Genomic DNA, 57061 nt, shown 5'->3' on the forward strand with positions numbered 1-57061 from the left:
GGTGGGGGCCCGCGGCACACCTCCCGATGGTTGGGGGAGCGGTCAGCTGACCGGCGTCGCCGCCTTCACGAAGTCGTTCGTGTAGGTCTTGGTCAGGTCGATCGTCTTGCCCTTCACCTTCGGGTTGAACTCGCTCAGCACCGCGAGGCAGGTGGGCGGGCCGTCGGCCGGCATGATGCCGGTCGGGTTGAAGATGCCCCGTTCGCTGTCGAGCGCCTTGATGTAGGCAGGCTTGCCGACACCCTTGTAGTAGGCGGCCGGCATCACGTCGGCGATCTGGGCGCCGGTGTGGCCCTGGATCCACGTGAGCGTCGAGACGTAGGCGTTGACCAGCTTCTGGACGGTGTCCTTGTGGCTGTTCACCCAGTCGACCGGCATGTAGAGCGAGGTCGCGGGGTAGGTGCCACCGAGCGCTGCCTTGGAGCCCTCGGCCGTGCGCATGTCGAGCAGGATGAACGCGGTGCCGTCGGACAGCGCCTGCGAGACGGTGGGCTCGGTGGTCATGCCGCAGTCGATCGCCTTCTGCTTCATGGCGGCGATGAACGTCTGTCCGGCGCCCACGCCGCGGCGGGTCTCCTGGGTCGGGCTGACACCACTCTTGGTGCTGAGGTACTGGGTGAGGAAGTCGGTCGAGGACCCGGTGTCGGTGATGCCCAGCTGGCGGCCCTTGAAGTCGGCCGGGCTGTTGACCTTGCCCTTGAGGTCACTGCGGCACAGCTCGACCTCGCCGGGGATCTGGAGCATCGAGACGACGGCCTCGGAGTACTTGCCCTGGGCCTGGAGCGCGATGTTGTGGTCGTAGAAGCCACCGACGCCCTGGACCTGGCCGGCGAGCATGTTCTGCGTCGCGTCGCCGCCCGCGGGCTCGTCGACGAGGTTCACGTTGACGCCGGCCTTGTCGTAGTAGCCCAGCTGCTTGGCCAGCATGAACGGCAGGTAGATCTGCTTGCTCATGCCTCCGACCATGATGGTGACCTGGGGTGAGTTGGCCGCGGGGGCGCTGGACGACGACGAGCCGCCGCCGGCGRCCGCGCCGGAGGATCCCGAGGCGTTGCTGGCACAGGCGGCCACGCTGGTCGCTGCGAGCAGCGCGACGCCTGCGGCGCCGAAACGCTTGGTGTTCATGAACTCTCCTTTGAGTGCTGCGAATGGTGTGCTCGAGGTGCTGCTGGGTATGCCGCGCGGACGCGGCGGACTCTCACTGGACTGCCGCACCTCCGTGGGTCTGGGGAGGGCGCCAACGGAGCAGGCGGCGTTCGAGCAGGCTGATCAGGCCTTCGGCGGTGAGCGCGATGACGGCGACGAGCACCATGCCGGCGAGGACACCGTTCATGTCGAAGTTGTTCTGCGAGGAGCGGATCAGCAGGCCCAGCCCCTCGTTGGCGCCGAGGATCTCGCCGACCAGCGCACCGATGAGGGCGAAGCCGAAGCTGATGTGCAGGCTCGCGAGGATCCAGGTGAACGCCGACGGCAGCACGACGTCGCGGGTCACCTGCCAGCGCGAAGCGCCCAGCAGGCGGGCGTTGGCGATGAGGTTGCGGTCAACCTCGCGCGATCCCTGGTAGGCGTTGAAGAAGACGCCGAAGAACACCAGGACCACGGCGAGGATCACCTTCGACTGGATGCCGAACCCGAAGGCCACCGTGAAGATGGAGCCGAGGATGATGCGCGGGATCGAGTTGGCTGCCTTGAGGAACGGGCCGAAGATCTCGGACAGCACGGCGACGCGACCCAGGGCGATCCCGCAGACGACGCCGAGCACCGAGCCGATCACGAAGCCCATCACGGCCTCTTCGAGCGTGATGAGGATCTGCCGGCCGAGTGAGCCCTGGCTCGTCCCGACGGTGAACCAGTCGACCAGCGTCTGCCACACGCCCTTGGGCTCGCCCCAGAAGAACGGGTCGACGACCTTCGTGTGCACGCACAGCTGCCAGACGACGAGGGCCACCACGACGATGCCCGTTCGCACTCCAGCGAGGACAACGCGTCGATGCGTGCCCCGCGGCGCGCGCGGACGCGAAGGGGCGACCTCGGGGGCGACCTCGGCCGACCAGGCATGCGTCGCCATCGCGTCCATGGCCCCGTCAGTGGGGGCCTGGTGGCTGGAGGAGGTGTCGATCATGAAGCCACCGCCGACCGGGTGGTGCGGTCGTAGGCCTCGGCGACCTCGGCCCGCAGGGCCTCCCAGATCTGCTCGTACAGCTCGATGAACCGGGGGTCGAAGCGGATCTCCTGCACCACGCGGGGGCGGGGCAGGTCGATCTCGAACTCGGCCTTCACCGTGCCCGGACCTGCGGTGAGGACGACGACCTTGTCGGCGAGGGCGATGGCCTCCTCGAGGTCGTGGGTCACGAACACCACGGCCGGCTTGGTCTGGTCCCACAGGTGCAGCAGCTCGGTCGACATGATCGCCCGGGTCTGGACGTCGAGGGCGCTGAACGGCTCGTCCATCAGGAGGATCCGCGGCTCGTTGATGAGCGTCTGGGCGAGGGCGACGCGCTTGCGCATGCCGCCGGAGAGCTGGTGGGGGAAGCGGTCCTCGAACCCGGCCAGCCCCACGCGCCGCAGCCAGTCGCGGGCCAGGCGCGTCGCCTCGCCTCGGTCACTGCCCCGGTAGATCGGACCGGCAGCGACGTTGTCGAGCACCGAGCGCCACGGGAACACCGCGTCCTGCTGGAAGACGAACCCGGTGCCGGTCTCGATGCCCTTGACCTCCTCGCCGTGGACGAAGGCCTCGCCCCGCGAGGGGCGCTCCAGGCCGGAGACGAGGGTGAGGGTGGTGGACTTGCCGCAGCCGGTGGGACCGACGACCGCGCAGAACTGGCCCTCCTCCACGGTCAGCGACAGGTCCTTGAGGGCCGTGTAGGTGCCGCCGTCCGCTGTCGCGAACTTCTTGGTGACGTTACGCAGTTCGATGGCCGCCATTGGCCGAACCTCTTTCCTCGACGATGAGTTGCGTCACCGTAGGAGTGGGTCACTGGAGCGCGGAACCCTTGTGTGCGTTGCCCCCGTATGCCGCGTTAGCCGTGGTTTTGTGCGTTCTGCTCAGTCATGCTGGGGACGGCGCCGACCGGCGCCGTCGGTGGGCAGCCCACCCAGGACGAGGAGACGTATGCCGCGAATGGGCCGCACCCTGGCCTCCCGGATCCTCTTCGCCGTCCTCGGGATCATCGCCGTGACGATGGCCCTCGGACTCGCCCTGTTCACGCGGGTCACCAGCCGCGCCACCGACCAACAGGCGATCGAGCAGACCCGCAGCATCGCCGTCTCGCTGGGGCACGTGCCGCAGGTGGCCGCCTCGGTCGAGGCCGGCGACCCCGACCAGGTGCTGCGTCGGCTCGCCGACGCGGTGCGCCGCGACTCCGGCGCGTCGTACGTCGTGATCATCGGACGTGACGGGACGAGGTACTCCCACCCCAACCCGAGCCTGATCGGCCAGAAGATCGAGGAGCCGGTGGTCGCCCTCGACGGCCGGGTGCACACCGGGGTCGACCAGGGCAGCCTGGGACGCTCCGCCAACACGCGCGCTCCCATCTTCGGGGCCGACGGCGTGCCGGTGGGCGAGGTCTCGGTCGGCCTGCTCGAGTCGGAGGTGGGCATCCGGTTCACGCACGAGATGGCCGACGTCCTGCTCTACACCGCCGCCGCGCTGGGTCTCGGAGTGGCGGCCTCCCTGCTGCTCGCCCGCGGCATCAAGCGGGTGACCTTCGGGCTCGAACCGGCCGAGATCGTCGCCCTGGTCCAGGAGCGCGAGGCGATGCTGCACGGCATCCGCGAAGGTGTGCTGGGCATCGACCCGTCAGGGCGGATCAACGTCCTCAACGACGAGGCGAGGCGACTGCTCGCGATCCCTGGCGCGGTGCTGGGGGAGCGGGTCGTCGACGTCCTGCCCGACAACCGGCTGCGGAGGGTGGTCACCGGCGACGTCGCCGGCCAGGACCTCGTCGCCGTCACCGATGAGCACCTTCTCGTCCTCAACCGGATGCCGGTCGTCGTGGGTGAGCGCCAGGCCGGGTGGGTGGTGACGATCCGGGACCGCACCGAGCTGGAGGCGCTCCTGAGACAGCTCGACTCCGTCGAGGGCCTCACCACGGCGCTGCGCGCACAGGAGCACGAGTTCTCCAACCGCCTGCACGTCCTGTCCGTGCTGCTCGAGCTCGGGGAGGTCGAGGAGGCGACGCGCTACAGCCGGCACCTCCAGGCCGACACCGCCCTGGTCGGCGAGGAGGTCCGGTCGCGGATCGGGTCGCCGGTGGTCACCGCCCTGCTGCTGGCCAAGACCACGGTGGCCGCGGAGCGCGACGTCGCGGTGCGGCTCGACCCGGGCAGCCGCCTGGCCATGCCGGTCGCCGACGAGGTCCCCATCGTGACGGTGCTGGGCAACCTCATCGACAACGCGGTCGATGCCGTCGCCGACGACCCCCGGACGGTGGGGGGCCACCCGCGCGGGGTGGTCACGGTGTCGCTCGGCTGCGAGGACGGGGTGATCCGGATGTCGGTCAGCGACACCGGACCCGGCATCCCCGTGGACCGGCTCGACGACGTCTTCGTCGACGGGTTCTCCACCAAGGAACCGCGGCGCGGGATGCGGCGCGGGGTGGGCCTGGCGCTGGTGCACCGACTGGTCACCCGCGACGGGGGGACCATCACGGCCTCCAGCCCCGACGGTGCCAGGTTCGACGTGACGCTGCCGATGCGGCGCAAGGAGGTGGTCGAGTGATCCGTGTCCTCGTCGTCGACGACGACTACCACGTGGCCCAGGCCCATGCCCTCAGCGTTGCCCGCCTCGACGGGTTCACCGTCGTCGGCGAGGCGCACACCGGCTCGGAGGCCGCCGACCTCGTGGCGTCCGAGGCGCCCGACCTGATCCTGCTCGACATGTACCTGCCCGACTTCAGCGGGCTCGAGCTCGTACGCCGCCTGGCCGCGTCGGGGGGACGGGTGCCCGACTTCCTCCTGGTGACGGCGGCCCGCGACATCGACTCCGTGCGCGCCGCGATGCAGCTCGGGGCGTTCTACTACCTCGTCAAGCCGTTCACCTTCGTCGCCCTGCGCGAGCAGCTGGAGGCCTACCGCACGTGGACCGAGAGAATGGGCCGCGAGGGTGAGGCCGACCAGCAGGTCGTCGACAACCTCTTCAGCCTGAGGGGAACCCCGCCCCGACGGGCTGTCGTGGGTCGGGCCCTCCAACCCACGATGGCCCGGGTCCTGGAGATCGTCACGACCGCGAAGGAGCCCATCGGCGCGTCCGATGTGGCCGAGATCCTCGGGGCCAGCAGGCCGACCGCGCAGCGGTACCTCGCGTCGCTGGTGAGCAAGCAGCTGCTCGACCTCGATCTCAGCTACGGCAGCACCGGCCGGCCGGAGCACCGCTACGTGCCCAGGCGCCGCTGAGCGCCGGGCCACGGTGAGGGCGGCCTCGGGCTGCTGCAAGCCTCAGCCTCGCGGAGAAGCATCAGACGGCGGTGGCCTCAGACCGCGGTGAACCGTACGTCCCAKGGTCGCACGTCGACGGTCAGCACCCCGCTGGTCACTGAGGCGTCGTCCTCGCGCGCGAGACGGAGGATCTCGTCGGCCGCCCCGGGCGGGACGCGCACGACCGCCATCCCCTCACCCTGGGCGGCGTCGACGGGACCGGCCGCGACCAGCCAGCCTCGCTCCTGAAGTCGCTGCAGGAACGCGACGTGTTCGGAGAAGCCCGGGTGGGCGAAGATCGAGGTGCCCTCGGGAAGGTTGGAGCCGGGTCGGTGGTGCAGCGCGAACCATTCACCGGCGGCCTCCGACTCCACGGCGGACTCCGGTTCCGCACCCCGCGACTCGACCCGCTGCGCGAGGTGGGCGAGCACCAGCGGCCAGCCGCGGTCGTACTCAGCCCTCGCGGCCTCGGGCTCGGTCAGCCGCTCCCAACCGGTGTGGGTCAGCGTCAGCAGCGTGCCGTCGCCGTCGGGTTCGAACTCCACCGCGACCTCGGTGGCCCGCTCCGGGCCGTGCCCGGGGCGCCACGTCATGGCGAACCCGTTCGGCCGGTCCCAGCGCAGCACCGTGCCCCAGACCGCCTTCTCGACGCCATGGCGTTCGACGACGACGCCGTCCTCGAACGCCACGCTCGCCTGCGCGCCGAAGACGCTGTGCGTACCGAGTGGCCACCACGCCCCGAGGTGGGCGGTGAACAGCTCGAACGCCGTGTCGACGTCGCACCGCACGCGGACCTCGCGGCGCAGCGGGGCGATGTGGCGGGACGTGCTCTCGCCAGTCTCGGCAGGTTGAGTGGTCATGACGGACGTCCTTCCGGCTGGTGCTGCTCGACGCGGTGTTCATCGACATACCTGGCGAACGAGGTGAGCGCGGTGTCCCAGGTCGTGACCAGCCACTGCTGGAGGTCGACGAGCCCGTCGGGCGCGAGGGCGTAGAGGTTCCGGGTGCCCCGGCTCTCGTGGTCCACCAGGCCGGCGCCCTCGAGCACCTTGAGGTGCTTGCTCACCGCCGGCCGCCCGATCGGCATGGCAGCGGCGATCTCGCCGACCGAGCGCGGCCGCTCGGCGAGGAGCTCGAGGATCTGGCGCCGACTGGGGTCGCCGAGAGCGTCGAGGGCGAGGGCTGATTGGTTACTCATGGGCAACGGTTACTCTAGAGCGACCAATAAGAAATGTCCATAGACTGACCCCATGTCCACGGCTACAGATTCTGCGACCCACCCGCTCGTCGACAAGCACGCCGAGGTGATCGCGCAGGCGACCCAGGCGCTCACCGACCGCTCCTACTTCAGCCGGTTCCCGGAGTCGCCGTCCCCGCGCGTCTACGGCGAGGGGTCCGCCGAAGCCGGCCAGGCGGCATACGAGGCCTTGCGGGACAACGCGTTCGGTGGCCTCGGTGACGTGCGCACCGATGGTGACTGGGTCGGCGAGGAGGTCTCGCCCTACGGCCCCGCGCTCGGCATCACCTATCCCCACCTCGACGTCGACGCGGCCTTCGCGGCGGCGGCCGACGCAACCCCGGCCTGGCGTGACACCGGTGCCCGCACCCGAGCGGCGGTCTGCGTCGAGATCGTCGAGCAGATCAACGCGCGCTCGTTCGAGATCGCCCACTCGGTGATGCACACGACCGGCCAGCCGTTCGTCATGGCCTTCCAGGCCGCTGGACCCCACGCCCAGGACCGCGCGCTGGAGTCGATCGTCGCCGGCCTCGTCGAGCAGGAGCGGGTGCCCGCGTCCGTCGTCTGGGAGAAGCCCGGTCGCGACAAGGAGGGCAACCCCGCCCCGCTGCGGATGCAGAAGGACTACCGCGTCGTGCCGCGCGGCGTCGCCCTCGTCATCGGCTGCAACACCTTCCCGACGTGGAACGGCTACCCGGGACTGTTCGCCTCCCTGGTCACCGGCAACCCCGTCATCGTGAAGCCTCACCCGCGGGCCGTGCTCCCCCTCGCCATCTCTGTCGCGGTATGCCGTGAGGTGCTGTCCGCGGCCGGGTTCGGTCCCGACCTGGTCCAGCTCGCGCCCGAGGCCGAGGGTGAGGGCCTGGCCAAGGTGCTCGCCGAGCGCGGCGAGGTCCGGATCATCGACTACACCGGGGGCCCTGGCTTCGGCGGCTGGCTCGAGGAGAACGGCGCCGGACGTGGCCAGCTCGTCTACACCGAGAAGGCCGGCGTCAACACGATCGTCGTCGACTCGACCGACAACCTGCGCGGCGTGCTCGGCAACCTGGCTTTCTCGCTGACGCTCTACTCCGGGCAGATGTGCACGACCCCGCAGAACATCTACGTCCCGCGCGACGGCATCGCCACCGACGAGGGCCACGTCTCCTTCGAGGACTTCGGCGCCAAGCTGGCCGCGGCAGTGGGCAAGCTGACAGGGGACGACGCCCGGGCCGTCGAGCTGCTGGGCGCGACCGTCAACGACGGGGTCCGCGCCAACGCCGCCGGGCTCGCCGCGCTCGCCGAGGAGGCGGGTGGCACGGTCGTGCTGGACTCGCGCGAGGTCAGCCACCCGGCATACCCGGACGCGGTGGTCCGCGCACCGGGCCTGGTGAGCATGGACGCGAGCCGCGAGGACGTCTACACCCAGGAGTGCTTCGGGCCGGTGACGTTCCTCATCGCGACGTCCGGGACCGACCAGTCGCTGGCGCAGTTCCGCGACACGGTGCGTGAGCACGGGGCGATGACGGCGGCGGTCTACTCCTCGTCGGAGGACGTCCTCGACGCCGCGCGCGACGCCGCGGCGGACGCGGGAGTCGCGTTGTCGGAGAACCTGACCGGCCCGGTGTTCGTCAACCAGACCGCGGCGTTCAGCGACTTCCACGGCACCGGCGCCAACCCCGCGGCCAACGCGGCCTACGTCGACGCCGCGTTCGTGGCCAACCGGTTCCGGGTCGTCACCTCCCGCCGCCACGTCTAGCTCGCCAAACCCCGCGCATCTGGCACGATCGGGTCCATGAACTTCGTCATCAAGGTCGCGGTCAACGCGGTGGCACTGTGGGTGGCCGCCTGGCTCGTGTCGGGCATCAGCTTCGGGGAGGGCAAGTTCGGCTCGAAGTTCGCGACGATCCTCCTTGTCGCACTGGTCTTCGGTCTGGTGAACGCCGTCGTCAAGCCGATCGCCAAGGTGCTCAGCTTCCCGTTCATCATCCTGACGCTGGGGCTGTTCACCTTCATCGTGAACGCCTTCATGCTCCAGCTGACCGAGTGGATCGCCGACCCGCTGGGCCTCAGCTTCACGATCGACCACTTCTTCTGGGACGCGGTCCTCGGCGCCATCATCATCACGATCGTGTCGATGGTCCTCGGCTGGGTCATCCCGGACGGCGACGACGACTGACCCACGCGGCATACCCCGCCGTGGCGCCCGCTTAGAGTGAGGGCATGAGCGACAGCGACGTCCGCCTGCGCGCGGCCCTCGACCAGGTGCCCGCCTACGTCCCCGGCAAGCCCGCAGCCGCGCCCGCGGGCGTCACGGCATACAAGATCTCGTCCAACGAGAACCCGTATCCGCCGCTGCCGTCGGTCCTCGAGGTGGTGCGCGAGGCCGCCGGCGCGATCAACCGCTACCCCGACATGGCCGTCACCGAGCTCACCCAGGCGCTCGCCGACACCCTCGGGGTGCCCGCCGAACACATCGCCACCGGCACGGGTTCGGTCGGCGTCCTCGGCCAGGTCATCGCCGCCACCTGCGACCCCGGCGACGAGGTCGTCTACGCGTGGCGGTCGTTCGAGGCCTACCCCATCGTCACCGCGCTCGCCGGCGCACAGTCGGTGCAGGTGGGTCTCGACGACCATGCCCGCCACCGGCTCGACGCCATGCACGCCGCGATCACCGACCGCACGAAGGTCGTCATCGTCTGCACCCCCAACAACCCGACCGGCCCGATGGTGACCCACGCCGAGCTGGAGCGGTTCCTCGACGCCGTCCCGAGCCGCGTCCTGGTCGTCATCGACGAGGCCTACGTCGAGTTCGTCACCGACGAGGAGGCGCCGCGCAGCCTCGAGCTCTACCGCGACCGCCCCAACGTCATGGTGCTGCGCACCTTCTCCAAGGCCTACGGCCTGGCCGGCCTGCGCATCGGGTATGCCGTGGCGCACCCCCCGGTCGCGGCTGCCCTCCGCAAGACCGCGACGCCCTTCGGCGTGAACTCGATCGCGCAGGCCGCGGCGGTGGCCTCGCTCAAGGCTTTCGACGAGCTGAAGGAGCGCGTGGACTCCCTTGTCGCAGAACGCACCCGGGTGGTCGAGATGCTGCGCGGCCAGGGCTGGTTCATCCCCGAGACCCAGGCCAACTTCGTGTGGTTCGGACTGGGGGACCGGTCCGGCGACTTCGCGGCCGCCGCCCAGGCGGCGGGCCTCACCTTGCGCCAGTACGGCACGGATGGGGTACGCGCGACCATCGGCGAGACCGAGGCCAACGACGTGCTGATCCGGGTGGCGGGGGAGTTCCTCGCGGAGCGCCCCATCGACCCCTCCTGACCCAGGCCAGCGGGGAGGTCCCGGCCGCCGCTGCGCCCGTCGTTCCACGGTGCTGGATGTCATGGGTGCCTGTCGTCTCTTTAGGGGAGGTGCGTCGGCCGGAGGCCGGAGGAGAGTCGGCAGCATGCACTCCCGGGAGGCCCTGCCATGACCGATCTGACTGACGTCCGCCCCACCATCCCCGAGTTCTCGGGCCTCCAGCTGGCGCCGGGTGACGACGGGTACGAGCACGCGCGGCGGGTGTTCAACGGCATGATCGACCGCACGCCCGCGCTGATCGCGACCTGCCGAACGGCGGCGGATGTCGCTGCTGCGATCGCCTACGCCCGGACGTCTGGCCTGCCGATCTCCGTCTACGGAGGCGGCCACTCCGTCAACGGCTCGGCGGTGGTCGACGGCGGACTGTGCGTCGACCTGCGCGGACTGCGCGACATCGTGGTCGACCCCGAGACGGCGACTGCTCAGGTGGGTGGCGGATGCACGTGGGGCGAGCTCGACGCGGCCACCCAGGAGCACGGTCTGGCGGTGACCGGCGGGCGCGTCTCCACGACGGGCGTCGGCGGTCTCGCGCTCGGCAGCGGGAGTGGCTGGGTGGAGCGCAGGCTGGGGTTCACCTGCGACAACCTCATCGAGGCGCAGGTGGTGACGGCGGACAGCCGGATCGTGACGGCCTCGGAGACCGAGAACCCCGACCTGTTCTGGGCCCTGCGCGGTGGCGGCGGCAACTTCGGCGTCGTCACCCGTTTCACCCTGCGACTGCACGCGATCGGACCGATGGTCTTCGGCGGCATGCTCATGTATCCGCCGCCGATGGGAGCCGCCGTCCTGCGCAACTTCCGGGACTTCTTCGTCGACGCGCCCGACGAGGTGGGTGGCGGCGTGGCCTTCATCACCGCCCCGCCGATCGAGATGGTGCCGGAGCCGGCCCGCGGCAAGCCGGCCGTGGGCGTGATCGTGGCCTACACCGGCCCGATCGAGGAGGCCGAGGCGGCGTTGGCCCCGCTGTTGGGCTTCGGGCCGCCGGTCTTCGCCCATGTCGGGCCGATGCCCTACGTGGCCCTTCAGCGGCTGCTCGACGACGCCAACCCGCACGGCCTGCAGAACTACTGGACGGCCGACTTCCTCGAGGAGCTGCCGGACGAGGCGGTCGAGACCCTCGCCGCCCTGGCGTCGTCGCCCGTGTCGCCGGTGAGCCAGGTCATCGTCGTGCCCGGTGGGGGTGCCGTCGCGCGCGTGCCCGAGGAGGCCACCGCCTTCGGGGAGCGGCAGGCGCCGTTCAACATCCACTACCTGTCGCTCTGGCCCGACCCGGCAGACACGGACGCGAACATCGCCCACACGCGGACCCTCGCGGCCGCGATGAAGCCGTGGACGTCGGGACGGGTCTACCTCAACTTCATCGGGGACGAGGGCCAGGAGCGGGTGGACAGCGCCTTCGGCGAAACCAAGCTCGCGCGGCTGCGCGGGATCAAGGCAGTCTGGGACCCGGAGAACGTGTTCCGGCACAACCAGAACATCGCGCCTGCCGGCTGAGGTCGTCGAACGCGACCGGCGGCGCCCCTGTCCCGGGTCATCGGGGCGGGCGCGGCCATAGGCTGGGGCCATGGTCGACACCTGGCTCCCGCCCTATCTCGCCCGCCCGGACCGTTACGGCCCGATGCCCTACCGCAAGGTGGGTCAGAGCGGACTGCGGCTCCCGGCGGTCAGCCTCGGCCTGTGGCACAACTTCGGGGACGACAAGCCGTTCGACGTGCAGCGAGCGATCCTTCGCCGGGCCTTCGACATCGGCATCACCCACTTCGACCTCGCCAACAACTACGGCCCGCCCTACGGCGCGGCTGAGGCCAACTTCGGCAGGCACTTCGCCGCCGACTTCAAGCCCTACCGTGACGAGCTGGTCATCAGCTCCAAGGCCGGCTACGACATGTGGCCCGGCCCCTACGGCATCGGCGGCTCCCGCAAGTACCTCCTCGCGAGCCTGGACCAGAGCCTGACCCGGATGGGCCTGGACTACGTCGACATCTTCTACAGCCACTGCCCCGACGAGGACACCCCGCTCGAGGAGACCATGGGGGCCCTCGCCACCGCGGTCCAGCAGGGCAAGGCGTTGTATGCCGGTATCTCCAGCTACTCGCCCGAGCGCACCGAGCGTGCGGCCGAGGTGCTCGAGCAGCTGGGCGTCCCGCTGCTCATCCACCAGCCGTCGTACTCGATGGTGAACCGCTGGATCGAGGGCGGTCTGCTCGACACCCTGGGTGAGCGGGGCATCGGCTGCATCGCGTTCAGCCCCCTGGCCCAGGGGATGCTGACGAACAAGTACCTCGGCGGCATCCCCGAGGGCTCGCGCGCCAGCCAGGGCAAGTCGCTGTCGCCCGACCTGCTCACCGACGAGTCGCTGGCCCACATCCGCAAGCTCGACGACCTCGCCACCGAGCGTGGCCAGTCCCTCGCCCAGCTGGCGCTGGCGTGGGCCCTGCGCGACGAGCGGGTGACCTCGGTCCTGATCGGGGCGTCGTCCGTCGGCCAGCTCGAGGACTCCGCGGCCGCGGTGAGCAACCTGCGGTTCAGCGACGCCGAGCTCGAGGAGATCGACCGCGACGCCGTCGACGCCGGGATCGACCTCTGGCGCTCCCAGTCCCGCCTCACCTGACCAGCAAGCGAAGCAACGAGCGGCATCGAGCGAAGCAACGAGGGAAGCAAAGAGGGAAGCAGCGAGCTGAACTGGGCCCCGCGGCATACAAAGGTGCAGGTGGTGAGCACGGAGGAGTCCGGATTCTGAGATTTCCCGGTGCTGCGGATATCTTGGGCCTCAGCAAGGCCCCTGTGAGCGCTGCCACAAGCGCGCCCCACACCAGCCGCCACACGAGGGCGGAGACCCCGCCCGGGTGAAGAAGGAGTTCCAGTGAGCGACAACGCAGTCGCCGGCGCCACGAGCGCCGAGCATGAGGACGAGGTGCTCGCCGAGCTGACCGCCCCGGTCCCGGAGGTCGGTGACGGCGGACCCGAGATGATCCAGCTGCTCACCCCCGAGGGCCAGCGCGTCGAGAACACCGAGTACGACGAGTACGTCAAGGACCTCACCGACGAGGACCTGCGCGGCTTCTACCGCGACCTCGTCCTCATCCGCCGCGTCGACGCCGAGGCCACCGCGCTCCAGCGCCAGGGCGAGCTCGGCATCTGGGCCAGCCTGCTCGGCCAGGAGGCGGCCCAGGTCGGCTCCGGTCGCGCGATGCGCCCGCAGGACTACGCCTTCCCGACCTACCGCGAGCACGGGGTCGCCTGGTGCCGCGGCGTCAACCCGCTCAACCTGCTCGGCCTGTTCCGTGGCGTCAACCACGGCGGCTGGGACCCGAACGAGAAGAACTTCCACCTCTACACGATCGTCATCGGCGCCCAGACGCTGCACGCGACCGGCTATGCCATGGGCATCCAGCGCGACGGTGACGTCGGCACCGGCGACGACGAGCGCGACGCCGCCGTGATCGCCTACTTCGGCGACGGCGCCACCGCCCAGGGCGACGTCAACGAGTCGTTCGTCTACGCCGCGGTCAACAACGCCCCGGTCGTGTTCTTCTGCCAGAACAACCAGTGGGCCATCTCCGAGCCCAACGAGCGCCAGACCCGCATCCCGCTCTACCAGCGTGCGCGTGGCTTCGGCTTCCCCGGCGTGCGGGTCGACGGCAACGACGTGCTGGCCGTCTATGCCGTGACGCAGCAGGCGCTCAACGCGGCCCGCTCCGGCAACGGCCCCACGTTCATCGAGGCGTACACCTACCGCATGGGCGCGCACACCACCTCCGACGACCCGACCAAGTACCGCGTCTCCGCCGAGGTCGAGGTGTGGAAGCACCGCGACCCCATCGAGCGGCTGAAGTCCTACCTCGTGCACACGCAGAAGGCCGACCAGGCGTTCTTCGACGCGCTCGAGGTCGAGGCCGACGAGCTGGCCGTCGCCGTCCGCGAGGGCTGCCTGTCCATGCCCGACCCGACGCCCGACTCGATGTTCGACCACATCTACGTCGAGGAGCACCCGGTGGTCGAGGCCGAGCGCAAGGAGTTCGCCGCCTACCACGCCGGCTTCGAGGGTGAGGGGAGCCACTGATGGGCAGCATGACGATTGCCAAGGGCATCAACAACGGCCTGCGCGCCGCCATGGAGCGCGACCCCAAGGTCGTCCTCATGGGTGAGGACATCGGCAAGCTCGGTGGCGTCTTCCGCGTCACCGACGGCCTCCAGAAGGACTTCGGCGAGGACCGCGTCATCGACACCCCCCTCGCGGAGGCCGGCATCGTCGGCACCGCGATCGGTATGGCGCTGCGCGGCTACCGTCCCGTCGTCGAGATCCAGTTCGACGGGTTCATCTACCCGGCGTTCGACCACATCGTCAGCCAGGTCGCCAAGATGCGGGCCCGCTCGCTCGGCAAGATCAAGCTGCCGATGGTCATCCGGATCCCCGTCGGCGGTGGCATCGGCGCGGTCGAGCACCACTCCGAGTCCAACGAGGCCTACTTCGCGCACACCGCGGGCCTCAAGGTCGTCTGCTGCTCCAACGCCGAGGACGCCTATTGGATGATCCAGCAGGCCATCGAGTCCGACGACCCGGTGCTCTTCTACGAACCCAAGCGCCGCTACTGGGACAAGGGCGAGGTCGACGAGTCCGCCGCCCCCCGCGACCTGCTCAAGGCACAGGTATGCCGCGAGGGCACCGACGCGACGCTCGTCGCCTACGGCCCCATGGTCAAGACCTGCCTCCAGGCGGCCGAGGCCGCCGCCGCCGAGGGCAAGAACCTCGAGGTCATCGACCTGCGGACGCTCAGCCCGCTCGACCTCGACACCGTCGCCGCGTCCGTCGAGAAGACCGGCCGGACCATCGTCGTCCACGAGGCATCGACGTTCCTCGGCATGGGTGCGGAGATCGCCGCGGCGCTGCAGCAGCGCTGCTTCTACCACCTCGAGGCTCCCGTGCTCCGGGTCGGCGGCTACAACCTGCCCTACCCGCCGAGCAAGCTCGAGGAGGAGTTCCTCCCCGACCTCGACCGGGTGCTCGACGCCGTCGACCGCTCACTGGCCTTCTGAGAGAGGCGCGAAAACGCATGGCAGTCAAAGAGTTCAAGCTTCCAGACCCCGGTGAGGGCCTGACCGAGGCCGAGATCGTCACCTGGAACGTCAAGGTCGGCGACACGGTCAAGGTCAACGACATCATCGTCGAGATCGAGACCGCCAAGTCGCTCGTCGAGCTGCCGGTGCCGTTCGCCGGCACCGTCACCGCGCTGCACGTCTCCGAAGGCGACACGGTCGAGGTCGGCACGCCGATCATCTCCGTCGACACTGCCGGTGGACCGGTACAGGGCGCCGCTCCTGTCCAGGACGCGCCCGCGGTCGGGGCCGTCGAGCCCGGCATCGAGGGCTCGCCTGCTCCCAAGATGGCAGCGGCGGCTGCGGCAGCAGCTTCGGACGACGAGGAGATCGAGGAGGGCAAGATCGGCGGCACCACGTCAACCGGTCGCACCGCCGTCCTCGTCGGCTACGGCGTCAAGCAGACCGAGGCCAAGCGTCGTCCCCGCAAGGGCGCCGAGGCCTCGGTGGCCCCCGCCGTGCAGGCCAAGACGAGCCCGGCCGAGGCGCCCGTCGCGACCCTGCCGGCCGCACCCGCACCCGCACCCGTTGCTCGGGAGGGTGGCGCACGGGCGCTCGCCAAGCCGCCGGTCCGCAAGTACGCCAAGGACCTCGGCATCGACCTCGCCACGGTTACGGGTAGCGGTGAGGGCGGCATCATCAGTCGCGCCGACATCGACGCCCACGCGGCCCAGCCGGCCACGGCGTCACCGGCGGCTGCCGAGGCTGCCAGCCAGGCGGCATACGTGGCTCCGGTCTTCACCCGCGGCGGGGAGCGCGAGACGCGCATCCCGATCAAGGGTGTCCGCAAGATGACCGCGCAGGCCATGGTCGGCAGCGCGTTCACTGCGCCGCACGTGACCGAGTGGGTGACCATCGACGCCACGGCCACCATGGAGCTCGTCGACCGGCTGAAGAAGGACCGCGAGTTCAAGGACGTCAAGGTCACGCCGTTGCTGGTGCTGGCCAAGGCGATGACCGTCGCGATCCGTCGCCACCCGGAGATCAACGCGACGTGGGACGAGGCCGCCCAGGAGATCGTGGTCAAGAACTACGTCAACCTCGGCATCGCCGCTGCCACCCCGCGGGGCCTGATGGTCCCGAACATCAAGGACGCCGACCAGATGTCGATGCGCCAGCTGGCCGAAGCCATCGGCGCGCTGACGGCGACGGCGCGTGAGGGCCGCACCCAGCCCGCCGAGATGTCCGGTGGCACCATCACGATCACCAACGTCGGCGTCTTCGGCGTCGACACCGGCACCCCGATCATCAACCCGGGCGAGTCGGCCATCATGGCCTTCGGTGCGATCCGTCGCCAGCCGTGGGTCGTCACAGCCGCGGACGGAACCGAGACGATCGAGCCGCGCTGGGTCACCCAGCTGGCCCTGTCGTTCGACCACCGCCTCGTGGACGGCGAGCTCGGCAGCAAGTTCATCGCCGACGTCGGCGCCATCCTCGCCGACCCGGCCCGCGGCCTCGTCTGGGGCTGAGTCCGACCTTTTGCGCACGCTATGCATTGCCCCACCCCCTGTGGGGCAATGCACAGCGTCGTCACCTGACGATGCCAGGGGGCCGCGGCAGGGGCCTCCTACTCGTCCCCGCGCAGGGTGAAGGACCGCAGCCGGTCACCGGTGAACCACAGCGACGCGGCACTCACGAGGGCCGCCGCGACCACGGCGTAGCCGACACCGATGCCCGGGGCCGGCACCTGAGAGCTGATCTCGGTCGCGACCTCACGGCCCCAGGCGCCGATGGCCACCCACCGGATGCCGTCGAGGACGTTGCCGAGCACCCCCTCCCAGAGGAGGGCGAACAGCAACCCGATCACCACCGCGTGCCTGGTGAAGGCCGCGAGCCCGAGGAAGAGCGCGGTGTATGCCGTGCCGGCCACCGCGCCGCCGACTCCCCAGGCCATCGCCTGGCGGGGGTCCGACGCGTCCAGGACCAGTCCCGCGGCCAGGAGCGGGAGGGCGCCGAGCACCATCGTGGCCGCCCAGGCGACGACGTACTTGCTGGCGGCGATGACGTGTCGGCTCACCGGTTTGGAGAGCAGGTACACGATCGACCCGTCGTCGACCTCAGGACCGAGGACCGCGGTCGCCGCGAGCAGGGCGACGAGGGGCAGAGCGAGGGTGAAGCCGAGGTTGGCCACGGCCTCGTAGCCGACCGCGTCGTCGGTCAGGGCCTGGACCACGACCGCCAGCACCAGGAGCACCGCGGGGATCAGCACCAGGACGACGCCGCGCCTGCGCCCGAGCAGGGCCTGGGCCGAAAGCCTGACGATGGTGGGATTCATCGGTCAGCCACCCACCAGGTAGGCGAAGACGCTCTCGAGCGACTCGTCGGTCGGGGTGAGCTCGAGGATCCGGATCGCGTGCCGCCTGGCCACCTGGGGTAGCCGGACCGTGAACGCGCCGAAGTCGGACACCGAGACGTCGACACCGCCGGCCCTTCGCAGCGAGACGGCCACCACCGAGGGCTCCGCGATCAGCGCGCCGGCGAGACCCCGGTCGTCGTCACTGACGACGACGTACTGCACCGGTCGGTCGGTCATCAGGCGCCGGATCTGCCCGAAGTCTCCCGAGGCCGCATGCCGGCCGGAGACCACGACCTCGATCTGCCTGGCCACCTGCTCGACCTCCTCGAGGATGTGGGAGCTGAAGAGCACGGTGCGCCCCTCGGCGCCCATCCGGCGCAGCAGGCTCATGAGGTGCAGTCGCTGGCGGGGGTCGACGCCGTTGAACGGTTCGTCGAGCAGGAGCACCGCCGGGTCGTGGACCAGCGCGGACGCGAGTTTCACGCGTTGGCGCATGCCCTTGGAGTAGGTCCCGATCCGGCGGCCGGCCGGTTCGGTCATCTCGACGACCTCGAGCGCGCGCTCGGCCGCGGCGCCGGCGTCGGCGAGCCCGTGCAGCTCGGCGTTGGCCAGGACGAACTGGCGACCCGTGAGGTATCCGAAGCTGAGCTCCCGCTCGGGCACCAGGCCGATCGTGCGGTAGGCGTTTGTGTGGCGCCAGATCGGGTCGTCATCGAGCGTGACGGTGCCCGCCGACGGGGCGAGGAATCCCGACATGAGCGCGATGAGGGTGGTCTTGCCGGCGCCGTTGGGCCCCAGGAGGCCGGTCACGCCGGGTCGGACGGTCATCGAGATGCCGTTGACGGCGACCACGTTGCCGTACCAGCGCGATGCATGGTCGATGGTGATGACGCTCATGCCGTGGCCACCCGTCGGTAGCGCCAGACCAGGCCGCCGAGACACCCTGCGGAGAGGGCGACGAACACGGCCACGTAGGCGAGCTGCATCGGGGTGCCGGTCGGTGGGGTGAGGGCCTCGTTGTCGGTCCAGACGGACATCAGTCCGCGGTAGAGCGAGTAGGGCGAGAAGAGCCCGGCGACCTCTCCCACGCGCGGCTGGCCCTCCTCGTGCGAGATCCCCTGGATCGCGGACACGATGCCGTTGCCGATGAGGAGCAGCGCGATGGTGGCGACGACGGCAAACCCACGCCGGGTCGACCAGGACGCGATGAGTCCGGCCAGGCCGGTGAGGGACAGGGCGAGCAGCAGGGCGAGGCCGACGGCGACGGCGGCATCCCCGGTCTGTTCGGTGACGTCCAGCTCGCCCAGCAGCGCCACGGCATACAGCAGCAGGATCGGGAGCAGCAGGAACACCAGGGTTGCTCCGAGCAGCGACGCCCAGCGGGCGATGGCATAGGTGCTCGACGGCAGGGGTCGCGCGAGGTACAGCGAGATGGTGCCGTGGCGCAGGTCCCGTGAGAAGAGCACCGGCGCCTGCGACGCGACGAAGATCCCGAGCAGCACCTGGGTGGTGGAGGCGTACTGGGCGTAGCCGATCGGGAGCTCGTCCAGCCCGACGAACACCATCACCCCGCCGACGATGACAGCCGGCAGCAGGTTGAGAGCGAGGAGGATGAACGGCAGCACCTTGGACTTCCCGGACCGGCCGAGTCCGAAGGCGTTCCGGAAGCCGGTGATGACCAGTGCCCGAGCGATGGCCACGGCTCCCAGCCGCACGCCCACATAGGGGCGGTAGCCGAGGTCGTGGATGACGCTGCCACCCTCGGGGGTCGCCGAAGAAGGATCAGTCATCAGCGCCCTGCCCTTGAACAGCGCCATGCTCTTGAACGAACACGTCCTCGATGCGGCGGTGGTCGACCTGCAGCCGGACCAGGCCCAGCCCCAGGTCGCTCGCGGTGTCGCGGATCAGGTCGTGCACGTCGTGCTGCCCGGCGGCGGCGTCCACGGTCAGGAGGGCGCCGCGCGGGACCGTGGTGACCCCGGCCCGGCCGAGGGCTTCTGCCATGCGGACCTGTGCGTCGTCGCCGAGCACCTCGACGAGCAGGACGCCCGTGGCGTCGAGGAACTCGTCGGTGCGCGAGGCCCTCAGCAGCCGGCCGCCGTCGAGGACGACCACGTGGTCGCTCACCCGCTCGAGCTCGCCGAGCAGGTGTGAGGTCACGATCACCGCGATCCCGAACTCCCGCCCGATCCGCTGGACGAGGCCCAGCATCTCCTCGCGCGCGGCCGGGTCGAGGCCGTTGGTCGGCTCGTCGAGCAGCACCAGTCGAGGGTCGTGGGCCAGGGCCTGCGCGAGCTTGGCCTTCTGCTTCATGCCCGTGGAGTAGCCGCCCATCGGTCGGTACCGCTCCTCGGCCAGCCCCACGTGGCGGAGCACCTCGGCCGCCCGCTCGCGCGCCGCGACCCGGGGAAGTCCGGACATCATCGCCAGGTGGACGACGAAGTCGCTGGCGCTCACGTCCGGCGGCAGGCAGTCGTGCTCGGGGAGGTAGCCCACCGCTGCGCGGATCGCGGGGCCGGCCGAGGCGATGTCGTGACCCAGCACCTGCGCACGACCCCCCGTCGCGGGGACCAGGCCGAGCAGGATCTTGAGCAACGTCGACTTGCCTGCGCCGTTGGCGCCGACCAGACCGGTGATCCCCGGACCGATCTCGAGGTCCAGCGAGTCCAGGGCCAGCACCGGACCGTAGTCCTTGGTCAGCCCCTGGGTCTGCACGACGGGTTGCGCGGGTTGCACGCGAGTCAATGTAGCCGCGCTCCTCCGCGCGGGTCCTCTCCTCGGGGGCCGGGTCAGGGACCGTTCAGGGTGAACCCTTGCTCCAACCGGTCAGACGGGCGGCGCCACGGCTGCCGCCTCCGCCTCCGCGGCTGCATCGGCGTCGGTCTTGTCGGCTGCGCCACGTTCGGAGTAGGCCGACCCGCCACGAAGCTCGACGTGGGGGAGCAGCAGCATCACGAGGAAGCCGAGCACCATCACCCCGGCACCCACGAGGAACACCAGGTCCATCGAGTCGGAGAAGCCCTGGAGGAACGGCTTGGCCAGCCTCGGGTCGAGGTGGTTGAGGAACGAGGAGTCCTTGAGCACGCTCCCGGCCGTCCCGCCGGCCTGACCGGCCGCCGACTGCAGTCCCTTGGCGAACTCGGCGTTGGCCGGGTCGGCCACGGCGGCCTGGAACTCCTTGGTGCCGGACGCGGTGGTGAGCGCCGAGGAGATGTTGTCGGGCACCGTGGAGAACAGGATCGACAGGAACACGGCGGTACCCAGGGTGCCACCGATCTGGCGTGTGAAGGTCGCCGACGCGGTCGCGACGCCGATCAGCCGTGGCGAGACGGCGTTCTGGACCGCCAGGGTGAGCGGCTGGAAGTTGAAGCCGAGCCCGAGCCCGAAGAAGACCATGACGATGCTCGTCTGCCACAGCGGCGTGTCCGCCTTGATGTAGTGGAAGACGAACAGCGAGACGGCCAGCAGGGCAGAGCCGATGATGGGGAACCTGCGGTAGCGCCCGGTGCGGCTGATGATCTGGCCCGACACGATCGAGCCGAACATGATGCCGAGGGTCAGCGGGAGCAGCAGCAGGCCGGCCTTGGTGGGAGAGGCTCCCTTGACGATCTGCAGGTAGAGCGGCAGCGAGGCGAGGCCACCGAACATGGCCATGCCGATGAGCACCGAGGCACCCGACGCCACGGCGACCGTGCGCTCCTGGAACAGCGTGAGGGGCAGCAGGGCCTCGTCCTTCATGGCGCGCTCGACGAGCAGGAAGGCGATCACCCCGAGCACTCCGACGACGTAGCAGGCGATCGACCGCCCGGAGCCCCAGCCCCAGTCGCGACCCTGCTCGGCGACGAGCAGCAGCGGCACGAGCCCGAAGCTCAGCGTCACCGCGCCCCACCAGTCGATCCGGTGGTCGAGGCGGGTGTGCTGCAGGTGCAGGGTGCGGGAGACGACGACCAGTGCGGCGATGCCGATCGGCACGTTGACGAGGAAGACCCAGCGCCAGCCGTCGACGCCGAAGATGCTGGACTGGCCGGCGAAGAACCCGCCGACGACCGGCCCGAGCACGCTCGACGTGGCGAACACCGCCAGGAAGTAGCCCTGGTACTTGGCCCGCTCCCGCGGCGGCACGATGTCGCCGATGATGGCCAGTGACAGCGAGAACAGGCCACCGGCGCCGAGGCCCTGGACGGCGCGGTAGAAGGCCAGCTGCAGCATCGACTCGGACAGCGTGCAGAGCACCGAACCGATGACGAAGATCGTGATCGCGGCCGAGAAGAACTTCTTGCGACCGTAGATGTCGCTGAGCTTTCCGTAGAGCGGCGTCACGATGGTCGAGGTGATCAGGTAGGCGGTGGTGGCCCACGCCTGCTCGTCGAGCCCCTTGAGGTCGTCGGCGATGGTGCGGATGGCCGTGGCCACGATGGTCTGGTCGAGTGCGGCGAGGAACATCCCCATCATCAGACCGATCAGGATCGTGACGATCTGCTTGTGGGCGAGGGGTCCCTCGGGACGGGCGGGGGCGGCGGCTGCCATGTCAGTTCTCCGTGGAAAGAGTGGAAAGAAGGGGGCTGGAAGGTGTGGCGCTGGAAGGTGTGGGCCTCGGTGGAGCCGGGGAGGCCGTGGGGCGGCGGGCGGTCAGCTGCTCGCGGAAGCCTTCGAGGTCGGCGCCGAACCGTTCCAGGTGCCCCGCGAAGTCGCTGGCCTCCTCGGCGGTCCAGTCGGCCATCAGCTCGCCGAACCATTCGGTCCGCTGCTGCTGGATGCCCGCGAGGAGGGCCTGACCCTCGTCGCTGAGGCGGACGACCTGGGCGCGGCCGTCGTCGGGGTCGCTGACCTTGTCGACGAGGCCGTGGGCCTCGAGGGTGCTCACCTGCCGGCTCACGGTAGAGACGTCGGAGTGGACGCACTCCGCGAGCGCCGAGACCCGACGCGGCTCGGCGGCCAGGTTGAACAGGATCGGGTAGGCGGTGGCGTCCACCGCGGGGTGGATGCGCGGCGCGTGCTGGCGCAGGGCCTGCAGGAGCTTCATCAGCCGGATCAGGCCGACGCTGACGCGCTCAGCCGTCTGCCGGTCGAGGTGGTGCGTGGACATGGGCGACCTAGGACGTGGGTGATCTAAACAGTTGCTTGCGACATACAAGTATCACGAGATGGTTGTGTGGTGCAAGCAACGAAACGCTCAGCAACGATCGTTCAGCGAAGGAGTCTCAGGGCACCAGGACGAGGTTCTCCAGCACGCGGCGGGCGACGTCCTCGTCGCCCTGCACGGTGAAGTGGATGTCCTCGAGCCCGCCGCGGCCCGCAGCCCGGCGGGTGAGGGCGTCCGTCGAGAGGGTGATCGTCGTGAACACGTCTTCGGGGTCCCCGTCGTGGGCGATGCCCGAGAACAGGGGTATGCCGCGCGGCTTGCCGTCGTCGCTGGCCTCCACCCACACGCCTGCGCGGCCGGCCACCGGACCCGTGCTGTCGATGATGACGACGTTGCCGGGCTCGATGCCGGCGGTGCGCGCCACCAGCTTGGGCAGCGAGGCGAAGAGGAGCTCCATGAACACGGTGGCGCCCCCGGAGTCGAGGTTGCCGGGCCGCCGCAGGGCCTGGCGGATGTCCTGCTCGTGGGTCCAGATGTCGAGGATCCGGGTGCGCAGGTTCTCGCCCGCGGGCGCCGGCCCCCAGGCGCCCCGCACGATGGTCTCGAGAGTCATGTCCGGCGCGCTGAACTGCTCCACGCGTTGCGCCGCAATGGTTTCCAGCTCGTTGACGACCTTGGCGCCCAGCATCGAGCGCCGCAGCTCCACCGACCGCTCGATGAACTTGCCGGCTTCATGGCGCACGTGGTCGTAGTCGGGCAGGTCGACGCGCGGCACGTCGCCGGTGTGCAGCCACGACTCCAGCCCGACGACGTGCGAGATCTGGTCCTTGACCGTCCAGCCGGGGCAGGCGGTCGGCAGGTCGAAGTCGGCATCCGAGCAGGACCGTCCCAGGTCGATGACGGCCTGCGTCGTCTGTTGGTAGGCCGTGACGAGTCCGGCCAGGTCTTCGGGTGCTGCCGGGTGCAAGGACATGACTCCACCATACTTAGGCTGTCGCCATGACCTCTCCCGTCGCCAGGACCGTGACGGCCCCACTGGCCCCACCGGCACCAGTGGGGCGGCTCCCGCTCCTGGCGCTCGTGTTCGCGGCCCTCGTGGCGCTGCCGCTGGCCGCCGTCATCGGCGAGGCCGCGACGGCCCCCGTCGTCGGCGATCCCGGGGGCTTCGTCCGGTGGGGCGTCCTCTACGCCCGGGTGGTCCACGACCTCGCCGCCGCGGTGACCGTGGGGCTGCTCCTCCACGCGGCATACCTCGTGCCGGAGACGACGCGCACGAACCGTCGGCTGACCGCCACCAGGCTCGCCGGGATCGCCGCCGGGCTGTGGGCGCTCGCCGGCGCCGCGGGCGCCGTGCTCGGGATGGCCGACCTGATCGGGGTCCCCCTCTCCGACCCGTCGTTCGGGCAGCAGTTCACGACCTTCGCCTGGCGGATCGAGCCGATCAGGGTCACGCTCATCACGGCCTGCGTCGCGGCGTTCGTCTCCGTCGTCGCCCTCGTCGTCACCAGCCGGGCCGCGATGGCGTGGCTCTCGCTGATCTCCGTGCTCGGCCTGCTGCCCCTCGCGCTCGCGGGCCACGCGGCCGGGGCGACCGACCACAGCACGGCCGTCAACGCGCTCGCCGTCCACCTCGTCGCGGTCACCGTCTGGGTCGGCGGACTGCTCGCGCTCGCGCTGCTGCGGCCGCTCCTGGGTGCCGACCTCCCGCCCACGGCGGCGCGCTTCTCGACGCTGGCCGGCTGGTGCTTCACGGCAGTGGCCCTCTCGGGCCTGCAGAGCGCGCTGGTCCGGGTGGGGTCGTGGAGCGACCTCGGCACCCGTTACGGCGTGCTGCTCATCGTCAAGACCGTGGCCCTCCTCCTGCTCGGGTATGCCGGGTGGCGCCACCGCCGTTCGCTGCTGGCGGGCCTCGAGCGGGGCAAGTCCACGGCCTTCGTCCGTCTCGTGGGTGCCGAGCTCGTCGTCATGGGCGTGGCCCTGGGAACAGCGGTCGCCTTGTCGCGCAGTGCTCCGCCGGTGCCGGACGTGCCGGTCGCCGACGCCTCACGGACGTTCGCGCTGACGGGATATCCCGACCCGGGACCGCTCGCCGGGTCCTCGTGGCTGACGACGTGGACGACCGACTGGCTCTGGCTGGGCCTCGCGGCCCTGGCCGTGGGCACGTACGTCGTGGGCGTCCTGCGACTGCGCCGCAGGGGCGATGCGTGGCCGATCCACCGGACGATCGTCTGGGTGCTGGGCTGGGCGGTCTTCGCCTACGCGACCTCTGGAGCGCCCGGCGTCTACGGTCGCGTGCTGTTCTCCATGCACATGGTCATGCACATGGTCATCGCGATGCTCGTACCGCTGCTGCTCGTGCCCGCAGCACCGATCCTGCTCGCCCTGCGCGCCCTGCCGGCCCGCACCGACAAGACGTGGGGGCCCCGCGAGGTCGTCCYCCAGGTGGTGCAGTCGCGACTGCTGAAGGTGGTCGCCAACCCGGTCGTGGCGGCGGCCCTGTTCTTCTTCAGCCTCGCGATCTTCTACTACTCGCCGCTGTTCGAGCTGGCCCTGCGCACCCACACCGGGCACGTCCTGATGGTGGTGCACTTCCTGCTCACCGGCTACCTCTTCGCCTGGGTGCTCATCGGCATCGATCCCGGCCCCAGGAAGTGGCCGCCGATCATGCTGCTCGTCGTGCTGTTCGCGACCATGTCGTTCCACGCGTTCTTCGGCGTCGTCATGACCGGCAGCACGACGGTGCTCGCCCCCGACTTCTTCGAGGTGCTCAAGCTGCCCTGGATGACCGACGTGCTCGGCGACCAGCGCGAGGCGGGCGCCATCGCCTGGGGCATCGGCGAGGCCCCGACTGTCATCCTCACCCTGCTCGTCGCGATGGCGTGGGTCCGCAGCGACCGCGCCGAGACCAAGCGCAAGGACCGCCAGGCCGACCGCGACGGGGATGCGGAGCTGGCCGCCTACAACGCACACTTGCAAGAGCTGAAACGAAGAGAAGATCAACGACGCAACGACCAGCGACGAGACGAGGGGCGCCAGTGAGCGTGCGGGATGCGGTGCTGCGAGTTGCCGTGGTCCAAGTGGCGTACGGCGATGACGAACCCATGTCGGAGCGCATCACGCGCGTCGCGGACCTCGTGCGCGCGCAGGCCGGACACGACCTCGTCGTCCTGCCCGAGCTCTGGGCGCCGGGCGGGTTCTCCTACCGCGAGTGGGATGCGCGCGCCCAGCCCGTCGACGGTCCGATCGGTGCCGCGATGTCGGCGGCGGCCCGTGACGCCGGGGTCATGCTGCACGCCGGATCCATCGTCGAGCGCCCTGAGTCGGGAGAGGTCGGCTCGGACGGCCATGGGCTCTGGAACACCTCGCTGGTCTACGCCGCGGACGGAAGTCTCGTCGCGGCATACCGCAAGATCCATCGGTTCGGCTTCGGCTCGGGCGAGCCGAAGCTGATGGACGCGGGCGAAGAGATCGTGCTGGTCGACCTGCCTGGCGAACGATCCGGCGATGGCGAGGCAGAGGCGCCCGCCACCCACCGGGCCGGGCTCTCGACCTGTTACGACCTGCGGTTCCCCGAGCTCTACCGGCGCCAGCTCGACGCGGGCGCCACGGTCTTCGTCATCCCGGCAGCATGGCCCGCGGCGCGCGTGCGGCACTGGACCCTGCTGGCCCACGCACGCGCCATCGAGAACCAGTGCGTCGTCATCGCCTGCAACACCGCCGGAACCCACGCGGGCACCCCGATGGGCGGCCACTCGCAGGTCATCTCGGCGACCGGCGAAGCCCTCGCCATGGCCGGCAGCGGCGAGGAGGTGCTCAGCGTCGAGGTGGACCTGGATGCGGTGACCACCTGGCGCGAGCAGTTCCCCGTCCTGCGCGACCGGCGGCTGAAGGATTCCCTGTGACCCGAGCTGCTGTGACACGAGGGGCCCGGCTGCGCGCGCCCGAACTGGTCGGACGCGGGTGGCTGAACACCGGCGGCGAGCCGGTGGCGTTGGCCGACCTGCGCGGCCGGATCGTGGTGCTCGACTTCTGGACGTTCTGCTGCGTCAACTGCCTGCACGTCCTCGACGAGCTCCGCCCGCTGGAGGAGAAGTACGCGGATTCCCTTGTCCTCATTGGGGTTCACTCCCCGAAGTTCGAGCACGAAGCCGACCCTGATGCCCTCGCCGCGGCGGTCGAGCGGTACGCCGTGCACCACCCGGTCCTCGACGATCCCGACCTCGTGACCTGGCAGGCCTACACCGCCCGCGCGTGGCCAACCCTGGTCGTCATCGACCCCGAGGGCTACATCGTCGCCTCGATGTCGGGCGAAGGGCACGGCCACGGCCTGTCCGTCCTCGTCGAGGAGCTGATCGCCGAGCACGGTGCCCGAGGCACCCTGCGCCTGGGCGAATCGCCGTATTCCGCGCCGGCGCCTGCCGAGACCGCGCTCCGGTTCCCCGGCAAGACAGCAGTCCTGCCGGACGGCTCGTTCCTCGTCTCCGACACGGCGCACCACGAGGTCGTGTGGCTCGAGTCCGACCTGGAGACCGAGCGCCGACGTTTCGGTAGAACGAGTAGCGCACTGACCGAACCGCGCGCACTGGCCGAACCGCGCGTGCTGAACGAGCCGCAGGGGCTGCTCGTCCTTCCGGCGGACACGGCGGCTCGGGTCGGGTACGACGTGGTCGTCGCGGACTCGGTCAACCACCGGATCCTGGGCCTGCGGCTCGCCGACGGCGCGTGGACGGTGCTGGCCGGGACGGGCCGCCAGCTGCGCGAACGGTCCGGCAGCGGCCCGGCCCTCAAGCAGGATCTCTCGACGCCGTGGGACCTGGCCTGGTTCATCGGCCGGGTCGTCATCGCGATGGCGGGCACCCACCAGCTGTGGGCGTTGCACCTGGCCACCGACCCGGCCGACAACACGGTCGCCGTGCTCGGGGGGACCTCCGCGGAAGGGATCCGCGACGGCGCGGCCGACGAGGCGTGGTTCGCCCAGCCGTCCGGGCTCGCAGTGTCGGAGGACGGCTCTCGTCTGTGGGTCGCCGACTCCGAGACCTCCGCGCTGCGATCCCTCGACGTCACCGACGAAGGGTTCGTCGTCACGACCCACGTCGGTCAGGGCCTGTTCGACTTCGGCCACCGCGACGGGCCCGCCGACCAGGCGCTGCTCCAGCACCCGCTCGGGGTCACGGTGCTGCCGGACGGCTCTGTGGCCATCAGCGACACCTACAACGGTGCGATCCGCCGGTTCGACCCGGCAGCCCGCGAAGTCAGCACCCTGGCGACCGGCCTGCGCGAGCCCTCCGACGCCGTGGTCGAGCTGCACGATCAGTCTCGCGCGCGTCTGGTCGTCGTCGAGTCGGCGGCCCACCAGCTCGTGCGGATCCCGCTGCCTGACAAGGCCCAGCGCGTGGACGGCCTCGCGCACCAGACCCAGCGCCCCCGCACCGAGGTCGCGCCGGGCCCGGTGACCCTGACGGTGAACTTCACCCCGCCCACCGGGCAGAAGCTCGACTTCCGGTGGGGCGATCCGACCCGGCTGATGGTGTCGTCGACTCCCGACGGCCTGCTCCGCGAGGGGGCCGGCAGCTCCGAAGGCCTGACGCGGACGCTGACCCTCGACCCCGCGGCCGGCGACGGAGTGCTGCACGTCTCGGTCCAGGCGGCATCGTGCGACGGCGACCCCGAGACCGGTGAGGTGCCCGAACACGCCGCCTGCCACCTCTACCAACAGGACTGGGGCCTCCCCGTGGTGCTGGTCGAAGGCGCCACCACCGAACTGACCCTGGACCTGCGCGGCGTCTGACGCCACGGCGCCCAGACGTCCGGCCTCGCATCCCTTGGTTGGCCCCCGAAATCCTGCTCCACGGCCTACGCTCGGGCCACCGGCCCGCTCCGTGCGGGCCGCTGCGAAGGGGTGGGCGACATGTGGTGGCTGCTGGCAGTGGTTGTCGTGATCGGGGTCCTCGCCTGGGTGCTGCAGCGCCGTGGCGCGACGTTCGACGGACAAGACGACCGCGGGGATGCGGGACGCCCGCCCGAGTCGTTCAAGATCCCCGGCGCAGGCGGGGGCAACTCCGGCGGCTTCGGCAGCTGAGGCCGAGCCTCTCGACGGGCTCGCCCACGCTGGATCCACCCGGATCATCGTCACCTGACCCCACCTCGGCTTCATGTCCGTAGGGCGAAGGTGACGCACTTCTTCCCCCGGTCGTCGGTGTCGATCTGTTGTGAGTAGCGCGGGTCGTGGATCCTGCGATGGTGGTGTCCGCAGACCGGAACTGCCAGCGCCAGATCCGTCCGACCACCGCTCGCCCACGGATCCTCATGATGGAGCTCGGACCAGGCGTAGGGCCGATCACAGCCCTGCGCCGCGCAGCTGTCGTACGTCGTGGCGAGGGCGACCCGCTGGGCCTCGGTGAAGAACCGCTCCTGGCGACCGAGGTCGAGCGGCACCGACCGACCACCCAGGACCGCCGGGATGATGCCGGCATTGCAGGCCAGTCGCCGGGCCTCTCCGGCTGAGACATCCTGCCCCGTGTCGAGGTGCGCCGCCCCGACCGCCGCCTTGAGCTTGTCGTGGTCGATGGTGACCACCACCGTGGCTGCGACCTTGCCGCTGAGCGTGTCGGTGGGGAGGTGCTCGAGCAGCTCGACGAACGCCGTGCCGTAGCGGTGCGCCCAGTCACCCCCCGTCTGGAAAGCGTCCCAGGTGGCTGCCGCGACGTCCTCAGCCGTGGTGGCGCCCGCCGCCTTGGCCGCTTTGGCGGCCTGCTGGGCGAACCGACGCGGGGACGCGATCTGCTGCACGGTCTTGGCAAGGATCGACGCGGCGAGAGTGGGCAGCGTGAAGTGGCCGGTCGTCGTGCCGTCGCCGTTGTGGTGCCACGTCAGTCGCGCCTTGGCCAGCGCCGCGTCTTCCTCGGTGCGCAGCACCCGGTCCTCGTGGGCGTCGACCTCCACTTGAGAACGCTGCGCGACCGACAGGATCCTCCGGCCCTCCTTGCGCAGGGTGCCGGGGTCGACCAGCTTGGCTCGTCGCACGAGATCTGCCTCGATCGTGGCCCGCTCCTGCGGACTCACGCCGCCAGGGAGCTGTGCGGTGGCTGTTGCGATCACGTGGGCATGCTCGGTGGAGACGTCTCCCGCGGCCAACGCCTCACGGGTGGCGGCAAGGTCGTTGTCGAGTGCCGTCGCGAGCCGCACGTCACGGGCCGCCTGACCTCCCTCGCGTCGCGTGCTGACCGCCAACCACGCGGAGGTGTCGGTCATTCCGGAGTCGGAGGCCACCTCGGACCGGTCTGCCTCGGCGACCAGCGACAGCCGCACTGCCTGCAACCGGGTGATCACCCGGTCCACCTCGCCCAGCGCGGCCGCCGCGGAAGCGCCGCCGATCACGTCGCCGGTGTGCACCTGATCCAACAGCTCGTCGATCTGGCGCAGCGCCTCGACCGTCCCGAGTGGGACGGTGCGGAGGGTGACTGCTGCGGACATATAGGCAACTATAGTCGAACACATGTTCGAACACAAGCACAATCCACAGAAGGGTGGCCAGAAAGGTGGTCAGGTCACGTGACCCGACCCGTCCGCAGAGCTGGCGAGGCGGCCATGATCTCCGGCATCCGCCAGGAGGCGGCCACCTGCAATGAACGCGAGGCGTTGTCGCAGGTCAGGGGCCTTTCGCCGGTAGAGTCAGGGCAACGGGTGACAAGTACCCGCAATCCCCCCAGGAGTGAGCATGTACATCGGAGTCGGCATCTTCCTGATCGTCGTCGGCGCGATCCTGACCTTCGCGCTCAATGCGTCCACCGACGTGGTCAACCTCGGCATGATCGGCTGGATCTGCATGGCCGCAGGCGTACTGGCCATCCTGCTGTCGCTGATCGTCACGCGCCGCACCACCACGGGCGCCGGCTACTCGTCGCGGCGCGTGAGCCACACAGACCCGGCCACCGGCACCCAGGTCGACGAGGTCGAGGTCGACCCGCGCGCCTGACCCGCACCACCTGCATCACCCGATCCACGACAGGGGCGGCACCGGAGCGATCCGGTGCCGCCCTTGTCATGCCTCACGACCCAGGGGAGAGCTCCCCTCCCAGCGCTCGTGCGTAGCCCTCGCGCCGGGGTAGTCCTCCCCATCGACGGCGGTCGCGTTCGTTCCTAGCTTCGTTGTCAGCAGCCGGTCCCGCGAAGGGGATGGCCCAGTTCCCAACAACGATGCAGGAGAACGAGATGCGCACCCTCAAGCTCAGCCAGAAGCCGGTCCGGATGGCCCTCGCCGGCGCCCTGGGCCTGTCCGTCGTCGCGGGGGGCGCGGCCATCGCCGATGCCGCCACCGGCACCGTCAGGACCAGCGCCGCCAGCCTCACCGTCCGCTCCGGTCCGGGCACGTCCTACAGCGCCGTGACCACCATCCCGAAGGGCACGAAGGTCACCATCAGGTGCCAGACCTACGGCTCGACCGTCAGGGGCACCTACGGCACCTCGAACATCTGGGACAAGATCGGCACCGGCAAGTTCGTCTCGGACGCCTACGTCTACACCGGTCGGGACGGCTTCGTCGCCCCCAAGTGCGGCGGCACCACCACCCCGCCCACGACCACGCCGTCCGGTGCGATCAAGGACGACTACCCCTACCGCGGCGCCACCTCGGGCGTCGACCCGTGGAACTTCTACAAGGGTCAGTGCACCTCGTTCGCCGCGTGGCGCGTCCGCCACAACCTCGGCGTCGGATTCTCCAACTCCTACAGGGGCCAGCACTGGGGCAACGCCAACCACTGGGACGACGCCGCCCGCGCCGCCGGCATCCCGGTCTACAAGTCCCCGAAGGTCGGTGACATCGCCGTCCGCAGCAGCGGCACCTGGGGCCACGTCGCCTACGTTGCCAAGGTCAACAGCGACGGCAGCTTCATGGTGGAGGAGTACAACCACGTGCGTTCCGACACCTACAGCTACCGCAAGGCCGCCCGCGGCACCGGCAGCGAGCAGTTCAGCGACTTCATCCGCTTCCCGCGGTAGCGGATAGCGGGATAGCGCGACATCCAAGTGTCCAGCTGATCCGAACTAGGTCCGTGCGCTCGGCCCCGGAGGGGTGGGCGGGACCACAGAGCAAGGTATGCCGAAGGGCTGGCTTCCAGGGGAAGCCAGCCCTTCGGTCGTGCCGGGACCACCCGGCATACCGCTGCTTTGGGAAACGCGCGGGGGGATGCGTCAGAACGCGGACTCGGGGACGTCCATCAGGGCGTTGTCGGTCGCCTCGGCGATCGCGCGCTCGGCCGCGATCTTGGGCAGCACGTTGCGCGCGAAGAACGACGCGGCAGCGATCTTGCCCTCGTAGAAGTCGCGGTCCTTGGCCGAAACCCCTTCTCCTTCAAGGGCCTTGGCAGCCACGGCCGCCTGGCGCAGGAGCAGCCAGCCGATGACGAGGTCGCCGGCGGACAGGAGCAGGCGCGAGGTGTTCTGGCCGACCTTGTAGAGGTTGGACAGCTCGCCACCCTCCTGGCGCGGGTCGGACTTCATGAGCTCGCCGACCATGTAGCCGATGATGCCCTGGACGTCCTCGAGGCCCGTGCCGAGCAGCTCGCGCTCGGCGTCGAGCCGCCCACCGCTGGCGCCGAGGTCCTTGGCGAACTCCTGGATCTGGAGGGCCACGTGCGAGAGGGCCTGTGCCTTGTCCTTGATGATCTTGCGGAAGAAGAAGTCCAGGCCCTGGATCGCGGTGGTGCCTTCGTAGAGCGTGTCGATCTTGGCGTCGCGGATGTACTGCTCGATCGGGTACTCCTGCAGGAAGCCGGAGCCGCCGAGGGTCTGCAGCGACTCGGTGCCGAGCAGCACCCAGGCGCGCTCGGAGCCGACGCCCTTGACGATCGGGAGCAGGAGGTCGTTGACCCGGTTGGCGATCTCGGCGGGGGAGCCCTCGGCGAGCTCCTCGGAGCCGCTCTCGAGGAAGGCCTGGTGGACGATGTCCTGCTGCGTCGCGGTGTACATGACGAGCGCGCGGAGGCCCTCGGCATAGGCCTTCTGCGTCATCAGTGAGCGACGCACGTCCGGGTGGTGCGTGATGGTCACGCGGGGCGCGGCCTTGTCGTTCATCTGGGTCAGGTCGGCGCCCTGGACGCGCTCCTTGGCGTAGTCCCGAGCGTTGAGGTAGGCCGTCGAGAGCGTCGAGATGGCCTTGGTGCCCACCAGCATCCGCGCGTGCTCGATGACGCGGAACATCTGGGCGATGCCGTCGTGGGTGTCTCCGAGCAGGGTGCCGACTGCCGGCTCCTTGTCGCCGAAGGTGATCTCGCAGGTCGTCGAGACCTTGAGACCCATCTTGTGCTCGAGGTTGGTGACGTTGGCGCCGTTGCGCTCGCCGAGCTCACCGGTCTCGAGGTCGATCTGGAACTTCGGGACGATGAACAGCGACAGACCCTTGGTGCCCTCGCCGGCGCCCTCGGGGCGGGCCAGCACGAAGTGGATGACGTTGTCGGTCATGTCGGACTCGCCGGAGGTGATGAACCGCTTGACCCCGGTGACGTTCCAGGTGCCGTCGGCGTTCTCGCTGGCCTTGGTGCGCCCTGCGCCGACGTCGGAGCCGGCGTCGGGCTCGGTCAGCACCATCGTGCAGTGCCAGCCCTTCTCGACGATCCAGTGGGCGAGCTTCTTCTGCTCGTCGTTGCCCAGGATGTAGAGCAAGTTCGCGAACGAGTAGGACGCCGCGAACATGGCGATCGCCGGGTTGGCGCCGAGCACCATCTCGTTCATGGCCCACTTCAGGCTCGGCGGGGCGACGGTGCCGTCCAGCTCGCGCGGGACGTCGATGTTCCAGAACCCGGAGTCGACGTAGGCCTGGTAGCTCTTCTTGAACGACTCGGGCATGGTCACCGAGTAGGTCTTGGGGTCGTAGACCGGCGGGTTGCGGTCGGCGTCGGCGAACGACTCGGCCAGCTCGTTCTCGGCCAGCCGCGCGACCTCCTTCAGCATCTCCTTGGCGGTGTCTGCATCGACATCGGCGTAGGGGCCGGTGCCCAGCACGTCGCCGCGGCCGAAGACCTCGAAGAGGTTGAACTCCAGGTCGCGCAGGTTGCTCTTGTAGTGGCCCATGTCGGGGAACCCTCCGAGTGATGACTTGTGGTCGACCGACCCTTACCGGCCGGTAACTTCCATGGTGCTACCGGTGGGTAACAATTGCAACCCCTCTGTGGGATTCCCCACCAAACGGATGACGTATGCCGGGTGCCCCCGCTGACGCGGCGCGCGGGGACGGGCACGGCATACTCACGTGGTGTGACCGAGGAACCCCAGACGCAGCCTTCGAGCCAGCCGAGCAACGCGGTCGTCCGCGCCCGGGCCGACCTCGACGCCGGGCGGGAGTGGAAGGCGCGCGAGCGCCTCGTGGGTCACCTGGCGGGCGAGTTCGACGCCGAGGCGCTGGAGCTGCTGGGCGAGGTCAACTACGCGATGCGTGACCTACCGGCGGCGGGCGCTGCCTGGTTCGGCACCGCCCGACGCGGCAAGGACGTGGACGAGGCGGTCGAGGCCTGGCGGGAACGCCATGGCGACCACTTCGCCCAGATGTGGAGCAGCCTGCCCCGGTCGGTGCGCGAGCAGGAGGGCAACAAGCGGGTGGACGCGCTGCGGCGACGGGCTGAGCAGGCCAACACGCCCGTGTCCTCGACCGGCTCCCCGCGGCCGCCGGGCGCTGGATCGGGGGGCGCGGGGTCGGGGGCTGCGGGGTCGGCCAACGGCTCCTCCGGTGAAGGTGGTCCGGATGCGGCCACGGTCATCGCGGTGGCGCTGGCCGGGCTGTTCGTGGTGTGTGCGGTCATCGGCCTCGTGACCCTCCTGGGCTGGCTGGTCCCCGGCTGATGGGTTCGGGGTTCGGGGCAGGGCCCGGGTCCCTCGCAGGGACCAGCGTGCGGGAGGCACTCGTAGCCGAGGTGGCTGCCCGCGTGCCTGCGCCCGTCGGGTCGGACTGTGTGCGGGTGGGGGTCGACGGCGTCGATGGTGCGGGAAAGACCACCTTTGCCGCCGAGCTGGCCTCGGCCCTGCGCGAGCAGGGTCGTCCGGTGGTGGAGTTCTCCGTCGACGGGTGGCACCGGGTACGAGCGGAACGCCATGCCCGGGGCCGGCAGTCGCCCGAGGGCTTCTGGCTGGACTCGTACGACTACCCGCGCCTGGTCCAGGAGGCCCTGGGTCCGCTGGGACCCGGGGGCTCGCGGCGGTTCCGGCCCGCCGGGCACGACGTGCGCACCGACGAGGTGCTCCGGACGGACTTCGTCGAGGCTCCCGAGGGTGTGGTGGTCGTGGTCGACGGGCTCTTCCTGCACCGGGCCCAGCTGGAGGGCTGCTTCGAGTTCACCGTGTTCGTCGACGTACCGTTCGAGGTCTCGGTAGCGCGGATGGCTGTGCGCGATGGGTCGCCTCCGGATCCCTCCCACCTCGAGCTGCGGCGCTATGTCGAGGGACAGCGGCTCTACTTCGCCGAGCGGTCCCCCTGGTCACGGGCCGACGTCGTCGTCGACAACACCGACCTGGCCCAGCCCCTCCTGGTGCCAGCCGGGCAACTGGCCCGCGCGAATTCTCGGCGCGAGTAGTCGGCGTGGGTGCGCCCCTCTGTCGGTGGCTCCTGTCACTCTCGACCCATGGACAACACCTCGGATGTGCTGCTGTTGCACGCGGTCCAGGCCTGGTGTGACGAGTGCCAGGGCGAGCGGATCCTCGTGCCCGTGATCGACGACCTGCCCGGCGGCTTCTGCTGCACGGTCTGCGACACGGCTGTCTTCTCGGCGCTCGACGACCTGCCTGCCGTCGCCGCCCTGCGCCGCTCCGCCTGACCCGCACGCGAGGGCTCACCCAGCACAGGTTGCTCGTTCGTGGACACGTTGCAACCTGTCCGCCCTCCAGCAACCTGTGCTGGCAAAGGTTGCTGGACCGGGCCGGGTCAGCCGGGGCTGCCGAAACGCGCGAGGTGGTGCCAGACCTTCTTGACGTCCTGCGGGTCGTGGCGGCCACTGGCGACGGCAGCGCCGATGACCGCCGGGTCGAGGTGGCTGTCGACGGCGACCTGCTCGGCGACATCGACGATGTGGGCGCCGCGGTACTCGGGGTTGGCGCGGACGATCGCGAGGTCGAGCCGGAAGCCTCCGTGCCACTCGACCTCGCACGGCAACCCTTCCGCGTCCGACTCGACCGAGGTCCCCCGGAAGACCGGGTCGAGGACGAGGGCCTCGACGTCGGTGGCCAGGTCGATGATGCCGTGGACGTGAGCCTCGACGTAGTTGTCGAGGTCTTCGGTCGTCCCCGTCTCCCAGTCGTAGTCGGCGGCGGGCGTGAGGTCGAGGTGGGTCGCGGTGCCGAAGTGCTCGGGCTGGTACACCGAGTCGGGGTAGCAGAAGGTGGTGCGCGCGAGCGTGTGGGCCGCGAGTCGCAGGTGGGCCGAACCAAAGCGTGGCGCGCCACCGACGGGGCTCCGCCGGTGGTTGAGGGCTCCGTACTTGGGCCGTTCCTGCGCCGGGGCGTCGTCGTAAGCGCCGCCGAAGATGCGCTGCTCCCAGACCCACCGGTTGCCGCCGGGGTGCGCCGTCAGCCCGCCGTTGCCGGTGCCCGTCTCGAACTGGTTGCGATAGCGCCCGTCGCGCGCCATGGCCCGCAAGATCGGTATGCCGCGATGCTGGCGGTCGGGGTGGAAGTTCAGCGTCACGCGCAGTGCGGGGTCGATGGGCGCACCGAGCGCCCCTGCCTGGACGTGGGCCACGGCAGCCTCGGCCCACGGCGACAGACCACGCATGGCCAGACCCTCTCACGGTCTGGTTCCGGCGGTTCCCTTAGGCGCCGAGGCGGCCGAGCGCGGTGCCCAGGATCCGGGCGGCGTCGGGGAAGGCGGCCGGGTTGGGCCCGCTGTAGTTGAGCCGCAGGTACGCCCCCGCGGGTTCGGCCGGGAACCACTCGGTCCCCGGGGCGATGAGGACGCCGTCGCGCTGGCAGTCCGCCGCGAGCCGCTCGAGGTCCGTCCCGTCCGGGAGACGGACCCACAGGTTGAGGCCGCCCCTCGGCACGTGCTCGACGTGGGCCTGCGGGGCGTGCTCGTGGAGGCTGTCGAGCAGGAGGTCACGGCGGGCTCGGAGCTGGTCGCGGACGCTGCGCAGGTGGGTTTGCCACGCGGGCTGGGTCACCACGTCGAGAGCCGCCGCCTGGAGGAGGCCGCTGACATACATCGAGTCGGCTCCGCGGTCGGCGAGGATGCGTTCCCGCGCCGGCCCGCGAGCGATGACGGCCGCGATGCGCAGCGCCGGAGACACGCTCTTGGTCAACGAGCGCAGGTAGATCACGTGTCCCGAATCATCATGCGCAGCAACGGGTCTAGGGGTCGTGCTGATGCCGAAGTCGTGCGCCCAGTCGTCCTCGACGAGGAACGCGCCGTGGTCGCGGACGACGTCGAGCACCTGCTCGGCGCGCTCGGTCGACCACTGCGCGCCGGTGGGGTTCGCGTAGTTGGGCTGCGCGTAGAACACCCTGGCCCCGCTCTCCTCGAACGCCCGCGCGAGCTCGTCCAGATCTGGCCCGTCGGATCCGGACGGCACCGGGACGACCCGCACCCCGGCCTGGGCTGCGGCGGTGATGGCACCCCAGTAGGTGGGCGACTCCATGAGCACTGGCTGTCCGCCGGCCACGAGCGCGCGGAACACCGAGCTCAGCCCGCTCTGGCTCCCGGGCAGCACGATGACATCGCTCGCGGCCGGTGGCGTGACGCCGACCGGGCTCGCGGCGCCGAGCTCGTGCGCGAACCACGACTGCAGGTCAGGGAGGCCGGCCGCCGGGGGTCGCGACGTGGCCGTGTCGCCGCGCACCGCCCTGGTGAGGGCCGCCCGCACGAGCCGCTCCGGCAGCAGCTCCCGCTCGGGGTAGCCGGAGTGCAGGGCGATGACGTCGTTGGGCGCGCTGCGCATGGCGGTGGAGACGGCCTGGCCGCGCGACTGGGGGGCGCGCAACGCGGCCGTCTGCCAGCCGTAGTCCGAGGGTCGTGCCGTGCGGACCGCCCGCACGAAGGTCCCCACTCCGGGCCGGGCCTCGACGAGCCCCTGCGTCGTGAGCTCCCGCAAGGCCTTCTGGACGGTGACCGGGCTGGCGTGGTGGTGGTCGACCAGTGCCCGCGTCGAAGGCAGGCGCGCACCGGGCGGAGCGCTCGCGATCCAGTCACGGAGGGTCGCAGCAATCCGCGAACTGCTATCGTTGTCCATGACGCAGCATAGTAGCGCTACTCTGATTTCTCGCACCGCGGTACCCTCCGCGCCGCTGGCGGGGTTGATGTGGGGCCTCGTCGGAGTAGCAGCCTTCTCGTTCACCGTCCCCTTCACGCGAGTGGCGGTCGGTGCGCTTTCTCCCTTGTTCATCGGGTCGGGTCGTGCGGTGGTCGCGGCCGTGCTGGCCGGCGCCGCTCTCGCCATGACCCGCCAACGTATGCCGCGTGGTCGCCAGTGGGTGCGGCTCGCGGTCGTGGGCGGCGGAGTGGTCGTCGGCTTCCCGCTGTTGACGTCGTTCGCCCTGACGACCGCACCCGCGAGCCATGGGGCCGTCGTCATCGCGCTGCTGCCGGCTGCGACCGCGACGATGGCCGTGCTCCGCGGTCACGAGCGTCCGCCGGTGGTCTTCTGGGTCATCGCCGTGGTGGGCGCGGTCGCGGCGATGGGCTTCGCGTCGGCCCAGTGGGGTGGCCTCGGCCAGCTGCGGTGGTCGGACCTGATGCTCTTCGGCGCGGTCGTGGCTGCGGCGATCGGCTATGCCGAGGGCGGCCTGCTCGCGCGCGAGCTCGGCGCGTGGCAGACGGTGTTGTGGGCGCTCGTGCTCTGCTCGCCGCTCATGGTGTTCCTGGCGGCGCTGTCCGCGTCCCAGCGACCACCGTCGGGGACCACGGCGCAGTGGGCCGCGTTCGCCTACCTGGGCGTCGTCAGCATGTTCCTGGGCTTCTTCGCCTGGTACCACGGCCTGGCGATCGGACCCATGGCCCAGGTGAGCCAGGTGCAGCTCGTCCAGCCGGTGCTGTCGATCGCCTGGGCGGGACTGCTGTTGGGGGAGGACCTGACCTGGACCACGATCGTCGGTGGTCTGGTCGTCGTCCTGTGCGCCGGTGCTGCCGTCCGGGTGCGGCTCGGCGGAGAGCGGGCGGTGCCCGTCCCCGCCATGCCCGTCCCCGCCGTGCCCGTCCCGGTGGTGCCGGCTGACCCCGCGGTGGCCGCCGGCCGGCATACCAGCTGGGGGCGCGTCGTGGCCACGGGCGGACGGGCCGTGGAGGAGGGAGACTGACGCCCATGTACGTCCCGCACTTCAACGCCCTGGACGACGCCGAGGCCATCCGCCGGATGGTCGCGGAGATCGGCTCGGCGCAGCTGGTCAGCGTCGGCCCGGACGGGTACCCGCTGGCGACCCTGCTCCCAGTCGTCTGGCACGGCGACACCGTCATCGCCCACCTGGCGCGCGCGAACCCGCACTGGAAGGCCATCGGCGCCGATGAGCCTGTCCTGCTGGTCGTCACCGGTCCGCAGGCCTACATCTCGCCGTCCTGGTACGCCAGCAAGGCCGAGCACGGCAGGGTCGTGCCCACGTGGAACTACTCGGTGGTCCAGCTCAGCGGGCGGGCGACGGTGCACGACGACCCCGCGTGGGTCCGCGGAGCCGTGGACGAGCTCGTCGAGCGGCACGAGGGTCACCGGGAAGCGCCGTGGCGCAGCGCCGATGCGCCGGAGAAGTACCTCCAGGGACAGCTGCGGGCGATCGTGGGTGTCGAGATCTCCGTCGAGCGGGTGGAGGCCAAGGCCAAGCTCAGCCAGAACCGTTCCGACGAGGACCGGGCAGGTGTGGTGGACGGCCTGCTGCACGAGGACTCTCGCGAGGCTGAAGCCGTGGCCGGCCAGATGCGGGCGACGGGGTCCTAGGTCGCCAACTGCCGGTACCCGCCGCTCAGGACTGCCGGTACCCGCCGCTCTGGACTCCGGTACCCGATCACCTCAGCCGGCGAGGCCGGCCAGCCCGGCGAACCCTGCCAGCCCGGGACCGGTGTGCGTCGCCAGGCGCTGGCGGGCGTCGTCCAGTTCCGCCGATGCGGGCTGTCCGGGCGGGATCCGCGCCGGGTTGAGCCAGACCTGGTTGCACCACTCCCTGATGTCCTGCTCGGCCATGAAGGACATGCCGGCCCGGGTGCCCAGGACGTTCATCTTCGCCCACTCCGCCATCGAGTTGCCGTAGGGCGACGGCGGGCAGAGCCGGTTCTTCTCGTCGTCGTCATCGCGGGTTGCCTCGACGTACCCGACGAGTGCCGCCCCGAAGCACGGGAAGCCGGCCCTGATCGCCTGCAGGGTGATGTCCTCGGGACGCCAGACGGGAACGAGTGGTGGGTACTTCAACCCGTCCGCCGCACAGTGCACGACGAGGGCGTCCTCCGCGACGGCGACCGATCCGTCGGCGAAGGAGAGCTTCCCCCGGTCGACCGTCTTGAGGTGCCCGCGTCGGACGACGTTCTCGAGGGTGCGGAGCTGCTCGAGCTCCCACATGGCGAGGGTCGGGGCCTTGGCCATCGTCGGCAGGACCGTGGTGTCGATCCGCAACATGATGCCGGCCGCCTCAAGTCGGAGGAACAGGTCGTCGAGCGAGGTCGCCTCGGCCGCAGCCTGCATGGTGTCGGCGGCCATGCCGAGGAAGATCGCGGGATTCGGCTGGACCACGGCCCGGTTGATCATCCACGGGTCGCGTGGCCGCACCCAGCAGATCGCGTCGGGGTCGACACCGCGTGACAGCAACCAGATGCAGGCGTCCGTCGCGGTCTTGCCCGACCCGGCGACGACGTACTGGCTCGGAGCCTCGTCCAGTCGCGCCAGGTCGTTGACCGGCAGGACCCGGGCGTCGTCGGCGACGTCGAACGGCGCCGGCTTCTCCGCAGGGATGCTGGGGGCCAGGTAGTGGGCGTTGACGATGCGGCACCCCTCGGGCACCTCGAACCGTTCACCCGAGATGCGCGAGACGACCCCGCGGTCGGCGACGTACTCGCAGTTGGGGAAGAACTCCACCTTGCCCGACTCCACCATCCGGTCGAGCATGCGGGCGTAGTAGGCGCAGATCTCCGACTGGGTGGCTCGTTCCTGAAGACCCGCCTCGGGACCACGCTGCTGCAGCTGGCCTCCCCCGAGCAGGGTCGAGGCGACGCCGTAGAACGCGGAGGACTGGTGCAGGCGCACGAAGGGGTACGCCTCGAGCCAGTGCCCGCTGACGCCGTGGCGACGGTCGACCAGGGCCACGCGGACGTCGGCGTGGTCGATGAGCGCGTCGGTGAATGCCATCCCCATGGCACCGGCCCCGACGACGAGATAGTCAGCGTCGATAGTGCGCATCATGAATCCACGCTGCCACGGTCCCGGGCGGCGCGTCTATGGACCGCATGGGGGGTATGTCGTGCGAGCGCGCCTTCGCGCCGCGGCATACCGAGGTGGGCCCCAGCGGGGCCGCTGGCACGCCCCGGGATGTGCCGAACCCAGAAGTGGGATAGTCCTTCTCCATACACGGAAGGCTGATCAATGAGGTCGTGGCGCAAGTCCGAGGCCGGCTCGCTCGCCAGGATCTACGCCTGGCTGGTGGTCAGGCTCCGCTGGTTCGTCGTGGTGGGGTGGGCGGCCGGCGCGATCGCGGCCGCCGTGTGGCTCCCGGCCACCACCCCCAACGCGGACCTGGGCGGGTTCGCGCCACCCAACAGCCGCGCCATCGCGACGGAGACCGCGTCGGCCAAGGCCTTCGGGTTCCCGGTCCTGTCGCGCACCCTGCTGGTCCAACGGGAAGAGCAGGGTCTGTCGCAGGCAGCGCAGCAGCGAGTGGTCCAGCGCGCGGTAGCCGTCGCCAAGCGCACGATCGGTGACGTCGGCCCCATCGTGGCGGTCGTGCCCATCGCCAACACCCAGGGCGCCTTCCCGTCGTCGTCGGAGCAGGGCACCACGGCCCTGAGCTACGTCTTCACCAAACCGGGTACGACCTTCGGCGACGAGGTGGCCGCCGCGGGCAGGTTCGGCCAGCAGCACGTGAACCAGCCCGATGACCACCTCGTGGGGGTCACGGGGACGGTTCCCGCGCAGCTGGCGCAGTCGAAGATCCTCTACGACCACCTGCTGCTGCTCGAGGGCGCAACGCTGGTGGCGGTCATCGGGATCGTCGCCCTCAAGTTCCGCTCGGTCGTCGCCCCGCTCGTGGCGCTGGTGACGGCTGCGGCGTCGTACTTCCTGGCCGTCCGCGTCACCAACTACGCCGGCGGGTTCGTGGAGGGCGGTGCGCCCGAGGAGCTCAAGCCGCTGGTGCTCGCGCTGGTGCTGGGCATCGTGACGGACTACGCCATCTTCTACCTCTCCAGCATGCGCACCGGCCTCGAGGATGGCCTGGACAAGCTGACTGCGGCCAAGGCCTCGGCCTCACAGACCGGCCGGATCGTCCTGGTCGCCGGGATCGCGGTGGCGGCCGGCAGTGCGGCGATGCTGGTGGCGAAGTCGGGCTTCTTCCGCGCGTTCGGACCAGTGCTGTCGCTGTCGGTGCTGTCCGCGGTCGTCGTCTCGCTGACCTTGTTGCCGGCGCTCATGGCGATCTTCGGTCGCGCGCTGTTCTGGCCGACCCGGCCGAAGCGGAGCCGCAACCTCCGTCTGGCGCGTGCTGCCGCCCGGGTGCTGACCGTCAGGGTGGTGGCGCTGGTCCTCGGAGGGGCCTGCGTGCTCGGGCTGGCGGCGCTCTCCGTCGACGCGGGGCGCCTCCACCTGGGCGTCTCCTTCGTCGCCTCGCTCCCCGCCGACAGCAAGCCGCACGTGGCCGCGCAGGCGGCGTCCTCGGGCTTCGCGCCCGGGATCGTCGGGCCGACCGAGCTGCTGCTCCAAGGCAGCGGCGTCGGAACCGACCGGGACAAGCTCACCCGCCTCGGTCAGGAGCTGGGGAAGCAGCCGGGGGTTGCCGGTGTCCTGAGCCCCAACGCGCTGCCGGACGAGGTGGTGCGGGGTGCCCTGGTGACCAAGAGTGGCGACGCCGCTCGGCTCCTCGTGATCCTCGACCACGACCCCCTGGGGCCCACGGCGATCCGCGACCTGAACCACCTGTCGTCGGCCATGCCAGGACTGCTGCAGCGGGCCGGGCTGGAGGGCGCCCGATTTGGCTTGGCGGGAGACACCGCCGTGGCCAGCGAGCTCGTGGCAGCGACCAATGCCGACCTTCGCCGGATCGCGGTCGCGGTGCTGCTCGTGAACCTGGTCCTGCTCATGGTCTTCCTGCGTGCCGTCGTCGCGCCTGTGCTGCTGCTCGCCTGCAGTGTGCTTGCCCTCGCGGCGTCGCTGGGTTGTCTCACGCTGGTCTTCCAGGACCGGCTGGGCCACGAGGGTGTGGCGTTCTACGTTCCCTTCGCGGCCTCGGTGCTGCTCCTGTCCCTGGGTTCCGACTACAACATCTACGGGGTCGGTCACGTCTGGACCCGGGCCAACCACACGACGCTGCGCAAGGCGATCGCGGAGCGGATCCCGGAGACGTCCGGCGCCATCACCGCGGCCGGCATCACCCTGGCGGCGAGCTTCGGGATGCTTGCGCTGATCCCGCTGCGGCAGTTCCGCGAGCTGGCATTCGTCATGGGGCTGGGCGTGCTCATCGACGCGCTGGTCGTGCGGACCATCCTGGTGCCGGCGCTGCTCACGCTGCTGGGCGACTTCAGCGCGTGGCCGCGAAAGCTCAAGGGCGCGGCGGTCGCTCAAGAGGCCGCGGACCAGGAGGAGCGGGCCGCCGAGCCGAGCCGCTAGAGGCTCGGGTCGCGCCGGAGGAGGGAGCTCGGAATGTCGACCGATGAGACCAGGCAGGTCCTGAGCGCCTACTTCGACGCACTGGAGACCGGTCACTTCAGGGCCTTCTTCACCGACGACGTGACGTGGACGACGATCCAGGACGACGCCGAGGTGAGCGGCGCCCAAGCAGTCGAGCAGGCCATCAACGGCCTGCACGCTCGCATGTCGGATCTGAGGACCCGTCAACTCGCGGTCGCCGACGGCGTTGCCTACATCGAGGGGTCCTGTGCTGGCGGGGGCGACGGGGCCCGGATCCCCTACTGCGTTGCCTATGACTTCGAGGGTGACCGCATCGTCGCCATGCGCGCCTACGGTGACATAGCCCAGTTCATGCCTACATCCGAGTAGAGGCACTCGGGCGCTGGGCCTGGCGCGTCTCCTGACCGTGGTCGGACGACCGACAGCGTGGTCATCGCGCACCGAAGGGGCTGTGCCGAGACACCGACCAGGCACAGCCCCTCTCGCCGGTGCTGCCTACCTCCGGGCGAACATGGCGTCCTGGGCGTACCCGTCGTGCGGGAGCCCTGTGTAGGCGTCGATCTGGGGCGAGGTGGCCAACCGGTTCAAGCCGGTCCAGACCACGTTGACGCGGTCGTCGGAGCCGACCACGAGACCGGTGTAGTCGCCGTCGAACACGTTGCAGTCCTTGCCGGTCGCATCCGTGACCGGCGGGTCGGTGTAGCCGTCCGGGCCGCAGACTCGGGGCCAGGCGCTCGGTGGCACGTACTGCCCTGCCCAGTGCGTCACCGAGATGTCGACCTGCTCCGTGGGCTGACGCCCAGCACCGTTGGGCACGAGCACCTCGCGGCCGGTGACCACAGCGGGCCCACCGGCGGACGTCCGTGGCGCGACGGTGAGCAACACGTGGTTGAACGTGTCGTCGCGGTCAGCGCCGGGGTCGGCGATGTTCTCGTTGGAGTCGTAGGCCACGGCGAGGGAGCCATCGGAGCGGAAGTCCGCCCAGGGGAACCACTGGTCGCCCGCGGAACCGTCGAGGGTGATACGTGGCGTCCACGAGGCCCCGCCGTTCCAGCTCTCGGCCAGGTAGATGTTCGTGTCGGTCACAGCACCGCACGGGTTGTAGTCCGGCGCCTCACCCGGGACGTCGTTCAGACAGCTGGCCGGGGCGTTGTCGTGCACGCCGGCGGCGTTGTCGTTGTAGACGACGGCCCAGTGCTGCGCGTTCGTCGGGTCGGCGGTGATGGTGCCCGGAGACTGCCACCGGATCTGGTGGCCCGTCACGGTCTGTCGCCCGATGACGCTCCACGGGGTGTCGGCCGCACCGTCCTCGAGGGGGGCGATGACGACCGGGGCGCTGAAGGTGGCGCCGCCGTTGGTGGACTTCACCGCGAGCAAGGTCTGCTCGTACTCGCCGGCCGTCTCCCACGCCGCGTCGATGTTGCCAGTGGCGAAGTGCACGACGAGGTCACCGTTCGGTGCCACCTCCGGGATCGGGAAGCTGTCCTCGTCACACTCACCCGCCGGTCCAGCGCTCTGCGCGCTGCAGAGTGGGTTGCTACCCGAGATCTCCTTCGGGTCCGACCAGGTCTGGCCACCGTCGTCGGAGGAGGCGAAGTAGACGGGCGACTCGTCGTACGAGCCGTGGAGCCCGTTGAGGTACCGCGCCGCCACGAGATAGGCGCGCCCGTAGTGCGGGGAGGCCGGGTAGTTGTCGACGGTCAGCCACTCCTTGTCGAAGAACAGGGCGCTGTTCGCCGGGCCGATGCCTGTTCCCTTGCCCTTCATCACGGTCACGGGCTCGTTCCACGTGATCCCTCCGTCGGAGGACCAGCTGACGGAGACGTCACCCTGGGACACGTAGGGGCCGCCCTGGCCACCGGTGTTCTCCAGCTGCGCCATCATCGCCCACCCAGTCGCGGCGGTGCTGCCGGACAGCTTGCCGTCGAAGGCCGGCGACGGGTCTCCAGCACCGTTGCCGCTGCGGAGCGGGACCTGACCGTCCACCCACGTCGCCCCTGCATTCATCGACGTGAAGAACCCGGTCGGCACCAGTGCCTGCCGCACACCGGTGGAGTTGTTGAACCGGTAGAAGTAGTCGTTGGATCCCGCGAGGAGGTGCGTCGGCACCTTGGGGTTCACCGCGATCGCGAGCTCGTTGTCCGGGTTGAAGTCCTGCCGGTAGGGCTCGGTGTCGTTGCACGAGATGTCCATGGCACCAGCCGGCGAGCCGTACGCGGCCCCGGCTGCGACGTTGCAGCGGTACTGCTCGATGGCGACCTTGCTGAACTGCCCGCTGCCTCCCGTCGTGCTCCCGCCGTCACCCGGATCGAGCACCGGGCGGACGACCATGCGGAAGGTGGAGAATGGCCGATCCCGCGCCTCCGCGGGGGCCACGTTGACCAGGGCTACCGTCGCGACGACGGCGACACCGGCCAGGAGAGTTCTGGACGCCATGACGCCTCCCAACGCGCACCCGGTCGGGCCTGCCATGCCGTCGGTGTACGGATGCGCACACCCGCCATCGTCTTCCCAGTTACCCGCGACCACTTCCACCAAAAGGCGCAGTCAGCCTCAAACCGCCCGTGGCGCATGCAGAGACAGGCTTCCGTTGGTGACTGCAACGATCACACGACGAGGGCAGGCTTCGGGCGACCCACGGCGTTCATCAGAGCGGCTCGGAGAGGACGAACTGCTGGATGGCCACGGAGGCGGCGCCTCGGGCCCAGAGGTCGGAGTCGTAGGGCTGGATGACGAGGTCGACAGGGTCGGCGTTCGGGTCCCTGTCGCGCTGTATGCCCTCCGTCAGTGCCGTCCGACCGGCGACCGCGAGCTCGATTCCCTCGCCAGACAGGAAGATCCTTTGGCACATCGTCAGGTTGGCCACGGCTGAGACCAGCCGTCCCAGCGCCCTCGCGGAGGCGTTCACGATGGCTGCCGCTGCGGGGTCGCCGACGTGGGCCAGCTGCATCACCTCGTCGTAGGTCACGTCCCGCCGAAGGGCCAGCGCAGCCTGCGCCGTGACGCCGGTCAGGCTGAGCATCGTGTCCGCGCAACCGCGGTGGCCGTCGGCGCACCATGGTCCGTCCGGATCCACGGGGAAGTGACCGACCAGCCCGACTCCGGCATCGGGGCTCGTGACGAGGCGTCGGTGCATGACGAGGCCGTACCCCACGCCTGCACCGATGGTGATGATGGCGAAACTGTCCACGTCGCGACCGTCGCCGAACCACTGTTCCGCCACGGTGAGCGCCACGAGGTCGTTCTCGATGACGGTGGGGAGGCCGAGGCGCTCGGTGGCGAGATCCGCCAAGGGCACGTCCGTCCAGTGCAGGAAGGGCGCTCTCGTCACCCGCCGGTGGTCGGGGGTGCTCCCGCCGAGGGAGATGCCCAGGCCGCTGATGTCGTGGGTCGCACCAAGTCGTGGGAGCAGGTCGTGGATGATGTCCATGACTTCGGCTGGATCCTGTGATGGCAGGGGTGCGTCGGCGGCGGCCTGGATCTCGGCTCGAAAGTTGGTGCGGACTGCGTGGATCGTGTCGCCGGCAAGCTTGACGCCGATGAAGGAGTGCGCTCCCGCAGCGATGTCGAGGGGTCGCGCAGGCCGGCCCAGCCGTCCCGAGACGGGCTCGTCGGCCGGGACGAGCAGCCCGCGTTCCACGAGGGGTGCACTGAGCCGCGTGAGGGTCGGTGCTGACACGCCGAGCCGGTCGGCCAGCTCCCGCCGTGAGATTGGGCCGTGGATGAGCACGGTGAGCGCCAGGTCCCGGGCCAGGCCGTCGAGCGCGCCACTACCGGCGGCGCCCGTCCAGAGCCCGTCGGTGACTGCCATGTCGCTCCCCTCTCCGCCCGTGGCCTTCATTTCAGGATGATGTTAATGCAGCGAGTCAAGTGCCCCGCAAGTGCCTATTGACACCAACTAAGTTCCGTGGTGAAAATAATACCGGATGGCGCCCCGCCCTCCGTCCCGCCCCTGCTCATGTCTCAACGAGGAGTCATACGCATGCCTGCATCCCCCGTCTGCGTGGCCGTCGCCGGACTCGCGGTGCTTGGCCTGGCGGCCTGCGCCAACGGTCCTTCGTCCGACGCAGCCACGAACCGCAAGGTGACCATCACGTACTGGCACGCTCTCAGTGCCGACAGCCCCGAGGTGAACACCCTCAACACCGTGGTGATCCCCGGCTTCGAGAAGACGCACCCCAACATCACCATCAAGTCCGTCGCCTTCCCGTACGACCAGCTGCACCAGAAGCTGCTGACCTCCACGGCCGGTGGCACCCTGCCCTGCCTGGTGCGCAGCGACATCATCTGGGTCCCCGAGCTCGCCCAGCTGGGCGCCATCACCGCCCTCGACGGGGTGATGAAGGACTACGACAGCATCGCCGCCAAGACCTACCCCGGCGCCCTCGCCACCAACGTCTGGAAGGGCAAGCACTACGGCCTGCCCCTGGACACCAACACTCGGGTCCTGATGTACAACGAGGCCACACTCAAGAAGGCAGGGTTCAACAGCGCGCCGAAGACGTTCGACGACCTGCGCGCCGTCGCTGCCAAGCTCAAGGGGACCAAGGACGTCGCCTTTGCGGACAACGGCACCAGCGGGTGGAACCTGTTCCCCTGGATCTGGTCCGCGGGAGGCTCGGTCACGGACAAGGACATGACCAAGGCGACCGGCTACCTCAACTCGCCGCAGTCCGTGGCCGGCGTGCAGCTGCTCGCCGACCTCCACAAGGAGGGCCAGCTGCCCGACATCATCCTGGGCGCCAAGGGTGGGGTCGAGACCTCGGTCGGGCTGCCCAAGGGCCAGTACGCCAGCATCCTCGACGGGCCATGGATGTTCCCGATCTTCCAGAAGCAGAACCCCGACTTCGCCCTCAAGACCGCGCTCGTCCCGGCGGGTCCGGGTGGATCGGTGTCGGTGGTCGGCGGCGAGGACCTCGTCATGACCTCCAGCTGCGACCACCAGCCACAGGCCGCCGACTTCGCTCGCTATCTGCTGGGTGCGGACGCGCAGACCGCGATGGCCAAGGTGGGCCAGATGCCAGTGCTCACCGACCTCGGCAGCAAGCTGACCGACATCCAGCCCTACTACGCCATCTTCGCCGAGCAGCTCAAGACGGCACAGCCGCGACTGCCGCACCCGCAGTACCCCAAGATCGAGGCGATCATCTCGACGGAGGTGCAGAAGGCCCTCAAGGGCAAGCAGACCGTGCAGCAGGCGCTCGACAATGCTGCCAAGCAGATCGATCCCCTGCTCGCGGGATGACGACTGCCCCAGCCACCCAGGCCCGTCCGCGCCGCTCCCCCCAGGGGCGCGGACGGGACTGGGGCACGGCATACCTCTTCCTGGCCCCCGGCCTGCTGCTCTTCGCGGCCCTCATCGCATACCCGGTCTTCCTGGCACTGCGGATCAGCTTCTTCGACTGGAAAGTGGTCAAGGGTGCGGTCAGTCCGTTCGTCGGCCTCGACCAGTACGTCCGGGCGCTACACGACCCGATCCTGGGCAAGGCGACCGTCAACACCGTCTTCTACCTCGTCGCAACGGTTCCTGCGCAGATGGTGATCGGCATGCTCCTGGCCCTGCTGCTCAACAACGCGATCCGTGGCCGGGTGGTGTTCCGCGCGCTGTACTACCTCCCGGTCATCACCAGCTGGGTCGTCGTGTCCCTCGTCTTCGAGTACCTCTTCAACACCCAGGCCGGCTTCGTCAACCACGTGCTGGTGGACTGGCTGCACCTCACCACACAGCCGGTCGACTGGCTGGGCGGACGGTGGTCGGCGATGATCACGCTCAGCCTGCTTGGCATCTGGAAGGGCGTCGGGTGGTCGATGCTCATCTTCCTGGCGGCCCTCCAGGCGGTGCCTCGCGAGCTCCTCGACTCCGCAGCGGTCGACGGTGCCGGGCCGGTGCGCCAGTTCTTCAGCGTCATCCTCCCCCTGCTCCGTCCGGTCGTCGCGTTCGTCACCGTGATGCTCGTGATCGGCGGGTTCAACGTCTTCATCTCGGTCTTCGTCATGACAGGCGGAGGGCCGGCCAACGACACCGAGGTGGTCCTGAGCTACATGTACAAGCAGGCGTTCACCTTCCTCGACTTCGGCTACGGCTCCGCGATCGCCTACCTGCTCGCCCTGGTGATCTTCGCCCTGTCCTTCGCACAGATGCGCCTGTTCCACTACGACCAGGAGGTGGGCGCGTGACCGCCGCCGCAGTCCCGTCGCTGCGTCGCCGACCCGTCCCATGGGCACGGTATGCCGTGCTGTCAGCGGGTGCGCTGGTCACCTGCGTGCCGTTCCTGATGATGGTATCGACGTCCTTCAAGAAGCAGACGTACGTGCTCGAGGTGCCTCCCAAGCTGCTGCCCCGCGACCCCACCCTCGCGAACTACCAGCAGGCTTGGGCCTCAACGGGATTCGCGACGTACTTCCTCAACAGCGTCCTGGTCGCCGTGGCCACCGTCAGCGGCGTGCTGCTGCTCGGCGCGATGATGGCGTACGCGTTCGCGCGCTTCGAGTTCCCGGGCAAGCGCCCGATCTTCCTCACCCTGATCGCGACCCTGATGATCCCCGGGATGATGCTGATCATCCCGCAGTACCTCGTGGCCAAGGACCTGCACGTGCTGGACTCCCGGTTCGGCCTGGTGCTCTTTTACGTCGCCGGCCAGCTGGCGTTCACGACCTTCCTGCTCCGCGGGTTCATCGTGACGATTCCGCGCGACCTCGACGAGGCCATGCTCATCGACGGCGCGGGCCCGTTCCGCATCTTCTGGAGCCTCATCCTCCCGCTCTGCCGTCCCGCCCTGGCCACCGCCGGCATCTTCTCCTTCCTCGGCGCCTGGGACGAGTTCGTGTGGGCGGTCACCGTCATCGACTCGCCGGAGAAGCGCACCCTGCCCATCGCCATTGCCCTCTTCCAGGGGCAGCACTCCACGTCATGGGGGCTGGTCTTTGCCGCCTCCGTGATCGCCGTAGTCCCCGTGATCACCGTGTTCGCCATCTTCCAGCGACAGTTCGTCGCTGGCGTCCAGGCAGGAGCCGTCAAAGGATGACCGTCACCACCCCATCGATCCGCACAGCGCTGATCGATCACTCCCTCTCCGTTCTCACCGGAGGCCAGGCAGCGAGCGGCGCATTCGTCGCCAGCCCGACCTACGACACGTACCGGTTCGCCTGGCTGCGCGACGGGAGCTTCTGCGCCGATGCCCTCGACAGACTCGGCGACCACCGGGCCGCCGAGCGGTTCCACCGGTGGGTGTGCGGCACGGTCCTCGGCATGCGCGATCGGGTCGAGGTCGCCATCACAGCCGCGACGAACGGCGACGTCGCCGCCATGCTGCCGACCCGGTTTGAGCTCGACGGCGCCGAGGAGTCCGGAGAGGAGGAGTGGCCCAACTTCCAGCTCGACGGCTACGGCACGTGGTTGTGGGCGTTCGCCGATCATCTGAGCAGACAGGGTCGCGACCCTCGGTCCGACGAGCGAGAGGCGGTCGAGCTCGTCGCCCGCTATCTCGCTGCCGCCCGAGACCGGTCGTGCTACGACTGCTGGGAGGAGTCCGTCGAGCACCGCCACGCGGCCACAGTTGCTGCGTGCTCTGCGGGACTCGGCGCTGCAGCCAAGATCCTCGGCGATGAGGTCTTCGAGGACGCCGCGCGTTCTCTCAAAGAGATCTTGCTGCACGACTTCCGGTCCGATGGCACCTTCGTCAAGTACGCCGGAACGAGCGCTGTCGACGCCTCGCTGTTGTGGCTGGCCCTGCCGTTCGGGGTGGTGAAGTCGGACGACCCCACCTTCGTCCGCACGGTGGAACGGGTCCAGGCCGAGCTGCAGGTTCCTGGCGGTGGAGTCCGCCGCTACCTCGGCGACACGTTCTACGGCGGCGGTGAATGGGTGCTCCTCACCGCGTGGCTCGGGTGGGCGCTCAATGAGCTCGGCCGCCGGGACGAAGCGATCGCTTGCCTGGAGTGGATCGAGTCCGCGGCCACCCCTTCGCTGGACCTGCCCGAGCAGGTCGACGACCACCCGCAGGGTCTCGGCCACGTGGCCGAATGGGTCGACCGATGGGGCCCGGTCGCGACCCCCCTCCTGTGGTCGCACGCCATGTACCTCGTCCTGGTCGACGAGCTGGGCCTGCTCGACGAGCGAGGGCTGTGATGACCACCGTCCTCGACGTCCGGCCGGAACGCTCGGACGCAGGCCTCGGTGACGAGGTCGTCCTGCTCGTCGACTCCCGCGCCGGCGGTGGGCAGCTCGAGGTGACTCACTTGGGCGATCCCGTGCTGTCACGCTGGGTGGAGCTCGTCGACGGAAGGACGCGGCTGCCCCTCGGCAGGTTCGACGCCGGGTCCTACGCCGTCACGCTGGAGGTGGACGGCCAAGCCGTGCACACGGCATACGACGTGCTCCTCGAACGGTGCGCGCGCCCGCGGTACGGCTTCGTCACTGACTTCAACCCAGGCCGCGACAATGCTGCCGAGGTGGCCGATTCGCTGCGCTCGTTCCACATCACGCACGTGCAGTTCTACGACTGGATGTACCGCCACGCCCAGCTGCTGCCACCGGAGGACGTCTTCACCGACACCCTCGGCCGCGAGCTGTCGCTCGCCGTCGTCCGCGACTTCGTCGACGCCGTGCACGGTGTGGGCGCCGAGGCGCTGGCCTATGCCGCGGTCTATGCCGCGGGCAAGGAGTATGCCGCCGAGCACCTCGAGGAGGTGATCAACCACCCCGACGGAACTCCTTGGATGCTCGGGGACTTCCTGTGGAACACGGACCTCACCCCGGGCTCATCCTGGTCGAGGCACATCGTCGAGGAAATGGGGCGCGCGGTCCAGGCGGTCGGTTTCGACGGCCTGCACCTAGATCAGTACGGCGACCCCAAGCTCGCCACGACAGCCAGCGGTGGGCTCCTCGACCTGGCCGAGGCGTTCCCCCGCTTCATCGACGCCGTCCGTCGTCGCCTGCCCGATGCCACGCTGATCTTCAACAACGTCAACAACTTCCCCACGCGCACCACTGTCCGGGCCGCGCAGGACGCCACCTACATCGAGGTCTGGTCCCCGCACGACGACCACGCCGACCTCGTGGAGCTGGTCCGTGGGGCCCGCTCCCTCGCGCCCAACCGTCCGGTCATCCTCGCCGCCTACCTGGAGCCGTTCGCGGAGGCCTGCGGGCCGGCGGAGGTCGCGGCCGCCAAGCTCGCGCTGGCCACCACCTGGGCGGAGGGCGGGCAGTACCTCCTCTTCGGGGAGCAGTCAGGTGTCCTCGTGCACCCCTACTACCCGAACTACGGGACGCTCGACGAGTCGGCGGCTCGCCAGCTGCGCACCTTCGCCGACTTCGCCGTCGCCAACGGCGACCTGCTCTTCGACCCAGATCTCCTCGAGGCGACGACCCACCTCGTCGGTGGGATCAACGGCGACGTCGAAGTCGCCGGAGTGCCGGTCTCCCTGCGCCCCACGGCGGGCGCGGTCTGGGTGCGTGCTTCGACGCAGGGCCGCAGACTGGTTCTCCAGTTCATCGACTTCACCGGTCAGAGCGACAGCCGGTGGAACGTGGCGAGGCAGGAAACGCAGCCCACGATCGGCTTGAGGCTGACCCTTCGCGTGGCGTCCGAGTCCGTGCGCGTGAGGTTCGGCCACCCCGCGTCGGGGCCGGGACTGCACGACGTGGACACGCAGGGAGGCGGCGAGCACGTCACCGTCGAGGTGCCGACCTTCGACACCTGGGGCGTCCTGGTCATCGACCGCTGATCGGTGTCCCAGTGACACGGACCGCCAACCCGGTCCACCATGGAATCCCCTACTGAAGCGGGTGCATGAGGAGGAATCAGTGCTGTTCCACATCACGCAGGTTCACAGTCCTGAGCTTTGCCCTAGAGACGAGGGCGGCTCCAACTCGCTGTATGACGCCAGTGTCGAGGGGGTCACGCTGATCGGTCGCTACGGCGCGAACGCCCAACACACGCTCTTCCTGGTCGTCGAGGCCGAGGACGTCAATGCAGTCCACAAGTTCCTCTGGCCCGGCTTCAAGCGCTGCACCAGCACGATCACACCGGTGAGCGAGGTCCCAGTCCCCAAGGCGTGACCGACACCTTCACGAAGGTCCCCCGAACGAGAAGCGCGTTCGGGGGACCTTCGTCGTGTCTGAGCCGGCGCGACCTTCATTCGCGAGCTGTTCCCTCCAAACTCACCCGTCTGGTTCCAACTACCCGAAAACCCAACGAGGGGGCATGAATGCTGCTCTACTGCGCAAGCCCGACTTGACCGATATTTGACAGAAAGTTTGCACATTTCATGAACTCCCTGCGCTATCGCCTGCTTGCCGCCGGCGTAACGGTCAGCACCATCACGGCCGCGGCCGTCATCGCAGCCGCTCCGTCCATGGCAGCCACCACTGACACGGCCGTGACCTTCGGCGCCACGGGGACCGTTCAAACGTGGACCGTGCCCGCAGGTGTCACGCAGCTCTACGTCGACATCAGCGGTGCCCAGGGCGGCGCGGCATACGGCGGGGGCTGGGGCGGAGCCGAGCTGACCGGCACGATCTCCGTGACCCCGGGCGAAACGCTCCGCATCATCGCCGGCAGCATGGGCCGCGACGGCGTGAGGTTCGGTGCCGGGGCCGGCGGTGGCGGCGGGTCATTCATCTACCGGACCGCGGACCAGAGCGGCATCCTGGCGGCGGCGGGCGGCGGCGGAGGCGCGGGATCGAACGTGTTCCCATCGGAAGCCAGCACCGGCACCTCCGGCACGCCTGGTCTCAACGGCGGTGGCGCGGGAGGCACCGACGGTAATGGCGGCGGTGCCGGTACCGCCGGCGGTGGCGGCGGCCTTCTCACCAACGGTGGTAGTGCCCAGGGCGGAGGCGGCCAGTCCGTCGCGAATGGCGCGTCCGGCGGCTCAGGCAGCTATGGAGTCGGCGGCTTCGGCGGTGGCGGCGGGACGACTGGGTTCGCAGGCGCCGGCGGTGGTGGTTACAGCGGCGGCGGTGGCGGCAGGTACAACGGCAACAACGGCGGCGGTGGCGGTGGAGGTTCCTACTTCGCCGGCACGCTGACCGGCGCAGTCTCCGGCCATGGCGGCCCCGGCATCGTCACGTTGTCCTACCCAGCACATCTCACCTCGATCGCGCCTGCGGCCGGGGTGCCCGGTACTTCGGTGACCATCGATGGCACCGGCCTCGCGGGAGCGACCGTGACCATCGGTGGATTCGCCGCGACAGTGACGTCCTCGACCGACGCCCAGGTGGTGGCCACTGTTCCCGCGCCGCCGACGCGCCCCAACGGAGTGCAGACGGTGAACGTGTCCACAGCAGGCGGAGTCACCCTCCCCGCTGTCGGAGCCTTCACCTATCTGTCAGCCGCCCCGCTGTTCACCGCGGCAGGCGCACCCACCACCGGCACCGTGGGGGCGCCGTACTCGTACACGTTCGCCGCGTCCGGATACCCCAGCCCCACCTTCACCGTGTCCTCCGGAACGCTGCCGGCAGGGCTCGCCCTGACCAGCGCCGGAGTGCTCTCCGGCACCCCGACCAGCAGTGGAATCTCCACCTTCACGGTCACCGCGAGCAACGGCGCTTCCCCCGACGCGATCAGCAACCTCCAGACGATCACGGTCGGCCAGGCTGCTCAGGCCATCACGTTCACCAGCGCAGCCCCCAGCGCTGCCGTGATGGGAGACACCTACACGGTCGCGGCCACCGGCGGCGCATCGGCGAACAGCGTGACGTTCTCCATCGATGCCGCTAGCGCCTCCACGTGCTCGATCAGCGGTTCGACCGTCACCTTCGACCACGCCGGCACCTGCGTCGTGGACGCCGACCAGGCCGGCAACGCCGACTACCTCGACGCTCCCCAGGCCCAGCAGACCGTCGCCGTCGGCGTCGTCGCCCAGGCCATCACCTTCGCCCCGCTCACCTCCCCGGCGACCGTGGGGGACACGCAGACCCTCACCGCGGTCGGGGGCGCGTCGGGCAACCCGGCCACCTTCGCCGTCGCACCCACCACGACCGGCTCGGCCTGCTCGATCACCGGGACGACCCTGTCGTTCGACCACGCCGGCAGCTGTGTCGTCGTCGCCGACCAGGCTGGCAATGCCGACTACGCCGCCGCCCCGGAGGTGAGCCAGACCGTGACCGTCGCGCTCGCGCCGACCTCGGTGTCCGTCACCCTCAGCCCGGCCGTGTCGGTCTTCGGCCAGCCCGCAACCGCAACCGCAACCGTTGGCGGAGGCCAGGCTGGGAACATCCAGTTCTCCGTCGACGGCACGGACCTCGGCGCACCCGTCACCGTGAGCAACGGCCAGGCGACCAGCCCCGCGCTGGGGACCCTCACGCCTGGCGCACACCAGGTCGGGGCGGTCTTCGCACCCCTCGAGGCGACGAAGTACGCACCCTCCAGCGCAACGCCTCAGACACTGGTCGTCGACCAGGCTGCGACGACACCGACCATCACCGCGCGGGCCGACAGCATCACGGCCAGCGTCGCCCCTGTGGCACCGGGCTCGGGTATGCCGAGCGGCACCGTCACGTTCAGCGTCGACGGCACACCGGTCGGGACTGCGACGCTCGCCGCGGGAGTCGCGACGCTGAGCTACTCCCTCCCGACCGACAAGGCCGACGAGGTTGCCGTGCAGTACCAGGGCGACTCCAACTTCCTGGCCTCGTCCGCTTCCACGACCCGACACAACCCGACCATCACGGCGACGCTCACCAGCGCCAACCCCAAGAGCAGGAGCGGTTGGTACCGCAGCGCAGTCACGGTGAGCTTCACCTGCACCCCGAACGGCGCCGCACTGGTAGCCGGCTGCCCGCAACCGGTCACGCTCAGCACGAACGGCGCGGCGCAGTCTGTCTCCCGGACGATCATGGCTGTCGACGGTGGCGCAGCAACCGTTTCGGTCACCGGCATCAACCTCGACCAGACTCGTCCGACGGTGGCGATCACCGGCGTCTCGACCAAGGCGCCGTACTTTGCGACCGCACCGGTCGGGCGCTGCAGCGCTCGCGACGGACTCTCGGGCGTCGCGTCCTGCACCATCAGCCGGCGCCTCAGCGGCACTAGTGCGGTATACACCGCGACCGCGACGGACAAGGCTGGCAACGTCTCGACGACCCGGCTCACCGCGCAGGTGAGCAAGTTCGTGATCCAGGGCGCGACCTTCAGCAAGGGCATGTACACCGTGCACGCGGGTCGCACCTACACGATGCTGGCATCCGCGACGAGTCGGCCGCGATATGTCGACGCGATGCCCTACCCCAAGGCGCCGCGCGGCTTGGACAACTGGTTCATCAAGACCGGCACGAACCGGTGGGCCCTCGGCGTGACCTTCAGCAAGGCGATGCTGCACCAGCGCTACTGGAACATCGGTATGCGAGTCGGCGGCCAGACCCAGGTGATCAAGGTCCAGGTCGTCCGCTAGCAGGCAAGGCCGGAGCGCTTCGGCCGCTCCAATACGAAGAGGACCCCGACGGAAGGTGTGTCGGGGTCCTCTTCGTATTGGAGCCGGTGACGAGAGCCGTCGCGCTCTGGGCTCGCTTCGCTCGCGGGCGGCGCTCCTCCCGATTCTCGGCGGACTTTCAAACCAAAGCAGAGAGGGACCCAGACGGAAAAGCGTGTCTGGGTCCCTCTCTGCTTTGAGCCGGTGACGAGAATCGAACTCGCGTGTCCAGCTTGGGAAGCTGGCGCTCTACCATTGAGCTACACCGGCACACGTCCCTCGCGAGCGACGTGAACACCGCCCGCAGGCGGTGCGGCAGGAAGTCTAACCGAACGCGCGCGCGAGACTGACGGCCGCCGGCATACCCCTCGCGTTAGTCTCTCCCCGTGCTGCTCAGC

49 protein-coding genes, 1 tRNA gene and 1 pseudogene (1 of these 51 cut by a window edge) are annotated in these 57061 nt (G+C 69.9%); 31 read left to right on the top strand and 20 right to left on the bottom strand.

Annotated features, from left to right (window positions below; all coding sequences use genetic code 11):
* Positions 1-42: 42 nt before the first annotated feature.
* From AC1DVZ_RS05935 to AC1DVZ_RS05945, 3 genes are all read right to left on the bottom strand, one after another.
* Positions 43-1125: an ABC transporter substrate-binding protein gene (locus tag AC1DVZ_RS05935; RefSeq protein WP_477617255.1), complete on the bottom strand. Its 1083-nt coding sequence runs from the start codon at positions 1123-1125 to the stop codon at positions 43-45.
* Between the two features lie 73 nt (positions 1126-1198).
* Positions 1199-2122, bottom strand: coding sequence for an ABC transporter permease (locus tag AC1DVZ_RS05940; RefSeq protein WP_477617256.1), 924 nt, complete (start codon positions 2120-2122; stop codon positions 1199-1201).
* Entirely contained in the window at positions 2119-2925 is an 807-nt protein-coding gene (locus tag AC1DVZ_RS05945) for an ABC transporter ATP-binding protein (RefSeq protein ID WP_477617257.1), read from the bottom strand. Before AC1DVZ_RS05945 ends, AC1DVZ_RS05940 begins: the two co-directional genes overlap by 4 nt.
* A gap of 196 nt (positions 2926-3121) precedes the next feature.
* Between AC1DVZ_RS05945 and AC1DVZ_RS05950 the strand changes: the two genes are divergently transcribed.
* Both AC1DVZ_RS05950 and AC1DVZ_RS05955 read left to right on the top strand, forming a co-directional pair.
* The gene (locus AC1DVZ_RS05950) at positions 3122-4720 is read left to right on the top strand and encodes an ATP-binding protein (protein ID WP_477617258.1); all 1599 of its coding nucleotides are present in this window, start codon (positions 3122-3124) and stop codon (positions 4718-4720) included.
* Positions 4717-5394 carry a response regulator gene (locus AC1DVZ_RS05955; RefSeq protein ID WP_477617259.1) on the top strand — a complete coding sequence of 226 codons (678 nt, stop codon included), beginning with the start codon at positions 4717-4719 and terminating at the stop codon, positions 5392-5394. Before AC1DVZ_RS05950 ends, AC1DVZ_RS05955 begins: the two co-directional genes overlap by 4 nt.
* Positions 5395-5471: 77 nt before the next feature.
* Here the strand turns inward: AC1DVZ_RS05955 and AC1DVZ_RS05960 are convergent, their stop codons facing one another.
* The gene (locus AC1DVZ_RS05960) at positions 5472-6275 is read right to left on the bottom strand and encodes an SRPBCC domain-containing protein (protein WP_477617260.1); all 804 of its coding nucleotides are present in this window, start codon (positions 6273-6275) and stop codon (positions 5472-5474) included.
* The gene (locus AC1DVZ_RS05965; RefSeq protein ID WP_477617261.1) at positions 6272-6613 is read right to left on the bottom strand and encodes an ArsR/SmtB family transcription factor; all 342 of its coding nucleotides are present in this window, start codon (positions 6611-6613) and stop codon (positions 6272-6274) included. Before AC1DVZ_RS05965 ends, AC1DVZ_RS05960 begins: the two co-directional genes overlap by 4 nt.
* Before the next feature lie 52 nt (positions 6614-6665).
* Here AC1DVZ_RS05965 and paaN point away from each other — a divergent pair, with 52 nt between their 5' ends.
* The 8 genes from paaN to AC1DVZ_RS06005 all read left to right on the top strand — a co-directional run bounded on the left by paaN (position 6666) and on the right by AC1DVZ_RS06005 (position 16557).
* Positions 6666-8390 (top strand): phenylacetic acid degradation protein PaaN, encoded by a 1725-nt coding sequence (paaN, locus tag AC1DVZ_RS05970; protein WP_477617262.1) that lies wholly within the window; start codon positions 6666-6668, stop codon positions 8388-8390.
* A 36-nt stretch (positions 8391-8426) separates the two neighbouring features.
* On the top strand, positions 8427-8810 hold the full coding sequence (locus tag AC1DVZ_RS05975) for a phage holin family protein (RefSeq protein WP_477617263.1): 384 nt from the start codon (positions 8427-8429) through the stop codon (positions 8808-8810).
* A 44-nt stretch (positions 8811-8854) separates the two neighbouring features.
* Positions 8855-9952 (top strand): histidinol-phosphate transaminase, encoded by a 1098-nt coding sequence (hisC, locus tag AC1DVZ_RS05980; protein WP_477617264.1) that lies wholly within the window; start codon positions 8855-8857, stop codon positions 9950-9952.
* A gap of 147 nt (positions 9953-10099) precedes the next feature.
* Complete coding sequence (locus tag AC1DVZ_RS05985) at positions 10100-11485, top strand: FAD-binding oxidoreductase (RefSeq protein WP_477617265.1); 1386 nt, start codon at positions 10100-10102, stop codon at positions 11483-11485.
* 70 nt (positions 11486-11555) lie between these two features.
* Positions 11556-12602, top strand: coding sequence for an L-glyceraldehyde 3-phosphate reductase (mgrA, locus tag AC1DVZ_RS05990; RefSeq protein ID WP_477617266.1), 1047 nt, complete (start codon positions 11556-11558; stop codon positions 12600-12602).
* A 252-nt stretch (positions 12603-12854) separates the two neighbouring features.
* Positions 12855-14054, top strand: a complete 1200-nt coding sequence (pdhA, locus tag AC1DVZ_RS05995; protein WP_477617267.1) for a pyruvate dehydrogenase (acetyl-transferring) E1 component subunit alpha — start codon at positions 12855-12857, stop codon at positions 14052-14054.
* Positions 14054-15028: an alpha-ketoacid dehydrogenase subunit beta gene (locus tag AC1DVZ_RS06000; protein WP_477617268.1), complete on the top strand. Its 975-nt coding sequence runs from the start codon at positions 14054-14056 to the stop codon at positions 15026-15028. Before pdhA ends, AC1DVZ_RS06000 begins: the two co-directional genes overlap by 1 nt.
* A gap of 17 nt (positions 15029-15045) precedes the next feature.
* Positions 15046-16557: a dihydrolipoamide acetyltransferase family protein gene (locus AC1DVZ_RS06005; protein WP_477617269.1), complete on the top strand. Its 1512-nt coding sequence runs from the start codon at positions 15046-15048 to the stop codon at positions 16555-16557.
* 98 nt (positions 16558-16655) lie between these two features.
* Here AC1DVZ_RS06005 and AC1DVZ_RS06010 read toward each other — a convergent pair whose 3' ends face one another.
* From AC1DVZ_RS06010 to AC1DVZ_RS06040, 7 genes are all read right to left on the bottom strand, one after another.
* On the bottom strand, positions 16656-17363 hold the full coding sequence (locus AC1DVZ_RS06010; protein ID WP_477617270.1) for an ABC transporter permease subunit: 708 nt from the start codon (positions 17361-17363) through the stop codon (positions 16656-16658).
* A 3-nt stretch (positions 17364-17366) separates the two neighbouring features.
* The gene (locus tag AC1DVZ_RS06015) at positions 17367-18281 is read right to left on the bottom strand and encodes an ABC transporter ATP-binding protein (protein ID WP_477617271.1); all 915 of its coding nucleotides are present in this window, start codon (positions 18279-18281) and stop codon (positions 17367-17369) included.
* Positions 18278-19174 (bottom strand): ABC transporter permease, encoded by an 897-nt coding sequence (locus AC1DVZ_RS06020; protein WP_477617272.1) that lies wholly within the window; start codon positions 19172-19174, stop codon positions 18278-18280. Before AC1DVZ_RS06020 ends, AC1DVZ_RS06015 begins: the two co-directional genes overlap by 4 nt.
* On the bottom strand, positions 19167-20120 hold the full coding sequence (locus AC1DVZ_RS06025; RefSeq protein WP_477617273.1) for an ABC transporter ATP-binding protein: 954 nt from the start codon (positions 20118-20120) through the stop codon (positions 19167-19169). The genes AC1DVZ_RS06020 and AC1DVZ_RS06025 overlap by 8 nt, the downstream gene beginning before the upstream one ends.
* Before the next feature lie 90 nt (positions 20121-20210).
* Positions 20211-21911, bottom strand: coding sequence for an MDR family MFS transporter (locus AC1DVZ_RS06030; protein ID WP_477617274.1), 1701 nt, complete (start codon positions 21909-21911; stop codon positions 20211-20213).
* Between the two features lies 1 nt (position 21912).
* The gene (locus AC1DVZ_RS06035) at positions 21913-22470 is read right to left on the bottom strand and encodes a MarR family winged helix-turn-helix transcriptional regulator (RefSeq protein ID WP_477617275.1); all 558 of its coding nucleotides are present in this window, start codon (positions 22468-22470) and stop codon (positions 21913-21915) included.
* A 115-nt stretch (positions 22471-22585) separates the two neighbouring features.
* Entirely contained in the window at positions 22586-23440 is an 855-nt protein-coding gene (locus AC1DVZ_RS06040) for a maleylpyruvate isomerase family mycothiol-dependent enzyme (protein ID WP_477617276.1), read from the bottom strand.
* A 26-nt stretch (positions 23441-23466) separates the two neighbouring features.
* On the opposite strand from AC1DVZ_RS06040, the gene AC1DVZ_RS06045 reads away from it, so the two are divergent.
* The 4 genes from AC1DVZ_RS06045 (at position 23467) to AC1DVZ_RS06060 (ending at position 28546) form a co-directional block, all read left to right on the top strand.
* Positions 23467-25506: a bifunctional copper resistance protein CopD/cytochrome c oxidase assembly protein gene (locus AC1DVZ_RS06045; RefSeq protein ID WP_477617277.1), complete on the top strand. Its 2040-nt coding sequence runs from the start codon at positions 23467-23469 to the stop codon at positions 25504-25506.
* A 17-nt stretch (positions 25507-25523) separates the two neighbouring features.
* Entirely contained in the window at positions 25524-26369 is an 846-nt protein-coding gene (locus tag AC1DVZ_RS06050; RefSeq protein WP_477617320.1) for a carbon-nitrogen family hydrolase, read from the top strand.
* Positions 26366-28255, top strand: coding sequence for a thioredoxin-like domain-containing protein (locus tag AC1DVZ_RS06055; RefSeq protein ID WP_477617278.1), 1890 nt, complete (start codon positions 26366-26368; stop codon positions 28253-28255). Before AC1DVZ_RS06050 ends, AC1DVZ_RS06055 begins: the two co-directional genes overlap by 4 nt.
* A 120-nt stretch (positions 28256-28375) precedes the next feature.
* Positions 28376-28546: a hypothetical protein gene (locus AC1DVZ_RS06060; RefSeq protein WP_477617279.1), complete on the top strand. Its 171-nt coding sequence runs from the start codon at positions 28376-28378 to the stop codon at positions 28544-28546.
* Positions 28547-28617: 71 nt separating this feature from the next.
* Here the strand turns inward: AC1DVZ_RS06060 and AC1DVZ_RS06065 are convergent, their stop codons facing one another.
* Positions 28618-29940, bottom strand: a complete 1323-nt coding sequence (locus tag AC1DVZ_RS06065) for an HNH endonuclease signature motif containing protein (protein ID WP_477617280.1) — start codon at positions 29938-29940, stop codon at positions 28618-28620.
* Positions 29941-30184: 244 nt separating this feature from the next.
* On the opposite strand from AC1DVZ_RS06065, the gene AC1DVZ_RS06070 reads away from it, so the two are divergent.
* Complete coding sequence (locus AC1DVZ_RS06070) at positions 30185-30442, top strand: DUF6458 family protein (RefSeq protein WP_477617281.1); 258 nt, start codon at positions 30185-30187, stop codon at positions 30440-30442.
* A 236-nt stretch (positions 30443-30678) separates the two neighbouring features.
* A complete protein-coding gene (locus AC1DVZ_RS06075) occupies positions 30679-31464 on the top strand; it encodes a CHAP domain-containing protein (RefSeq protein ID WP_477617282.1) in 786 nt (261 codons plus the stop codon).
* Positions 31465-31656: 192 nt separating this feature from the next.
* On the opposite strand, the gene AC1DVZ_RS06080 is transcribed toward AC1DVZ_RS06075, so the two are convergent.
* Positions 31657-33534: an acyl-CoA dehydrogenase gene (locus AC1DVZ_RS06080; protein ID WP_477617283.1), complete on the bottom strand. Its 1878-nt coding sequence runs from the start codon at positions 33532-33534 to the stop codon at positions 31657-31659.
* Between the two features lie 183 nt (positions 33535-33717).
* Here AC1DVZ_RS06080 and AC1DVZ_RS06085 point away from each other — a divergent pair, with 183 nt between their 5' ends.
* The 3 genes from AC1DVZ_RS06085 (at position 33718) to AC1DVZ_RS06095 (ending at position 35267) form a co-directional block, all read left to right on the top strand.
* Positions 33718-34299 (top strand): DUF6584 family protein, encoded by a 582-nt coding sequence (locus AC1DVZ_RS06085; RefSeq protein ID WP_477617284.1) that lies wholly within the window; start codon positions 33718-33720, stop codon positions 34297-34299.
* Between the two features lie 83 nt (positions 34300-34382).
* On the top strand, positions 34383-35027 hold the full coding sequence (locus AC1DVZ_RS06090) for a nucleoside/nucleotide kinase family protein (RefSeq protein ID WP_477617285.1): 645 nt from the start codon (positions 34383-34385) through the stop codon (positions 35025-35027).
* A gap of 48 nt (positions 35028-35075) precedes the next feature.
* The gene (locus AC1DVZ_RS06095) at positions 35076-35267 is read left to right on the top strand and encodes a hypothetical protein (RefSeq protein WP_477617286.1); all 192 of its coding nucleotides are present in this window, start codon (positions 35076-35078) and stop codon (positions 35265-35267) included.
* A gap of 107 nt (positions 35268-35374) precedes the next feature.
* Here AC1DVZ_RS06095 and AC1DVZ_RS06100 read toward each other — a convergent pair whose 3' ends face one another.
* Positions 35375-36220, bottom strand: coding sequence for a DUF3626 domain-containing protein (locus AC1DVZ_RS06100; RefSeq protein ID WP_477617287.1), 846 nt, complete (start codon positions 36218-36220; stop codon positions 35375-35377).
* Positions 36221-36257: 37 nt separating this feature from the next.
* The gene (locus AC1DVZ_RS06105) at positions 36258-37670 is read right to left on the bottom strand and encodes an aminotransferase-like domain-containing protein (protein WP_477617288.1); all 1413 of its coding nucleotides are present in this window, start codon (positions 37668-37670) and stop codon (positions 36258-36260) included.
* On the opposite strand from AC1DVZ_RS06105, the pseudogene AC1DVZ_RS06110 reads away from it, so the two are divergent.
* Both AC1DVZ_RS06110 and AC1DVZ_RS06115 read left to right on the top strand, forming a co-directional pair.
* A pseudogene (locus tag AC1DVZ_RS06110) lies at positions 37669-38580 on the top strand (DMT family transporter); the annotation flags it as partial. The gene AC1DVZ_RS06105 and the pseudogene AC1DVZ_RS06110 overlap by 2 nt on opposite strands.
* Positions 38581-38738: 158 nt before the next feature.
* Positions 38739-39362, top strand: coding sequence for an FMN-binding negative transcriptional regulator (locus AC1DVZ_RS06115; protein WP_477617289.1), 624 nt, complete (start codon positions 38739-38741; stop codon positions 39360-39362).
* 72 nt (positions 39363-39434) lie between these two features.
* Here AC1DVZ_RS06115 and AC1DVZ_RS06120 read toward each other — a convergent pair whose 3' ends face one another.
* Positions 39435-40814, bottom strand: coding sequence for a pyridine nucleotide-disulfide oxidoreductase (locus tag AC1DVZ_RS06120; RefSeq protein ID WP_477617290.1), 1380 nt, complete (start codon positions 40812-40814; stop codon positions 39435-39437).
* A gap of 180 nt (positions 40815-40994) precedes the next feature.
* On the opposite strand from AC1DVZ_RS06120, the gene AC1DVZ_RS06125 reads away from it, so the two are divergent.
* Complete coding sequence (locus AC1DVZ_RS06125) at positions 40995-43229, top strand: MMPL family transporter (RefSeq protein WP_477617291.1); 2235 nt, start codon at positions 40995-40997, stop codon at positions 43227-43229.
* A 33-nt stretch (positions 43230-43262) separates the two neighbouring features.
* The gene (locus AC1DVZ_RS06130; protein ID WP_477617292.1) at positions 43263-43619 is read left to right on the top strand and encodes a nuclear transport factor 2 family protein; all 357 of its coding nucleotides are present in this window, start codon (positions 43263-43265) and stop codon (positions 43617-43619) included.
* Positions 43620-43745: 126 nt separating this feature from the next.
* Here the strand turns inward: AC1DVZ_RS06130 and AC1DVZ_RS06135 are convergent, their stop codons facing one another.
* Together AC1DVZ_RS06135 and AC1DVZ_RS06140 are read right to left on the bottom strand one after the other, a co-directional pair.
* Positions 43746-45686: a sialidase family protein gene (locus AC1DVZ_RS06135; protein WP_477617293.1), complete on the bottom strand. Its 1941-nt coding sequence runs from the start codon at positions 45684-45686 to the stop codon at positions 43746-43748.
* A gap of 211 nt (positions 45687-45897) precedes the next feature.
* Positions 45898-47061: an ROK family protein gene (locus tag AC1DVZ_RS06140; RefSeq protein ID WP_477617294.1), complete on the bottom strand. Its 1164-nt coding sequence runs from the start codon at positions 47059-47061 to the stop codon at positions 45898-45900.
* A 171-nt stretch (positions 47062-47232) separates the two neighbouring features.
* On the opposite strand from AC1DVZ_RS06140, the gene AC1DVZ_RS06145 reads away from it, so the two are divergent.
* The 7 genes from AC1DVZ_RS06145 (at position 47233) to AC1DVZ_RS06175 (ending at position 56645) form a co-directional block, all read left to right on the top strand.
* Positions 47233-48495 (top strand): extracellular solute-binding protein, encoded by a 1263-nt coding sequence (locus tag AC1DVZ_RS06145; RefSeq protein ID WP_477617295.1) that lies wholly within the window; start codon positions 47233-47235, stop codon positions 48493-48495.
* Entirely contained in the window at positions 48492-49427 is a 936-nt protein-coding gene (locus AC1DVZ_RS06150; protein ID WP_477617296.1) for a carbohydrate ABC transporter permease, read from the top strand. Before AC1DVZ_RS06145 ends, AC1DVZ_RS06150 begins: the two co-directional genes overlap by 4 nt.
* Entirely contained in the window at positions 49424-50275 is an 852-nt protein-coding gene (locus tag AC1DVZ_RS06155; RefSeq protein ID WP_477617297.1) for a carbohydrate ABC transporter permease, read from the top strand. Before AC1DVZ_RS06150 ends, AC1DVZ_RS06155 begins: the two co-directional genes overlap by 4 nt.
* A complete protein-coding gene (locus AC1DVZ_RS06160) occupies positions 50272-51378 on the top strand; it encodes a glycoside hydrolase family 15 protein (protein WP_477617298.1) in 1107 nt (368 codons plus the stop codon). Before AC1DVZ_RS06155 ends, AC1DVZ_RS06160 begins: the two co-directional genes overlap by 4 nt.
* Entirely contained in the window at positions 51378-52976 is a 1599-nt protein-coding gene (locus AC1DVZ_RS06165; RefSeq protein WP_477617299.1) for a glycoside hydrolase family 66 protein, read from the top strand. The genes AC1DVZ_RS06160 and AC1DVZ_RS06165 overlap by 1 nt, the downstream gene beginning before the upstream one ends.
* 79 nt (positions 52977-53055) lie before the next feature.
* Positions 53056-53310 carry a DUF3303 domain-containing protein gene (locus AC1DVZ_RS06170; RefSeq protein WP_477617300.1) on the top strand — a complete coding sequence of 85 codons (255 nt, stop codon included), beginning with the start codon at positions 53056-53058 and terminating at the stop codon, positions 53308-53310.
* A gap of 209 nt (positions 53311-53519) precedes the next feature.
* A complete protein-coding gene (locus tag AC1DVZ_RS06175; protein WP_477617301.1) occupies positions 53520-56645 on the top strand; it encodes a beta strand repeat-containing protein in 3126 nt (1041 codons plus the stop codon).
* Positions 56646-56862: 217 nt separating this feature from the next.
* On the opposite strand, the gene AC1DVZ_RS06180 is transcribed toward AC1DVZ_RS06175, so the two are convergent.
* Positions 56863-56933 (bottom strand) — tRNA-Gly (locus tag AC1DVZ_RS06180).
* A gap of 116 nt (positions 56934-57049) precedes the next feature.
* Here AC1DVZ_RS06180 and dcd point away from each other — a divergent pair.
* A protein-coding gene (gene dcd, locus AC1DVZ_RS06185) for a dCTP deaminase (protein WP_477617302.1) crosses the window boundary here: on the top strand, positions 57050-57061 show its 5' portion. 564 nt of this gene lie beyond the right edge of the window; 12 of the gene's 576 nt are visible here — the first part of the coding sequence; it begins with the start codon at positions 57050-57052; its stop codon lies beyond the right edge, outside the window.

This window comes from Pedococcus sp. P2_E5 (genome assembly GCF_056403895.1).

Excerpts from the sequence above, each read along its gene's own strand:
- AC1DVZ_RS05940 (WP_477617256.1), bottom strand. The coding sequence starts at position 2,122 with ATGATCGACACCTCCTCCAGCCACCAGGCCCCCACTGACGGGGCCATG.
- AC1DVZ_RS05945 (WP_477617257.1), bottom strand. The coding sequence starts at position 2,925 with ATGGCGGCCATCGAACTGCGTAACGTCACCAAGAAGTTCGCGACAGCG.
- AC1DVZ_RS05950 (WP_477617258.1), top strand. The coding sequence starts at position 3,122 with ATGGGCCGCACCCTGGCCTCCCGGATCCTCTTCGCCGTCCTCGGGATC.
- AC1DVZ_RS05965 (WP_477617261.1), bottom strand. The coding sequence starts at position 6,613 with ATGAGTAACCAATCAGCCCTCGCCCTCGACGCTCTCGGCGACCCCAGT.
- paaN (WP_477617262.1), top strand. The coding sequence starts at position 6,666 with ATGTCCACGGCTACAGATTCTGCGACCCACCCGCTCGTCGACAAGCAC.
- AC1DVZ_RS05975 (WP_477617263.1), top strand. The coding sequence starts at position 8,427 with ATGAACTTCGTCATCAAGGTCGCGGTCAACGCGGTGGCACTGTGGGTG.
- hisC (WP_477617264.1), top strand. The coding sequence starts at position 8,855 with ATGAGCGACAGCGACGTCCGCCTGCGCGCGGCCCTCGACCAGGTGCCC.
- AC1DVZ_RS05985 (WP_477617265.1), top strand. The coding sequence starts at position 10,100 with ATGACCGATCTGACTGACGTCCGCCCCACCATCCCCGAGTTCTCGGGC.
- mgrA (WP_477617266.1), top strand. The coding sequence starts at position 11,556 with ATGGTCGACACCTGGCTCCCGCCCTATCTCGCCCGCCCGGACCGTTAC.
- AC1DVZ_RS06000 (WP_477617268.1), top strand. The coding sequence starts at position 14,054 with ATGGGCAGCATGACGATTGCCAAGGGCATCAACAACGGCCTGCGCGCC.
- AC1DVZ_RS06005 (WP_477617269.1), top strand. The coding sequence starts at position 15,046 with ATGGCAGTCAAAGAGTTCAAGCTTCCAGACCCCGGTGAGGGCCTGACC.
- AC1DVZ_RS06010 (WP_477617270.1), bottom strand. The coding sequence starts at position 17,363 with ATGAATCCCACCATCGTCAGGCTTTCGGCCCAGGCCCTGCTCGGGCGC.
- AC1DVZ_RS06015 (WP_477617271.1), bottom strand. The coding sequence starts at position 18,281 with ATGAGCGTCATCACCATCGACCATGCATCGCGCTGGTACGGCAACGTG.
- AC1DVZ_RS06020 (WP_477617272.1), bottom strand. The coding sequence starts at position 19,174 with ATGACTGATCCTTCTTCGGCGACCCCCGAGGGTGGCAGCGTCATCCAC.
- AC1DVZ_RS06030 (WP_477617274.1), bottom strand. The coding sequence starts at position 21,911 with ATGGCAGCCGCCGCCCCCGCCCGTCCCGAGGGACCCCTCGCCCACAAG.
- AC1DVZ_RS06035 (WP_477617275.1), bottom strand. The coding sequence starts at position 22,470 with ATGTCCACGCACCACCTCGACCGGCAGACGGCTGAGCGCGTCAGCGTC.
- AC1DVZ_RS06040 (WP_477617276.1), bottom strand. The coding sequence starts at position 23,440 with ATGTCCTTGCACCCGGCAGCACCCGAAGACCTGGCCGGACTCGTCACG.
- AC1DVZ_RS06060 (WP_477617279.1), top strand. The coding sequence starts at position 28,376 with ATGTGGTGGCTGCTGGCAGTGGTTGTCGTGATCGGGGTCCTCGCCTGG.
- AC1DVZ_RS06065 (WP_477617280.1), bottom strand. The coding sequence starts at position 29,940 with ATGTCCGCAGCAGTCACCCTCCGCACCGTCCCACTCGGGACGGTCGAG.
- AC1DVZ_RS06070 (WP_477617281.1), top strand. The coding sequence starts at position 30,185 with ATGTACATCGGAGTCGGCATCTTCCTGATCGTCGTCGGCGCGATCCTG.
- AC1DVZ_RS06075 (WP_477617282.1), top strand. The coding sequence starts at position 30,679 with ATGCGCACCCTCAAGCTCAGCCAGAAGCCGGTCCGGATGGCCCTCGCC.
- AC1DVZ_RS06080 (WP_477617283.1), bottom strand. The coding sequence starts at position 33,534 with ATGGGCCACTACAAGAGCAACCTGCGCGACCTGGAGTTCAACCTCTTC.
- AC1DVZ_RS06095 (WP_477617286.1), top strand. The coding sequence starts at position 35,076 with ATGGACAACACCTCGGATGTGCTGCTGTTGCACGCGGTCCAGGCCTGG.
- AC1DVZ_RS06100 (WP_477617287.1), bottom strand. The coding sequence starts at position 36,220 with ATGCGTGGTCTGTCGCCGTGGGCCGAGGCTGCCGTGGCCCACGTCCAG.
- AC1DVZ_RS06105 (WP_477617288.1), bottom strand. The coding sequence starts at position 37,670 with ATGGACAACGATAGCAGTTCGCGGATTGCTGCGACCCTCCGTGACTGG.
- AC1DVZ_RS06115 (WP_477617289.1), top strand. The coding sequence starts at position 38,739 with ATGTACGTCCCGCACTTCAACGCCCTGGACGACGCCGAGGCCATCCGC.
- AC1DVZ_RS06120 (WP_477617290.1), bottom strand. The coding sequence starts at position 40,814 with ATGATGCGCACTATCGACGCTGACTATCTCGTCGTCGGGGCCGGTGCC.
- AC1DVZ_RS06125 (WP_477617291.1), top strand. The coding sequence starts at position 40,995 with ATGAGGTCGTGGCGCAAGTCCGAGGCCGGCTCGCTCGCCAGGATCTAC.
- AC1DVZ_RS06130 (WP_477617292.1), top strand. The coding sequence starts at position 43,263 with ATGTCGACCGATGAGACCAGGCAGGTCCTGAGCGCCTACTTCGACGCA.
- AC1DVZ_RS06135 (WP_477617293.1), bottom strand. The coding sequence starts at position 45,686 with ATGGCGTCCAGAACTCTCCTGGCCGGTGTCGCCGTCGTCGCGACGGTA.
- AC1DVZ_RS06140 (WP_477617294.1), bottom strand. The coding sequence starts at position 47,061 with ATGGCAGTCACCGACGGGCTCTGGACGGGCGCCGCCGGTAGTGGCGCG.
- AC1DVZ_RS06145 (WP_477617295.1), top strand. The coding sequence starts at position 47,233 with ATGCCTGCATCCCCCGTCTGCGTGGCCGTCGCCGGACTCGCGGTGCTT.
- AC1DVZ_RS06150 (WP_477617296.1), top strand. The coding sequence starts at position 48,492 with ATGACGACTGCCCCAGCCACCCAGGCCCGTCCGCGCCGCTCCCCCCAG.
- AC1DVZ_RS06160 (WP_477617298.1), top strand. The coding sequence starts at position 50,272 with ATGACCGTCACCACCCCATCGATCCGCACAGCGCTGATCGATCACTCC.
- AC1DVZ_RS06165 (WP_477617299.1), top strand. The coding sequence starts at position 51,378 with ATGACCACCGTCCTCGACGTCCGGCCGGAACGCTCGGACGCAGGCCTC.
- AC1DVZ_RS06175 (WP_477617301.1), top strand. The coding sequence starts at position 53,520 with ATGAACTCCCTGCGCTATCGCCTGCTTGCCGCCGGCGTAACGGTCAGC.